Annotated in this window: 46 protein-coding genes, 2 tRNA genes and 3 pseudogenes; 24 read left to right on the top strand and 27 right to left on the bottom strand. The window is 70.7% G+C overall.

Annotated features, from left to right (window positions below):
• Positions 1 to 383 precede the first annotated feature (383 nt).
• Positions 384 to 1,187 (bottom strand): TIGR03936 family radical SAM-associated protein, encoded by an 804-nt coding sequence (locus tag IEZ17_RS10630; RefSeq protein ID WP_189298819.1) that lies wholly within the window; start codon positions 1,185 to 1,187, stop codon positions 384 to 386.
• Positions 1,188 to 1,429: 242 nt separating this feature from the next.
• Positions 1,430 to 1,978: a GNAT family N-acetyltransferase gene (locus IEZ17_RS10625; RefSeq protein ID WP_189298818.1), complete on the bottom strand. Its 549-nt coding sequence runs from the start codon at positions 1,976 to 1,978 to the stop codon at positions 1,430 to 1,432.
• Positions 1,979 to 2,148: 170 nt separating this feature from the next.
• Between IEZ17_RS10625 and IEZ17_RS10620 the strand changes: the two genes are divergently transcribed.
• From IEZ17_RS10620 to IEZ17_RS42235, 7 genes and pseudogenes are all read left to right on the top strand, one after another.
• Entirely contained in the window at positions 2,149 to 2,421 is a 273-nt protein-coding gene (locus IEZ17_RS10620; RefSeq protein ID WP_189298817.1) for a hypothetical protein, read from the top strand.
• Positions 2,422 to 2,750: 329 nt separating this feature from the next.
• Positions 2,751 to 3,101: pseudogene (locus IEZ17_RS42240) on the top strand (response regulator); the annotation flags it as partial.
• Complete coding sequence (locus tag IEZ17_RS10615) at positions 3,086 to 3,943, top strand: HAMP domain-containing sensor histidine kinase (RefSeq protein ID WP_268249814.1); 858 nt, start codon at positions 3,086 to 3,088, stop codon at positions 3,941 to 3,943. The pseudogene IEZ17_RS42240 and the gene IEZ17_RS10615, both read left to right, overlap by 16 nt.
• A 221-nt stretch (positions 3,944 to 4,164) precedes the next feature.
• Positions 4,165 to 5,160, top strand: a complete 996-nt coding sequence (locus IEZ17_RS10610; RefSeq protein ID WP_308427625.1) for an esterase/lipase family protein — start codon at positions 4,165 to 4,167, stop codon at positions 5,158 to 5,160.
• Between the two features lie 378 nt (positions 5,161 to 5,538).
• Entirely contained in the window at positions 5,539 to 6,420 is an 882-nt protein-coding gene (locus IEZ17_RS10605; RefSeq protein ID WP_189298815.1) for an SCO4651 family lipoprotein, read from the top strand.
• Positions 6,421 to 6,823: 403 nt separating this feature from the next.
• Positions 6,824 to 7,783: an alpha/beta hydrolase gene (locus IEZ17_RS10600; RefSeq protein WP_189298813.1), complete on the top strand. Its 960-nt coding sequence runs from the start codon at positions 6,824 to 6,826 to the stop codon at positions 7,781 to 7,783.
• A gap of 102 nt (positions 7,784 to 7,885) precedes the next feature.
• Positions 7,886 to 8,014 carry a hypothetical protein gene (locus tag IEZ17_RS42235; RefSeq protein WP_308427624.1) on the top strand — a complete coding sequence of 43 codons (129 nt, stop codon included), beginning with the start codon at positions 7,886 to 7,888 and terminating at the stop codon, positions 8,012 to 8,014.
• 283 nt (positions 8,015 to 8,297) lie between these two features.
• Here the strand turns inward: IEZ17_RS42235 and IEZ17_RS10595 are convergent, their stop codons facing one another.
• Positions 8,298 to 8,831 (bottom strand): CPCC family cysteine-rich protein, encoded by a 534-nt coding sequence (locus tag IEZ17_RS10595; protein WP_229852127.1) that lies wholly within the window; start codon positions 8,829 to 8,831, stop codon positions 8,298 to 8,300.
• Positions 8,832 to 9,216: 385 nt separating this feature from the next.
• On the opposite strand from IEZ17_RS10595, the gene IEZ17_RS10585 reads away from it, so the two are divergent.
• The 3 genes from IEZ17_RS10585 (at position 9,217) to IEZ17_RS10575 (ending at position 10,359) form a co-directional block, all read left to right on the top strand.
• Positions 9,217 to 9,450: a DUF8825 domain-containing protein gene (locus tag IEZ17_RS10585; protein ID WP_189298811.1), complete on the top strand. Its 234-nt coding sequence runs from the start codon at positions 9,217 to 9,219 to the stop codon at positions 9,448 to 9,450.
• Positions 9,447 to 9,659 (top strand): LexA family protein, encoded by a 213-nt coding sequence (locus IEZ17_RS10580; RefSeq protein WP_189298809.1) that lies wholly within the window; start codon positions 9,447 to 9,449, stop codon positions 9,657 to 9,659. Before IEZ17_RS10585 ends, IEZ17_RS10580 begins: the two co-directional genes overlap by 4 nt.
• A gap of 292 nt (positions 9,660 to 9,951) precedes the next feature.
• Positions 9,952 to 10,359, top strand: a complete 408-nt coding sequence (locus IEZ17_RS10575) for a DUF3592 domain-containing protein (RefSeq protein WP_189298807.1) — start codon at positions 9,952 to 9,954, stop codon at positions 10,357 to 10,359.
• Positions 10,360 to 10,650: 291 nt separating this feature from the next.
• Here IEZ17_RS10575 and IEZ17_RS10570 read toward each other — a convergent pair whose 3' ends face one another.
• Both IEZ17_RS10570 and IEZ17_RS10565 read right to left on the bottom strand, forming a co-directional pair.
• On the bottom strand, positions 10,651 to 12,597 hold the full coding sequence (locus tag IEZ17_RS10570; RefSeq protein WP_189298805.1) for a TIGR03960 family B12-binding radical SAM protein: 1,947 nt from the start codon (positions 12,595 to 12,597) through the stop codon (positions 10,651 to 10,653).
• Positions 12,598 to 12,705: 108 nt separating this feature from the next.
• Entirely contained in the window at positions 12,706 to 14,280 is a 1,575-nt protein-coding gene (locus IEZ17_RS10565; protein WP_189298803.1) for a CYTH and CHAD domain-containing protein, read from the bottom strand.
• Positions 14,281 to 14,447: 167 nt separating this feature from the next.
• Between IEZ17_RS10565 and IEZ17_RS10560 the strand changes: the two genes are divergently transcribed.
• A complete protein-coding gene (locus IEZ17_RS10560; RefSeq protein WP_189298801.1) occupies positions 14,448 to 14,945 on the top strand; it encodes an ATP-binding protein in 498 nt (165 codons plus the stop codon).
• A gap of 56 nt (positions 14,946 to 15,001) precedes the next feature.
• On the opposite strand, the pseudogene IEZ17_RS42225 reads toward IEZ17_RS10560, so the two are convergent.
• The 9 genes and pseudogenes from IEZ17_RS42225 to IEZ17_RS10515 all read right to left on the bottom strand — a co-directional run.
• A pseudogene (locus IEZ17_RS42225) lies at positions 15,002 to 15,271 on the bottom strand (FtsW/RodA/SpoVE family cell cycle protein); the annotation flags it as partial.
• Positions 15,272 to 15,479: 208 nt separating this feature from the next.
• Positions 15,480 to 17,624 (bottom strand): penicillin-binding protein 2, encoded by a 2,145-nt coding sequence (mrdA, locus tag IEZ17_RS10550; protein ID WP_189298799.1) that lies wholly within the window; start codon positions 17,622 to 17,624, stop codon positions 15,480 to 15,482.
• A gap of 49 nt (positions 17,625 to 17,673) precedes the next feature.
• Entirely contained in the window at positions 17,674 to 18,390 is a 717-nt protein-coding gene (gene mreD / locus IEZ17_RS10545) for a rod shape-determining protein MreD (RefSeq protein WP_189298797.1), read from the bottom strand.
• Between the two features lie 3 nt (positions 18,391 to 18,393).
• Positions 18,394 to 19,323, bottom strand: coding sequence for a rod shape-determining protein MreC (mreC, locus tag IEZ17_RS10540; RefSeq protein ID WP_189298795.1), 930 nt, complete (start codon positions 19,321 to 19,323; stop codon positions 18,394 to 18,396).
• 248 nt (positions 19,324 to 19,571) lie between these two features.
• Entirely contained in the window at positions 19,572 to 20,591 is a 1,020-nt protein-coding gene (locus tag IEZ17_RS10535) for a rod shape-determining protein (protein WP_003985182.1), read from the bottom strand.
• Between the two features lie 297 nt (positions 20,592 to 20,888).
• Entirely contained in the window at positions 20,889 to 21,302 is a 414-nt protein-coding gene (gene ndk, locus IEZ17_RS10530; RefSeq protein ID WP_189298793.1) for a nucleoside-diphosphate kinase, read from the bottom strand.
• A 97-nt stretch (positions 21,303 to 21,399) separates the two neighbouring features.
• Entirely contained in the window at positions 21,400 to 21,744 is a 345-nt protein-coding gene (locus IEZ17_RS10525; protein WP_189298791.1) for a DUF4233 domain-containing protein, read from the bottom strand.
• Between the two features lie 2 nt (positions 21,745 to 21,746).
• Positions 21,747 to 23,300, bottom strand: coding sequence for a bifunctional tetrahydrofolate synthase/dihydrofolate synthase (folC, locus tag IEZ17_RS10520; protein ID WP_189298789.1), 1,554 nt, complete (start codon positions 23,298 to 23,300; stop codon positions 21,747 to 21,749).
• A gap of 116 nt (positions 23,301 to 23,416) precedes the next feature.
• Entirely contained in the window at positions 23,417 to 24,865 is a 1,449-nt protein-coding gene (locus tag IEZ17_RS10515) for a peptidoglycan D,D-transpeptidase FtsI family protein (RefSeq protein WP_189298787.1), read from the bottom strand.
• 256 nt (positions 24,866 to 25,121) lie between these two features.
• Between IEZ17_RS10515 and IEZ17_RS10510 the strand changes: the two genes are divergently transcribed.
• Positions 25,122 to 26,384 (top strand): glycosyltransferase family protein, encoded by a 1,263-nt coding sequence (locus IEZ17_RS10510; RefSeq protein WP_229852141.1) that lies wholly within the window; start codon positions 25,122 to 25,124, stop codon positions 26,382 to 26,384.
• Here the strand turns inward: IEZ17_RS10510 and IEZ17_RS10505 are convergent.
• Complete coding sequence (locus tag IEZ17_RS10505; protein ID WP_189298785.1) at positions 26,350 to 28,971, bottom strand: valine--tRNA ligase; 2,622 nt, start codon at positions 28,969 to 28,971, stop codon at positions 26,350 to 26,352. The genes IEZ17_RS10510 and IEZ17_RS10505 overlap by 35 nt on opposite strands.
• Before the next feature lie 152 nt (positions 28,972 to 29,123).
• On the opposite strand from IEZ17_RS10505, the gene IEZ17_RS10500 reads away from it, so the two are divergent.
• Positions 29,124 to 30,098, top strand: a complete 975-nt coding sequence (locus tag IEZ17_RS10500; protein ID WP_189298783.1) for a hypothetical protein — start codon at positions 29,124 to 29,126, stop codon at positions 30,096 to 30,098.
• 570 nt (positions 30,099 to 30,668) lie between these two features.
• Here IEZ17_RS10500 and clpX read toward each other — a convergent pair.
• The 5 genes from clpX to IEZ17_RS10475 form a co-directional block, all read right to left on the bottom strand.
• Entirely contained in the window at positions 30,669 to 31,952 is a 1,284-nt protein-coding gene (gene clpX / locus IEZ17_RS10495; RefSeq protein WP_189298781.1) for an ATP-dependent Clp protease ATP-binding subunit ClpX, read from the bottom strand.
• Positions 31,953 to 32,113: 161 nt separating this feature from the next.
• Positions 32,114 to 32,788 (bottom strand): ATP-dependent Clp protease proteolytic subunit, encoded by a 675-nt coding sequence (locus tag IEZ17_RS10490; protein WP_308427623.1) that lies wholly within the window; start codon positions 32,786 to 32,788, stop codon positions 32,114 to 32,116.
• 65 nt (positions 32,789 to 32,853) lie between these two features.
• A complete protein-coding gene (locus IEZ17_RS10485) occupies positions 32,854 to 33,456 on the bottom strand; it encodes an ATP-dependent Clp protease proteolytic subunit (RefSeq protein ID WP_189298879.1) in 603 nt (200 codons plus the stop codon).
• Positions 33,457 to 33,757: 301 nt separating this feature from the next.
• Positions 33,758 to 35,155 (bottom strand): trigger factor, encoded by a 1,398-nt coding sequence (gene tig / locus IEZ17_RS10480; RefSeq protein WP_189298779.1) that lies wholly within the window; start codon positions 35,153 to 35,155, stop codon positions 33,758 to 33,760.
• A 208-nt stretch (positions 35,156 to 35,363) separates the two neighbouring features.
• Positions 35,364 to 35,440 (bottom strand) — tRNA-Pro (locus tag IEZ17_RS10475).
• A gap of 134 nt (positions 35,441 to 35,574) precedes the next feature.
• On the opposite strand from IEZ17_RS10475, the gene IEZ17_RS10470 reads away from it, so the two are divergent.
• A tRNA-Gly gene (locus tag IEZ17_RS10470) sits at positions 35,575 to 35,645 on the top strand.
• Between the two features lie 932 nt (positions 35,646 to 36,577).
• Entirely contained in the window at positions 36,578 to 36,958 is a 381-nt protein-coding gene (locus IEZ17_RS10465) for an ArsC/Spx/MgsR family protein (RefSeq protein WP_189298777.1), read from the top strand.
• A 19-nt stretch (positions 36,959 to 36,977) separates the two neighbouring features.
• On the opposite strand, the gene IEZ17_RS10460 is transcribed toward IEZ17_RS10465, so the two are convergent.
• Together IEZ17_RS10460 and IEZ17_RS10455 are read right to left on the bottom strand one after the other, a co-directional pair.
• Entirely contained in the window at positions 36,978 to 37,172 is a 195-nt protein-coding gene (locus IEZ17_RS10460) for a hypothetical protein (protein ID WP_043264344.1), read from the bottom strand.
• Positions 37,173 to 37,306: 134 nt separating this feature from the next.
• The gene (locus IEZ17_RS10455; RefSeq protein ID WP_189298776.1) at positions 37,307 to 38,137 is read right to left on the bottom strand and encodes an ABC transporter ATP-binding protein; all 831 of its coding nucleotides are present in this window, start codon (positions 38,135 to 38,137) and stop codon (positions 37,307 to 37,309) included.
• Positions 38,138 to 38,464: 327 nt separating this feature from the next.
• Between IEZ17_RS10455 and IEZ17_RS10450 the strand changes: the two are divergent.
• Positions 38,465 to 38,887: pseudogene (locus IEZ17_RS10450) on the top strand (cation:proton antiporter domain-containing protein); the annotation flags it as partial.
• A 95-nt stretch (positions 38,888 to 38,982) separates the two neighbouring features.
• Here the strand turns inward: IEZ17_RS10450 and IEZ17_RS10445 are convergent.
• Complete coding sequence (locus IEZ17_RS10445) at positions 38,983 to 40,128, bottom strand: PP2C family protein-serine/threonine phosphatase (protein WP_189298774.1); 1,146 nt, start codon at positions 40,126 to 40,128, stop codon at positions 38,983 to 38,985.
• A gap of 127 nt (positions 40,129 to 40,255) precedes the next feature.
• Here IEZ17_RS10445 and IEZ17_RS10440 point away from each other — a divergent pair, with 127 nt between their 5' ends.
• Positions 40,256 to 41,485, top strand: coding sequence for a GNAT family N-acetyltransferase (locus IEZ17_RS10440; protein WP_189298772.1), 1,230 nt, complete (start codon positions 40,256 to 40,258; stop codon positions 41,483 to 41,485).
• 41 nt (positions 41,486 to 41,526) lie between these two features.
• Here the strand turns inward: IEZ17_RS10440 and IEZ17_RS10435 are convergent, their stop codons facing one another.
• Positions 41,527 to 42,351: an Fpg/Nei family DNA glycosylase gene (locus IEZ17_RS10435; protein WP_189298770.1), complete on the bottom strand. Its 825-nt coding sequence runs from the start codon at positions 42,349 to 42,351 to the stop codon at positions 41,527 to 41,529.
• Positions 42,352 to 42,502: 151 nt separating this feature from the next.
• Entirely contained in the window at positions 42,503 to 42,991 is a 489-nt protein-coding gene (locus IEZ17_RS10430) for a ribose-5-phosphate isomerase (RefSeq protein WP_189298768.1), read from the bottom strand.
• A gap of 177 nt (positions 42,992 to 43,168) precedes the next feature.
• Here IEZ17_RS10430 and IEZ17_RS10425 point away from each other — a divergent pair, with 177 nt between their 5' ends.
• The gene (locus IEZ17_RS10425; RefSeq protein ID WP_189298766.1) at positions 43,169 to 44,674 is read left to right on the top strand and encodes an amino acid permease; all 1,506 of its coding nucleotides are present in this window, start codon (positions 43,169 to 43,171) and stop codon (positions 44,672 to 44,674) included.
• A gap of 126 nt (positions 44,675 to 44,800) precedes the next feature.
• Here IEZ17_RS10425 and IEZ17_RS10420 read toward each other — a convergent pair whose 3' ends face one another.
• On the bottom strand, positions 44,801 to 45,400 hold the full coding sequence (locus tag IEZ17_RS10420) for a biotin transporter BioY (RefSeq protein ID WP_189298765.1): 600 nt from the start codon (positions 45,398 to 45,400) through the stop codon (positions 44,801 to 44,803).
• A 327-nt stretch (positions 45,401 to 45,727) separates the two neighbouring features.
• Here IEZ17_RS10420 and IEZ17_RS10415 point away from each other — a divergent pair, with 327 nt between their 5' ends.
• The 3 genes from IEZ17_RS10415 (at position 45,728) to IEZ17_RS10405 (ending at position 49,634) form a co-directional block, all read left to right on the top strand.
• Complete coding sequence (locus IEZ17_RS10415; protein ID WP_189298763.1) at positions 45,728 to 47,110, top strand: amino acid permease; 1,383 nt, start codon at positions 45,728 to 45,730, stop codon at positions 47,108 to 47,110.
• Between the two features lie 285 nt (positions 47,111 to 47,395).
• On the top strand, positions 47,396 to 48,817 hold the full coding sequence (locus IEZ17_RS10410; protein WP_189298761.1) for an amino acid permease: 1,422 nt from the start codon (positions 47,396 to 47,398) through the stop codon (positions 48,815 to 48,817).
• 175 nt (positions 48,818 to 48,992) lie between these two features.
• Positions 48,993 to 49,634, top strand: coding sequence for a superoxide dismutase (locus IEZ17_RS10405; RefSeq protein ID WP_189298759.1), 642 nt, complete (start codon positions 48,993 to 48,995; stop codon positions 49,632 to 49,634).
• Between the two features lie 225 nt (positions 49,635 to 49,859).
• Here IEZ17_RS10405 and IEZ17_RS10400 read toward each other — a convergent pair whose 3' ends face one another.
• Positions 49,860 to 50,504 carry a mycothiol-dependent nitroreductase Rv2466c family protein gene (locus tag IEZ17_RS10400; RefSeq protein ID WP_189298757.1) on the bottom strand — a complete coding sequence of 215 codons (645 nt, stop codon included), beginning with the start codon at positions 50,502 to 50,504 and terminating at the stop codon, positions 49,860 to 49,862.
• Positions 50,505 to 50,616: 112 nt separating this feature from the next.
• Here IEZ17_RS10400 and pepN point away from each other — a divergent pair, with 112 nt between their 5' ends.
• The 3 genes from pepN to IEZ17_RS10385 form a co-directional block, all read left to right on the top strand.
• Positions 50,617 to 53,205 (top strand): aminopeptidase N, encoded by a 2,589-nt coding sequence (gene pepN, locus IEZ17_RS10395; RefSeq protein ID WP_189298755.1) that lies wholly within the window; start codon positions 50,617 to 50,619, stop codon positions 53,203 to 53,205.
• Between the two features lie 124 nt (positions 53,206 to 53,329).
• On the top strand, positions 53,330 to 54,352 hold the full coding sequence (locus IEZ17_RS10390) for a hypothetical protein (protein ID WP_189298752.1): 1,023 nt from the start codon (positions 53,330 to 53,332) through the stop codon (positions 54,350 to 54,352).
• A gap of 208 nt (positions 54,353 to 54,560) precedes the next feature.
• A partial coding sequence (locus IEZ17_RS10385) for an aspartate-semialdehyde dehydrogenase (protein WP_189298750.1) occupies positions 54,561 to 55,581 on the top strand: 1,021 nt, incomplete at its 3' end.

Genomic DNA, 55,581 nt, shown 5'->3' with positions numbered 1-55,581 from the left:
TGCTCACGACCGTGGCCTCGGCGGCGGCACCGGTCGGCGGACCGGCCGGGCGCGACGCGGCGCGGCGCCGGCGGCGCGGCGGCAGCGTGTCGCTGGGCGAGTGATTGTCTTCGGCACCACGGTCCGCGGACGGCGTGGCTGCGTTGGGCTCAATAGATTCGAGCATGCGGGCGGTTCTCCCGTCACGCTCCCGGGCGCCGCGCCTGATTCCGGCCGCGGTCCGCGTGATGAGCGCGGTTCCGCTGTCCGGGGCGCGGGCGCCGCACGGGAGCTGTCGTCTCGCTCGCCGGGCCCGTTGGCCGGGTACCGGCGAAAGTCTCCTGGTCAGTGCGTCTGCCGGACCGGGGTGGCTCCCTGGCTGATCGGCGACGCGACGACGCGTCCTACGCAGTACCTTCCCCGGAAATCGCCGGAGAGGCCCCACTCGGCGCCTTCGCGACACTCAGCCCGGCGGCCGTGGATGGGGCGGCCGTGGCAGCGTCGCGGTCGGGCGCTAGCGGGTCGGTCACCGCGCCGGTCTCCTCATCGAGCAGCCCCTGCGCCAGCCTGGTCACCGCTGCGGGGACCGGCGGCGCCAGGTCGGCCGCAGCTCGGAGGCCGGACAGGACGTCGTCGGGTCGAACGGCAGGTGTCAGATGCCGAACAACCAGCCGCAGTATCGCACAGGCATTGCCGTCGGGCCTATCGCCCTCGGCCGCCGCTGCCTCCAGGCGCGCCACCGCGCCCCGCGCATCGAAGGACCGCATGCCGTTTTTGGTACGGCGCTCGACCTGTACTTCCCCTGCGGCGAGGAACGCCTCCACGGCGCGCCCGGCCTCTTCGGCGGCGACGCCGTCGAGCCGGATCTCCCACACCGACGCCTGCAACCGGTCGGCGAGGCCGCTGGTGTGCGCCTCCACGGCGTCGATCACGTCGAGGCCGCCCGGCAGGGACTCGTCGAGCAGTTCGCGCAGCTTCTCCGGGTCACGGCGCGCGGTGAGCTGGATCTCCAGATACTCGGCCTCGCTGCTGGTCCCCGTGGGGGCGGCGTTGGCGTACGACACCTTGGGGTGCGGGGTGAAGCCCGCCGAATAGGCCATGGGGACCTCGGCGCGGCGCAACGCCCGCTCGAAAGCGCGCTGGAAGTCGCGGTGGCTGGTGAACCGGAGGCGGCCGCGCTTGGTGTAGCGCAGTCGGATGCGCTGCACCGCCGGTGCGGGCGGCGGGCCTTCGGGCTGTCGCTTGCCCAGTGTTACTTCTCCTTGGTGTAAGGGCGCGGCTGGCGGCGCCCGGTCCGGATCGCCCCCGCGTGGGCGAGGGCACTTCGCGCCGGACATCTTTACCTAGAGTACGTGCCCGGACGCCGCCCAGTTCCCGCCGGGGCGGCCGGACCTCGTCCCGCCCGTGCGCCCGGCCCGGCAAAATCCACCGGACGAGTGCGTCGCCCCGGTCAGCCGCGCGGACCCTCGCCGTGGATCCAGAACCGCAGCTTCTCCGCCCGCCGGTCCTCGAAGACCCCACCGCACTCCTCGATCACCCGGCGCGAGGCGCCGTTGGTGTCGTCGCAGGTCAGCAGCACCGGATCGATGCCCAGCTCCCGGTGGGCGTACGGCAGCGCCGCGCGCAGCATCGCGGTGGCATGCCCCTGACGGCGGCCGGTGGGGCGTACCGCGTAGCCGATGTGGCCGCCGTAGTCGAGCAGGGACGCGGTGAGCCGGTGCCGGACGGTGAGCCGCCCCAGGAAGGTGTCGCCGTCCACCCACCACAGGGTGGTCACGGGGACCGTGCCGTCGGCCCGTTCGTCCGGGGAGGTGCCGGCGACCAGCTCGACATACGCGGCGAATCCCTCGGCGGACGGCCAGCGGGTGCGCCAGGTCCGCAGCTCGCGGCCCAGGCCGGAGTGGCGGGATCGGTCCACGCCCTCGGCGCGGAACTCGTCCATGGCGCCGAGGAAGGAGGCGTGGACGCGGACGGTGGGGGTGATCAACTGCGGCGGCATGCGCCTCATTGTGCGGGAGCACCCGGAACACGCCGCGGCCCGGCCCGGCACCGGGCGGAGGCCGGGCCCGCGACAGGCCTCCCGCTCCGGGGGCTGGACCGTTCGGCCCTATCGGCTACGAGTCCCGCGTTGAACGCTGGGGAGCACTCTTCACTGCCAGGAGGCGCGTCATGTCGACTTCCACCGGCGCCAGGCGTGGGAGCCTCCGGCGCCGGGCTCTGGTCACCGCCCTCGTCACACCCCTGGTCCTGACGTCGGCCGGCGCGATATCGCAGTCCGCGAGCGCGTCGACCACCCCGAAGACGGTCACGGCCGTCACCGCGCACCACAGCGTTCCGGCGTATGAATGCTCCACGCTCAAGAACTGGCTGGACCACCACCCGGCGAATACGCCGGAGTGGCGGAAGGTCTCCCTGATGTGGGTGAACAAGGGATGCCCCTGACGTGGTGGGAGCAGTGCCTCTGAGGAGGTGCCGGCCTGCGTGACAACGCCTCAGCCGCCCGCTCGGACGCGGATCGGCCCCGGAGCCCCACTCGGTCTCGCCGCAGATGACGGAAGCCGGGGCACCGGGAACACGCGTCGGCCCGGCCCCGCACGAGGCAGGCGGCGTGGTCCGTGATGCCCTTGGCGGCGAGCACCCATGTGTCCATGACTGTCCTTTCCGTCCCGGCACGTCGAACGACGGACCGGTCGCGGCCCGTGGAGCACCGCGACGCGAGGGACGCTGGGGATGCCACATGAACGGACCATGAAGCCTTACCTCCCCCGGAGTTGGGGGCACGCACGGACAGCCTGGCCGGCACGCACTGCCTGGTCGTCGATGACGAGACCCGTCTCACGGACCTCGTCGTCCGCTACCTCGCCGAGTCCGGCCACACCGCCGAAGGCCGCTACGACGGCCCCTCCGGCCTTGCCGCCGCCCGTGACCCCCGCCTCGACGCCGTGACCCTGCACGTGATGCTGCCGGGCGTGGACGGGGTCGAGGTGTGCCGGACACTGCGCGACGAGAGCATCGACGTGCCCGTGATCCTGCTCACCGCACGCGGCTCGATCAGCGAACGTGTGGCAGGGCTGGACGCCGGCGCCGACGACTACCTGGTCAAGCCCTGCGCCCCGTCGAGCGCTACCGCGGCGGCGCGGCCACCCTCGCCGACGGCGCCCAGAACCTGCGCCTGGACGTGCCCGCCGACCGCGACGACGAGATCACCCGCCTCGGTCACACCCTCAACCGCATGCTCGACCGGCTGGCCGCCTCGGCCGCCCGCGAGCGCCGGTTCATCGCCGACGCCAGCCACGAGCTGCGCACCCCGTTGTCCCTGCTGCGGGCCGAACCGGACGTCGCCCTGCACCGCCCCCGCTCCGCCGAGGAACTCACCCGGACCCTGCGCTCCGTCGACTCCGAGGTCCAGCGCCTGATCGATCTCTCCCACGCGCTGCTGGACCTGGAGGAACTCGGCAGCACCGACCACCTCACCCGCGCCCCCGTCCACCTCGCCGCGCTCCTGAACACCGCCGTCGCTCCCCACCTGCACACAGCGGAACACGCCGGACGTGCCCTCACAGTCGAGGCGCCGCCCGCCCATGCCGACGTCGACACCCGCCGGCTACGGCCCGCCATCAGCAATCTCGTCGACAACGCCCTGCGTCACGGGCGCGGCCCGGTCACCGTTACGGCCACCCTCCGCGGCGGCAGGCTGCGGCTGCGCGTGACCGACGAAGGCCCCGGCTTCCCACCGGAGTTCCTGCCCCGGGCGTTCGATCGCTTCGCCCGCGCCGAAGCAAGCCGCACCAGCGAAGGATCCGGCCTCGGCCTCGCCTTCGTGCACGCGGTGGCCACCGCGCACGGCGGCACCACGTACGCCGAGAACACCGGGCACGGAACCACCGTCACCCTCGAACTGCCCACGGCGCGACGGCTCCCCCGGCGGGGCCGTGGCCGTCCATGGGGTCGTTTGGATCAGTGAGCCACTTTCGTCCTGTCCCGCAGGGGTGAAATGGGCTGGTCGGCGGCGGTCGTGACGCGGCTCGTCCGTCCGACCCACGTCCTTCCCCCTCCACCTGATGTGCTGAGCGCGCGAGCGCCGGGCGGGTGAACACAGCGCGCCGTGCGCGAACGCAGCGCGGTGACTGTCGAAGCTGGAGCCGCTCAGGCCCTGACGCCTCGTCACCGGGAGGTGCGCCACTGATGCGCCGATTCCTCAAGGTCGCAGTTGCCGCGCTGACCATGACGGTCTGCCCGGCCGCGTCGGTTTTCGCCGCTTCCGCCGTGCCCCCCGCACCGAGGCATGGTGCCGCCGCGACCCCGCCGGCCCGGTCGACCACCCCACTCGGCACACTTGGAGCAGTCAACTTCGCACTCCCCGTGCTCGCCTCGGTGCCGGACCCCGACCGCTCCCCGGCCGGGACCAACGACTTCACCTGCCGGCCCTCCGCCGTCCACCCCCGCCCGGTGGTCCTGGTGCACGGCACCTTCGAGAACGCCTTCAGCAACTGGAGCGGGCTTGCCCCCGTGTTGAAACACGCCGGCTATTGCGTGTTCGCCCTCAACTACGGCGAGACCACACCCCACGCCCTGCTGAAGGGGGCCGGCCCGGTTCCCGACTCGGCCGAGCAGTTGGCCGCCTTTGTCGACAAGGTGCTGGCCGCCACGGGGGCGTGGAAGGTCGACCTCGTGGGCCACTCCCAGGGCGGCGGGCTGATGCCCGAGTGGTACCTGCGCTTCAACGGCGGCGCCGCGAAGGTGCACCGGCTGGTGGGCATCAACCCCAGCAACCACGGCACCACCATTGACGGCCTGGCCCCCGTCGTCAATGCGGTACTGGCCGTGGTGGGACACGCCGGCAAGCCACTCGGCCTGGACGTCCCCGCCGCCGAGGACCAGACGGTCGGGTCCGCGGTGCTCCGGCATCTGTACACCGAGGGTGACACCGAGCCCCATGTCACCTACACCACCATCATCACCAAGACCGACACCGTAGTGACCCCGTACACCAACCAGTTCCTCACCGCCGGGCCCGGTGCCACCGTCCACAACATCCTGCTTCAGGACGTATGCCCACTGGACCTCACCAATCACCTGAGCGACGCGTACGACCCGAACGTGCACCAGCTGGTACTGAACGCTCTCGACCCCGCCCACGCCGCGCCGGTGCGCTGTGCGCTCAGGCCGATTCCGCTGTAACCCCGATTCTTCGGCGACAGCACAGGAGAGTTCACGGCACTCCGCACGGAAATGCGGCAGGCAGCAGCCACCGCTCGCCGACCACCAACGGTCTGCTTCCCAGCCCGTTGGCGGCCGACCGGCACCCGACGACCAGTGAGCGTTGTTCATCCCGGAGGTGCCGGTCCTGGGGCGGGTGTGGGTGGTGGGACGGAATCTCGTGCTGGTCGGGGGCGGCTGTCCGGCATCGAGACCGTCCGTCAGCGGGTGATCCCGGTGTTGGCCGGTACGGACAGGGACGCAGGAGCGTGGTGGATCTCCGATGCGGGAGCGCGCAAAGTCTGCCACCATCAGCCCAGTTGAGACGCCGATCGACCCAACACGCCGGGGGAACTGCTCATGCGTACCACGTGGCGTACAGCCACCGCCGCCACGCTCTCGGCCCTGCTGGTGGCCGGCCTGTCGGCCTGCGGCGGATCTTCGGACGGCGGGTCCTCGGGCGGAGATTCTCCGGCGCCGGAGAAGAAGGCCGCCGACCTGGACCCCAAGGGCGCGCTGGAGGCAGCGGCCACCGCCATGACCCGGGCGGGCAGCGCCAGTATGGCCACATCGAGCGTCGCTCCCCCCGCGGGCGGCGGCAGCGGGTCGTCCTCCGGGCAGGGCGGCAGCGGGTCGTACACCTGGAAGTCGCCCGAGGCGTTCCAGATGTCCATGAACAACGGCAGCCGGGCGGAGATCACCCTGTACGTCGACGGGACGATGTACTTCGGCGGCGACAAGATCTCCGCCCACGGCAACGGGAAGAAGTGGCTGACGTACGACTCCACCACCTCCCCGACCATGAAGAAGACGGACCTCTCGGTGCCGAGCCCGGCCGCCATGACCGAGATGCGCGAGTTCTACAACCCGGTCGCCCAGCTCACCGCCAACGCGAAGGCGGGCCGCCTCACCAAGGTGGGCAACGAGACGGTCGGCGGCGCGAAGACGGTCCACATCCAGAGCTTCATCCAGACCGATGCCTGGGCCGCCGCCGTGCCCGGTCTGCCCGCCGCCCGGCAGAAAGATGTGTCCGGGGCCATGCACCAGAAGTCGGCCACCTACGACTTCTGGATCGACGAGCAGAACCGCCTGGTCCAGGTCCGCGTGAGCGACCCCGGCCTCCCCTACAAGCCCGGGATCCAGACCACCTACTCCGCCTACGGCGCCGCGCCCGAGATCGCCACCCCGCCGGCGAGCGAGGTGCTGGGCGCGGCGGAGCTGTCCAAGAACCTGCGGCACTGACCGACGACGACGGAGCCTCCGCGTCGGCCGTCCCACCCGCGTCCTCCCCTGAGCCCCCTGTTCATCCGCCGACTCTCCACCAGGCTGCCACGCAGGTCAGCTCAACCGCGGACGGCGCCAACCGGTAGACGCAGAACGGCATGCAGGCAGCACTGCTGTTGCCGGCCTGCTGCCGCTGTTCCGGATCGTCGTGCGCGCCCGTGGCACACAGCGCAACCGCGCCGCGGAGCAGTGCCCTCGGACGTGGCGCTGCGGGTCGTCCCCGCGGTCGCCGGGGTCAGGCCCGGCCCGGCGGACATCGGCGCCTTGACCGCATGAACGCGGACATCTTCACGGGCTTGTACCCATGCGGCGGCCAACCACGGCCGCACGCACGAAACCGAATGGTGAAAGGCCGACAGACATGACCACAGGTACGGGCAGCGTCACCGAGCAACCCTCGGCAGACCCCGTCGACCGCGCGGTGTCGCGGCGGCGCCTGCTGCGGCTCGGGGCCGGCGTCGCGGGCGGCGGTGCCCTGCTCGGGGCCGCCTCCGCGGGCGGAATGCTCGCCGGCTGGTTGCCCGGTGGGGTGAAGCTGAAGAAGCTGCTGGGGCTGACCGGGACGGACGGCACGGTGCCGGACGTGGCGCCAGGGGCGGTGCACGTCGAGCAGGTGCGCTCGGCGGCGCGGAGCCGGGTGGTGACGATGGTGACCATGCTGCCGCCCGGCACCGCGGCGAGCACGAAGCTGCCGGTCTGCGTGATGCTGCACGGGCGCGGGAACCACGCGCAGGGCATGGTGACGCTGGGGACGCCGCAGTTCCTGGCGGCTGCGGTCAAGGGCGGCATCCCGCCGTTCGCCGTCGTCGCGCTGGACGGCGGGGACGCCACCTACTGGCACCAGCGCTCCCCCGGCGACGGCGACGACCCGCAGGCGATGCTCCGCGAGGAACTCCCCGGCTGGCTGCACGCCCGCCAACTGCCCACGCCGCGCGCCGCGATGGGGATCTCCATGGGCGGCTCGGGCGCCCTTCAGTACGCCATCGGGCGCACGCGGACCGGCCGCAACCTGGACGCCGTGGCGCTCCTCAGCCCGGGCGTCTTCCGCACCTGGGCGGACGCCCGCGTCACCGGCGGGTACGCCGACGAAGCGGACTGGCAGGCCCACGAGCCGACGCTCCGCCTCGACCGGATGCGGGCCGGTGCCCTCGGCGTGTGGTGCGGCCAGGAGGACCCGTTCTGCCCGGCCGCCCGCGAGGTCGCGCGGCAGGCGCGAGCGCGCGAGGCGCGGTTCCCCGACGGGGAGCACACGGAAGGCTTCTGGCGGCGGGTGATGCCCGACGCGATGTCGCTGTTGGGGCACACGCTCGCCACCGCTTGAGAAGAGACCGCCGCGCGACGACGCACAGCGCCTCCGCGATCGCCGCCACCAGGTCAGGGCCGGCAGGCCTGTGCCCTGTCCAGCATCGAGACGCTACGCGCCATGGGGGTGCACGTCCCGTGCGGCGAAGGCGGGTTCGTACCCGACGAGCCGGGCAAGGGCCGGCCGGATGCCTGTCCATGGCATCTCGCTCTGGACGCCGCCGAGCGGGCGGCGGACGCCCGGTCCTGACGGTCCACGAACCAGGGGATCACCCACCACGGCCTGACGTGGATCAAGCAGCCGCGCAGGCACTCTCAGCCATCGGTCGGCGCCATTCCAGTGGGGCATGCCCCGCCCCAGCTCTCCCCGGATGGGTCACTTAGCTCGACCCCCGTCCCACCGATTCCGCAGCACCCCGAGGCCACGCACCCCGCCGAGACGAGACTGCCGCCGGGCCCAATGCCGCCGCGCCGCATCGCGGTTGGCGCAGACATGGAGCAGTAGCGCCGCCGACTTGTCGTTTCGATCGCCCTCAGCTCATCAGCTCGGGCGCGAAGTAGTCACGCAGGCGAGCGATCTTCCCGTCGCGGATGCGGAAGATCTGTACCAGCGAGACGGTCACGTCACCCCCGTCCCCGTCCCCGTCCCCGTCGAAGACGACGTCGATCTCGACGATGAAGACGTCGGGGTCGGAGGTGGTGTGCAGCACGTATGCGGACTTCTCAGGGTTCGGCGCGCGGTCGTCCTTCGCCTGTTGCTCGTAGTACGCCGCCATCGCGCTACGGATCTCCTCGCGACCCACCAGCCTCCTGGGGAAGGTGGCGCCGGCAGCCATGAGCGGCGCCTCGAAGACACCGTCCGCGGTGAAGTTCTCGGCGAGGGCGTCGGCGTTGCGGGTCATGGTGCCGGCGTAGACATAACTCGCGCCGAAACGCTGGTAGTTGCGTTGCGCGTCCACCAGGCACACCGCGTTGGCACCGAAGCTCCATGGCCACCGCAGCTGGACCAGGCCGTCCTCCCAGAAGCACACGGAGCAGATGTCGTACGACCACATCTCGCCGAACATCTGGTGTCCACAGCAGGGGCAGGGCAACCAGCCCTCGGGGGGGGCGGCGCGATGGTGCTCTCGAAGGCCGCCAACGATGCCCCGGCCGCTACTGCTGCCTCCAGCGCGTCCAGCTCAGCCAGCTCAGCCCGTATCTGCCCATCTACGTCACTCACGGACGTAAGCCCACGAAACAGTCCATCCGGCAGATCGGCAGTCAGCGCACCTGTGGCCAGCCGAGGTGTTCTCACAGCGCGCCAACCACGAAGCCCACACGGCCGACTCAAGCACGCACAGGGCCAGATACAACGCTCACCGGTCAACCACAGCGCCCAGCCACAACAGCTCACCATGTCACCCGTGTGAGTGCTGCATCATAAATCGAACATGTGATGCAATCTGGCGCGTGGCCAACTACGACATCCCCGAGCGCCTGATCCAGGCCCAGACCGCCTGGTACTCCGTCTACCAACAGCTCGCCGACGCCGACAACGCCTCCGAGACAACGGTTCTCCGACGCCGGCTCCAACGGCTATCCGTCCAGATCACGACCGATCCCTACTGGACCACCATCCCCGGCCGCGCCCCGGCTGCCCGGATGGCACTGAAGCAGATGGCCTGGCAGGACGAGGGACGATGACCAGCGAGTGGAGCGAAGCGCGGGCCCGAGTGGAGCGCGCCCTGCGGGAGTTGACCGCGGAGACCGGACGTCCACCGACGGTGCGCGAGATCGCAGCCGCAGTCGGCCGGTCCGTGTCCACAGTCGCCTACCATCTGCGCGCCTTGGAGCAGCTCGGCATAGTCAGCCACACCCCGCACCACAGCCGCTCCTATCGTCTGGCCCGCTAGCCGGCTCCTCCACCACCAGGGCGTGTCCGACGGGTCAGCGAACCTGTCGTGCCTGGTCAGTCGACTGCACTGACTCGTTGACCGGCTCGACCCGGCGAAGGCTCATCAGGGGCAGCAGTCGCGTGCCCGACGGCGAAGGCGGCTACCGGCTCTTCGTGGGCCCCGCCACCACCGCGCAAGCCCGAGGAGCCGGTGTACCCGCGCACCTTCGTGAACCATCGGGCCGGGTGCCGCGTCATCCTGGTGCACGGCCCGTGCCGGGTGGAGCCGGGCGAGGGAGAGCAGGCGACAGGTGACGACAGGTGAAGTGATCGGTTCCGTGCCGGCCGTGTCGGCGGGCCTGCTATGCCTGTGGGGCGGCGTGCGGGAGGCACGGCTGCAAGTGCGGCTGCGTCGGTACGGCGTACACACCGAGGGGGTGGTGGTGGACCAGTTTCTGGCGCCGTCGGACGATTTTGACGTGACGCCTGTCATCGAGTTCACCGACCGGCAGGGCCGACCCGTCAGGTTCACGCCCGTGGCCACGGGGAAGCGGTTCGGGATAGACCTTGGAACCCGTGTGCCGGTCGTCTATCCACCCGAACACCCCGAGAAGGCAAGGGTGTTCGTCCGGAAGCACCTCCGACCTACGTTCATCAGCCTGCTCACCGGAAGCGTGATCTTCCTCGGCGCCGCGGTGTGGATCGCGCTCACCAGCTGAGCTTGTTCTCCTTCCTCGTTCTCACCAACGGATCCACAGCCGGATCGCGGCGACGCCGACCGCGCCGTGAAAGACGAACGCCCCGGCCCGAAGGCCCCTCAGACCCACTCAACCTCTGAGTGGACGTTCGAGGGGCCTCCCTGTGTCGGCAGAGGTGTTCTGGGCACCTCTGCCGACGCGACGGACCGCCGACGCTCCGAGACGACACCGAGCGCGCTCAGCACCTCAGCCATCCCAGCCTCTGCGACGTCAGTCACAGCGTCGGCGACCTGTCGTAAGGCATCGCTCACGTCACTGGCCGTTTGCGACGGTCGCAGGCTTCTTCACGCTCAGCGGCAGCAGCTTCTTGCCCGTCGGGCCGATCTGGATCTGGGTGTCCATCTGAGGGCAGACGCCGCAGTCGAAGCACGGGGTCCAGCGGCAGTCCTCGACCTCGGTTTCGTCGAGGGCGTCCTGCCAGTCCTCCCAGAGCCAGTCCTTGTCCAGGCCGGAGTCGAGGTGGTCCCAGGGGAGGACCTCCTCGTAGGTGCGCTCGCGGGTGGTGTACCAGGCGACGTCCACCCCGAAGGCGGGGAGGGTCTTCTCTGCGGCCTGGATCCAGCGGTCGTACGAGAAGTGCTCGCGCCAGCCGTCGAACCGGCCGCCGTCCTCGTAGACGGCGCGGATGACCGCGCCGATCCGGCGGTCGCCACGGGAGAGCAGGCCCTCGACGATGCCGGGCTTGCCGTCGTGGTAGCGGAAGCCGATGGAGCGGCCGTACTTCTTGTCGCCGCGGATCTTGTCGCGGAGCTTCTCCAGGCGGGCGTCGGTCTCCTCCGCGGAGAGCTGCGGGGCCCACTGGAAGGGGGTGTGCGGCTTGGGCACGAAGCCGCCGATGGAGACCGTGCAGCGGATGTCGTTGGACCGGGAGACCTCGCGGCCCTTGGCGATGACCTTGGTCGCCATGTCCGCGATCTGGAGGACGTCCTCGTCGGTCTCGGTCGGCAGACCGCACATGAAGTAGAGCTTGACCTGCCGCCAGCCGTTGCCGTAGGCGGTCGAGACGGTCCTGATCAGGTCGTCTTCGGAGACCATCTTGTTGATGACCTTGCGGATCCGCTCGCTGCCGCCCTCAGGGGCGAAGGTCAGCCCGGAGCGGCGGCCGTTGCGGGTCAGCTCGTTGGCGAGGTCGATGTTGAAGGCGTCGACCCGGGTGGAGGGGAGCGACAGGCCGATCTTGTCTTCCTCGTACCGGTCGGCGAGCCCCTTCGCGATCTCGCCGATCTCGGTGTGGTCCGCGGAGGACAGCGACAGCAGGCCGACCTCCTCGAATCCCGTGGCCTTCAGGCCCTTGTCCACCATCTCGCCGATGCCGGTGATGCTTCGCTCCCGTACGGGACGCGTGATCATGCCGGCCTGGCAGAAACGGCAGCCGCGGGTGCAGCCACGGAAGATCTCGACCGACATCCGCTCGTGGACGGTCTCGGCGAGGGGGACGAGCGGCTGCTTGGGGTAGGGCCACTCGTCGAGGTCCATGACGGTGTGCTTGGAGACCCGCCACGGGACGCCGGAGCGGTTCGGCACGACGCGCGAGATGCGGCCGTCGGCGAGGTACTCGACGTCGTAGAACTTGGGGACGTAGACGCTGCCGGTCTTCGCGAGGCGGAACAGCAGCTCGTCCCGGCCGCCGGGCCGGCCCTCGGCCTTCCAGGCGCGGATGATCGCGGTGATCTCCAGCACCGCCTGCTCGCCGTCGCCGACCACCGCACAGTCCAGGAAGTCCGCGATCGGCTCCGGGTTGAAGGCGGCGTGGCCGCCGGCGAGGATCAGCGGGTGGTCCTCGGTGCGGTCCTTGGACTCCAGCGGGATGCCGGCCAGGTCCAGGGCGGTGAGCATGTTGGTGTAGCCGAGCTCGGTGGAGAAGCTGAGTCCGAGCACGTCGAAGGCACCGACCGGGCGGTGGCTGTCGACGGTGAACTGCGGCACCGCGTGCTCGCGCATCAGCTCTTCGAGGTCCGGCCACACGCTGTACGTGCGCTCGGCGAGGACGCCCTCCTGCTCGTTGAGGACCTCGTAGAGGATCATGACGCCCTGGTTGGGCAGCCCGACCTCGTAGGCGTCGGGATACATGAGCGCCCAGCGGACGTCGCAGCCGTCCCAGGGCTTAACGGTGGAATTCAGCTCTCCGCCGACGTACTGGATCGGCTTCTGCACGTGGGGCAGCAGAGCTTCGAGCTGCGGGAAAACCGACTCGGACATCTCGAACCTTCGTGGGCTGACAGGGGGCGACTCACAAGCGTAACCCGCTCGGAGTCACCCCTCGGCACGGCGAGCGGCCCACCCGCAGCTGTGGGGGCGCCCGTACGGTCACCGCCGCAGCGCGTCCCGGTACTTCCGGCGGGAGACCTTCGCCCACAACACCGGCAGCTCCCGTTCGCGGTCGGCGGCGCGGGCCTCCTCGCGGCCGTAGAGCAGACCGAAGGTGAACCCGCTCTCACCGGCCCGGCGGGCCTGGGTGGCCAGTTCGCGCAGGGCCGCGCGGGCGACCACGCTGTCCTGGTGGTCGCCGAGCAGCTGCTGGACCTGCTTGGCGCGCCCGGTGAACTTCCGCGCCGGGCGGCCGAGCGCCGGCTGGGCGGCCTCCGCGGCGTACCGGGTCCGCTTCGCGGCCTTGCGGGCGCTGTGCAGCGCCTCGTCGCGGGCCGGCCCGGCGGGGGTGCCGAGGGCCGTCTCGACCCGGCCGGCCAGCCGCCGGTAGTCCTTCAGTACGGCGCCGGCCACGACCTCGGGGGCGGGCCGGGAGGCGGGGCCGCACAGCGGCGGATCGGCGAGCAGGGCGTGCAGGGTCTCCAGCAGGGCCAGATAGCGCGGTCCGTCGAGCACCGCGAGCAGCCGCCCGCGTGCTCCCGTGCGGCGGCGCGCCGACCAGGTGCGCAGCCGGGCGGTGACCGGGCCCAGCCGCAGCGCCCGGGGCACCTCCGCCAGCGCGTCCGTGAGCCGCTCGGCCAGCACCTCCTGGTCCCGGCCCACCCCCAACTCGGCGGCCAGCCACCGGAGTTCGGCGCCGATCGGGTCGGTGGCGGCCCGGTCGAGCACCTTGCTGTAGGAGCGGAAGGCGCTGCGCAGCCGGCGGGTGGCGACCCGCATCTGGTGCACGGCGTCGGGCAGGTCGCGGCGTACGGCGGGGTCCAGTTCGACGATCGCCCGGACCTGCTCGCGGACGTAGTCCAGGACGACATCGCCGGCGGTGCGGCGGCCCTTCCCCGCCGGCCGCGGCTGCTCCTCCCCCGCTGCCGCCCCCTCCGGCGCGGTCTGCGCCAGCGCGCGGGCCGGCTTCGACCGCGCCGGCGCCGGGCGCAGCCCCGCGGCGGTCAGCAGCCGGCCGACCCCGTCCAGCAGGGCCGCATCCCCGTCCGCCGACGCCAGTTCCACCTCGACCTCGCGCCAGCGGGCCTTCCCGGCCCTGCCCAGTCCCTCCGGGTGCAGCCGCCGCGCCCGCACCTCGTCGACCGCGACCTCGGCGAGCGGCGCACCCGAGGCGTCCTGGAGCACCCGGACGGTGCGCCGGGTCCGCAGCCGCAGGACGGGTACCAGCTCCGCGCCGCGCACCCGCGAGCGGACCAGCGCGGTCAGCTCGGCGGGCGGCGCGCCGGAGAGCGGCGCCCGGATCTCGTCCCGCACAAAGCCGGCGGCGCCCGCGAGCGCGACCGGGAGCTTGAGGTGCCAGCCCGCGTCGGGGCCGCCGGTGCGCCGCCGCAGGGTGATGCCGTCCGCGACGAGGCGCTGGTCGGCGGTGTCGTAGTAGAGGGCGTCCAGGTCTTCGGCGCCCCGTTCCGCCACGGCCGCGACCCGGTCGACGCGGGTCAGGTCGGGGAGCCGGATGTCGCCGGTGGCGCTTGCGGCCTCGTATTTCCGCTCGATCTCCCGCACGGTGTCCGCCATGCATCGAATCTAGCCAGCCGCCCCGTGCCCGACCACCCACCCGGCACCGCCCGCGGGGTCGGATGCTCCGGTGGCGGGTAGCACTGCCGGCGCACGGTGTCTTACGGTGTGTGACAGGTCGCCCACGTAGCGTGGCGGCCGGTGTTCGACCGACCCCGGGAGAAACCGTGCACCCCCACACCGCAGCCGTCGCCCGGCCCCCGCTCTGCGTCTCGGCGGGCGCCCGCCCGTATCTGCTGACCGCACCGAGCAGCCCCGGCGCCCCGAAGGCCGCCCGGGACTTCGTCCGCACGGTGCTGCGCCGCGGGCCGCTCGCCCCGCTGCTGGACACCGCCGTGCTGCTCACGTCGGAGGCGGTCACCACCTCCCATCTGCGCACGCCCGCGCCCTCGGACATCCTGCTGCGCGTGCTGACGGCCGGTCACGGGCTGCGGATCAGCGTGCACGACGAGCCGCCGGCGGCGGTCGGCGTCCCCTCCCCGGCTCCCTCCGCCGAGGGCCGCCGGCAGGATCCGCTCCTGGGGGTGCCGTCGCCGCCCGGCGACCGCGACCCGGCGCACGGGCTGCTGCTGATCAGCCGGCTCGCCGACGACTGGGGCATGACCCCGTTCGCCGGGCCGCCCCGCTCGGCGTCCCTGTGGTTCGAGCTGCACACGCCGCGCTGAAGCCCGCACAGGGCCCGTACGGCCTCGTCGTACGGCCTCGCGGGCCCCGTACGGGCTCAGCGCGAGGCGGACACCGGGCGCTGCACGCGGATCGGCTGGAGCAGCCCGATGGCGATCCGGACCGCGAACATCGAGGTGCCGCCGTAGGAGACGAACGGCAGCGGCAGACCGGTGACGGGCATGATGCCGAGCGTCATGCCGATGTTCTCGAAGGACTGGAACGCGAACCCCGCGACGATGCCGGAGGCCACGATCGTGCCGTAGAGCTCGCCGGTCTCGCGGGCGATCCGGCAGGCGCGCCAGAGCACCACCCCCAGGAGGAAGAGGTACTCGTCGCCCTTGGTGAGCTCGGTGCGGGCGCGGGTGGCGGAGAAGACCAGCAGCGAGCCGAGGAAGGACAGCGCGAGACAGGACAGCAGCAGTGTCCGGTCCAGCGCCTGCGCACCACCGAGTCGCGGGCGGTCGGCCTGCCCCAGACGCCCGGCTCGGGGGTGTGGCGGCGGACGGCGAACGCCCGGGAGAAGAGCGGGGCGCTCACTGCGGCGGGCTCCCGGAGGGCGACGGGGACGGATCGGCCGGCGGCGGTTTGATGGGCTGGGCCTCGATGGTGCCGTCGCTCTCAATCTTGGGCAGCGAGGTCTCCGGCTTCGGGAGGAGGGCGGCCTCGGGGTCGATCTCGCCCTTGTCGTTGACGCCGTAGAGCGCGTCGTAGATCTTGCGGACGGCCGGGCCGGAGGCGCCGGAGCCGGTACCACCCTGGGAGATGGTCATGACGATCGTGTAGTCCTTGGTGTACGTCGCGAACCACGAGGTGGTCTGCTTGCCGTAGACCTCGGCCGTACCGGTCTTGGCGTGCATCGGGATCTTGTCCTGCGGCCAGCCCTGGAAACGCCAGGCGGCGGTACCGCGCATCGTCACGCCCTGGAGCGCGTCGCCGATCTGCTGCAACGTCTGGGGCGTGTCGGGCAGACGGCCGTGGGCCTTGGGCTTGATCATCCGGATGTGCTTGCCGTCGGCGCTGACGATCGCCTTGCCGACGGTCGGGTTGTAGAGCGTGCCCCCGTTGCTGAGCGCGCCGTAGATGGTCGCCATCTGGATCGGGGTGACGAGGGTGTCGCCCTGTCCGATGGCGTAGTTGATCGAGTCGTAGGCGTGCAGCTTCATGCCTTCGAGGCAGCCCTCACGGGCGAGCTTGGAGACGTAGTCGTCACCGCTCTTGCCCTGCGAGCACCAGGTGTCCTTGTTGGCCTTCCAGAAGGCGTTCTTCCACTGGCGGTCGGGGACCCGGCCCTTCACCTCGTTGGGGAGGTCGATGCCGGTGGTCTTGCCGAGGCCGAACTGGTGGGCGGTCTTGTAGAACCAGTCGCTGGGGTTCGCCTTGGGCTTGTCGCCGCCGTCCTTCTTCCACTCCTCGTGCCCGATCCGGTAGAAGACGGTGTCGCAGGAGACCTCCAGCGCACGGCCCAGGCTGATGTCGCCCTGCGATTCGCCCTCGAAGTTCTTGAAGACCTGGCCGCCGATGCTGTACGAGCTGGTGCAGGGGTAGTGGCCGTTGAAGTCGTAGCCGGCGTTGACCGCGGCGGAGGTCGAGATGACCTTGAAGATCGAGCCGGGGGCGGCCTGTCCCTGGATGGCGCGGTTGAGCAGCGGGTAGTTGGAGGACTTGCCGGTGAGGCGGGCGTAGTCCTTGCCGGAGATCCCGCCGACCCAGGCGTTGGGGTCGTAGGTGGGGTTGGAGGCCATCGCCACCACCCGGCCGGTCTTGGCCTCCATGACGACCACGGCGCCCGAGTCGGCCTTGTAGTTGGTGCCCGTGTTCCGGTCCACCTGCTGGCGGGCGTCCTTCATCGCCTGGTCGAGCTGCTTCTCCGCTATGGCCTGCACGCGGGCGTCGATGCTGGTGACCACGCTCGAACCGGCCTGGCCCTTGTCGCTCTTGGCCTGGCCGATGACCCGGCCGAGGTTGTCGACCTCGTAGCGGGTGACGGCGGCCTTGCCGCGCAGGTAGTTGTCGTACTCCCGCTCCAGCCCCGACCGGCCGATCTGGTCGGAGCGCAGCAGCGGCGAGGGGCCGTTCTTGGCCTTGGTGATCTCCTCGTCGGTGACCGGCGACAGATAGCCGAGGACCTGGGCGGCGTTGGCGTCGCCGGGGGCGGCGTAGCGGCGTACGGCGGTGGGCTCGGCACTGATGCCGGGGAAGTCCTCGGAGCGCTCGCGGATCTGGAGGGCCTGCTGGGTGGTGGCCTCGTCGGTGATCGGGATCGGCTGGTAGGGCGAACCGTTCCAGCAGGGCTGCGGGGTCTTGGCGTCGCAGAGCCGGACCTTGTTGCGGATCTCCTGCGCGGGCAGGTTCAGGACCTTGGCGAGCCGGGTGAGCACGGCCTTGCCGCCGTCCTTCATCTTCAGCAGGTCGGTGCGGCTGGCGGAGACCACGAGCCGGGTCTGGTTGTCCGCCAGCGCCACCCCGCGGGCGTCGAGGATGGAGCCACGGGTGGCCGGGTCGATGACCTGCTGGACGTGGTTGGACTTGGCCTTGGCGGCGTACTCCTGGCCGTTGCGGATCTGGAGGTACCAGAGCCGGCCGCCGAGCGTGGCCAGCAGCGAGAAGACCAGGATCTGGATCGCGATCAGCCGGATGGTGACCCGCGAGGTCCGGCCGGTTTCCGGAATATTGCTCATGGCGCGCAGCGCCTCCATGCGGGGTGGTGGTCGGGTGACGGGTGGGCGCTCACAGCCGCTTGACCCCCTTGAGTCCCTTGACGCCCTTCATACGGCCCGACTTGCCGCCCCGCGCCGGCTTGGGCACCCGGCCGGTCCGTACCGCCTTCATGGCGCCGCGGCTGGCCTTGAGGCCGGTGCCGGTGGTGAGCCAGCCGTACGCCGGCTTCCGGCGGGCCACCGGAATCGCGGAGCCGCCGCCGGAGCCGTCGGTGGCCAGCGGATCGTGCTCCGTCCTGCGTGCCAGCGCCATCACCAGCGGGACGGTGAAGGGGGCCAGCAGCAGGTCGTAGAGCGTGGAGCTGAGCAGCAGTCCGACGATGCCGACGTGCCGGGCCGCGGTGTCGCCGACGAGCGAGCCGACGCCCGCGTACATCAGCGTCGAGCCGAGGGCGGCGCCGAGGACGACCATCAGCGGCAGGGTCGCCGAGCGGTGCTGCCCGCTGTCCGGCTTGGTCAGGCCCGCGGCGTAGCCGATGACGCACAGGACCAGGGCGTAGCGCCCGATGGCGTGGTCGGACGGCGGGGCGAGGTCGGCGAGCAGTCCGGCGCCGAAGCCGATCAGCGAGCCGCCGACGTGGCCGTAGACCAGGGCGAGACCGAGGACCACCAGCAGCAGCAGATCCGGTACGGCGCCGGGAAGTTGGAGTCTGCCGAGGATGCTGACCTGGATGATCAGGGCGACCACCACCAGCGGGGTGGCGAGCAGGATCCGGTTGATGCGCATCGGTCAGCTCCTGGGAGAAGCGCTCGCGGAGGGGGTGGCCGTGACGGTGACCGTCGGCGTCGGGGCGGGTTTGACCGGGGGCGGCAGGACGGTGTCCCGCGGGTCCTGGCGGGGCGGCTGGACGACGACGCCCACGATGTCGAGCGACGAGAAGGAAACGAACGGCGTGACCTGGAGGGTGCGGGTCAGATCGCCGTTGAGCGGTTCGACCTTGGCGACCGTGCCGACCGGTACACCGGGCACGAACGGCTTGTCCTTGCTGGAGCCGAAGGTGACCAGCCGGTCGCCCTTCTTGACGTCGGCCTTGCCGTTGAGCAGTTGGACGCGCAGCGAGCGGACGCCCTGCCCGTTGGCGAAGCCGATCTCGTTGGTCTTCTCCATGCGGGTGCCGACGGTGAACTCCGGGTCGGCGGCGAGCAGCACGGTGGAGGTGTGGGCGGTGACGGTGGTGATCCGGCCGACCAGCCCGTCGCCGTTGAGGACGGTCATGTCGCGGGCGATGCCGTCGCGGCTGCCGGCGTCGATGGTGACGGTCCAGGAGAAGCCCTGCGCCGATCCGATGGCGATGACCTCGGCGCCCTTGATGGCGTACTGGCCGGTGCCGGCGGTCTTGAGGATCTTGTCGAGCTCGGCGGCACGGTTGCGGTTGTGGTCGGGCGAGGCGAGCTTGGCCTTCAGTGCCGCGTTCTCGTGCTCCAGCGTCCGGATGCGATTGTGGCGCTCGCCGGAATCCCGTACGGCGCCGACGGCGTTGCCGACCGGGTTGGCGACCCGGGCCACGCCGCGCTCCACCGGGCCGAAGGCAGCGGCGGCGGCCTGCCGGGCGCCGTCGAGCGGGGACTGTTCGCCGCCGCGGATATCGACCGTGATCAGCGCGAACGCGATCGCGACCAGCAGCACCAGCAGCAGCCGGCTCTCTCGTGTGTCCCTCACGTGCGGCGGCCGTGTCCTTCCTCGTAGGACCGGCCGGCTGCGGACCCGCCGGTCTCGTTCGGGAGTTGAGCGTTGTGCCTTGATGTGACGGTGCGGGTGGTGGAACCTCGGTGCACCGTATCTGTGGGAGCGTTACGGGTGTATGTCAGCGATCCGCCGGACGAATCGGCTGATGTGTGTCGTGTCGGATCCCCGACCCCCGCGAACGCCGTATGACGGCCGCGGAACGGGTCGGGGCCGGGGTCTCGTCAGCGGCGCGGCTGGGAGTCGAGGACCTGCTGGAGCGCCTCGAACTCCTCGACGCACTTGCCGGAACCGAGCGCGACGGAGTCGAGCGGGTCCTCGGCGATGTGGATGGGCATACCGGTCTCACGGCGCAGCCGCTCGTCGAGGCCGCGGAGCAGAGCGCCGCCACCGGTGAGAACGATGCCGCGGTCCATCACGTCACCGGACAGCTCCGGCGGGCACTTGTCGAGGGTCGTCTTGACCGCGTCGACGATGGAGTTGACCGGTTCCTCGATGGCCTTGCGGACCTCGGCGGCCGAGATGACGACGGTCTTCGGCAGGCCGGAGACCAGGTCACGGCCGCGGATCTCGGTGTGCTCGTCCTGCTCCAGGTCGTACGCCGAACCGATGGTGATCTTGATGGACTCGGCGGTGCGCTCGCCCAGCAGCAGGCTGTACTCCTTCTTGATGTGCTGGATGATCGCGTTGTCCAGCTCGTCGCCGGCCACCCGGATCGACTGGGCGGTGACGATGCCGCCGAGCGAGATGACCGCGACCTCGGTCGTCCCGCCGCCGATGTCCACGACCATGTTGCCGGTGGCCTCGTGGACCGGCAGGCCGGAGCCGATCGCCGCGGCCATCGGCTCCTCGATGATGTGGACCTGGCGGGCGCCGGCCTGGGTCGACGCCTCGATGACCGCGCGGCGCTCAACTCCCGTGATACCGGAGGGGACGCAGACGACCACCCGCGGGCGGGCGAGGTAGCGCCGCTTGTGGATCTTGAGGATGAAGTAGCGGAGCATCCGCTCGGTGATCTCGAAGTCGGCGATCACGCCGTCCTTCAACGGCCGTACGGCGACGATGTTGCCGGGCGTCCGGCCGATCATCTTCTTCGCCTCGGCACCTACGGCCAGGATGCCGCCGGTGTTGGTGTTGATGGCCACGACCGACGGTTCGTTGAGGACGATGCCGCGGCCCCTGACGTACACCAGCGTGTTGGCGGTCCCGAGGTCGACAGCCATGTCACGGCCGATGAACGACATGTTGTTCCCCATGAGGATACGTCTGGCCTTCCCAACTGGAGCGAATGCTTACTTTGAGGTCGGCAGGAGGTGATGCGCTGTGAGGCGCGGAAGCCCCCATCGTAGTTCGTAGTGTTACCCACCCGAACACGGCGGGAGGCCGTTCCGCCATTGTCAGCCGTACACGCACCCGCCCCCTTCAATGGTGACGTCGTGTCGCGGGGATGCGTTCCCCCGATCGTGTCGTGTACACCAAGGGGCGACCGATGATTTCACCGGTCGCCCCTGGTCACAAGGGGGTTGACAACTAATAACGCGTCAGGAGATCCCGGGGAAGAAAATCTTGATCTCGCGCTCGGCGGACTCTTCGGAATCCGAGGCATGGATCAGATTTTCCCGGGTGATCGTTCCGAAGTCCCCACGAATGGACCCACTCGGCGCCGCGATCGGGTCAGTGGGCCCGGCCAGCGCCCGTACGCCCTCGATGACCCGCTCGCCCTCGACGACCAGCGAGACGACCGGGCCGGACGCCATGAACTCCACCAGCGGCTCGTAGAAGTCCCGGCCGACGTGCTCGGCGTAGTGCTGTTCGAGCAGGGCGCGGTCGAGCGTGCGCAGCTCCAGCGCGCTGATCGTCCAGTTCGCCTTGCGCTCGATCCGGCCGATGATCTCGCCGATCAGGCCGCGCTTGACGGCATCGGGCTTGAGAAGGACGAGGGTGCGCTGGCTCACGAAGGGACTCCCTGTATATGAACGACGGTCAGCGGTGCCTTGAGGCTACCGGCTGCGCGCCGGCCCTACGGTGCCGGGCCCCGGCGGCCGGGCGGGCTCAGCCCGCGGCGGACGATTCGGCCGCGAACCGGGCCTTCGCTTCGTCGATCTTGCGGCCGAAGTGCACCGACGCCCACCACAGCGCGGCGAAGACGCCACCGAGGAAGTACATCGTGGGGATCACCAGGCCGCTGGCGATCAGGCCGATCTGGAGCGCCCAGCCGAGCTGGACGCCGCCGGGGCGGTTCAGCATGCCGCACAGCAGGACGCTCAGCAGCATGGCGATCCCGCTGACCGTCCAGATCGTGGCCGCCGACAGATCGGTGAGCTGCATAGCGACCAGACCGGCGAAGCCGATCACGAAGAACTCCCCTATCAGGGTGCTGGCACACAGCGTGCGCATGGTCAGTTCCTTCCCAGGAGCAGCCGGGCTTCGCCGACCGTGATCACCGAGCCGGTCACCAGCACGCCCGCGCCGGAGAACTCGCCCTCTTCCTCGGCCAGCGTGATCGCCGCCTCCAGGGCGTCGTCCAGCCGCGGCTCGACCTGGACCCGCTCGGCGCCGAAGACCTCGACGGCGACGGCGGCCAGCTCGTCCGGGTCCATCGCGCGCTGACTGGAATTACGCGTCACCACGACCTCGGCGAAGATCGGCTCGAACGCCTCCAGGAAGCCCCGGACGTCCTTGTCGGCACTGGCACCGACGACGCCCACCAGCCGGCTGAAACCGAACGCCTCGGTGACCGCCTCGGCCGCCGCCTGCGCGCCCGCCGGGTTGTGCGCGGCGTCCAGCACGACCGTGGGGCTGCGCCGGACCACCTCCATCCGGCCGGGCGAGGAGACCGCGGCGAACGCGGAGCGGATGGTGTCGATGTCGAGCGTGCGGGCGTGCTCGGAGCCGACGCCGAAGAACGCCTCGACGGCGGCGAGCGCGACCGCGGCGTTGTGCGCCTGGTGGGCGCCGTACAGCGGCAGGAAGACCTCCGGGTACTCGCCGCCCAGCCCGCGCAGCGTCAGCATCTGGCCGCCGACCGCCACCTCGCGGGAGAGCACCCCGAACTCCATGCCCTCGCGGGCGACCGTGGCATCCACCTCGACGGCGCGCTTGAGCATCACCGAGGCCGCGTCCACCGGCTGCTGGGCGAGCACGACCGTCGCGTCCTTCTTGATGATCCCGGACTTCTCACCGGCGATCTGCTCGGGCGTCTCGCCGAGGCGGTCGGTGTGGTCCAGCGCGATCGGGGTGATCACCGCGACACCGGCGTCGATGACGTTGGTCGCGTCCCAGGTGCCGCCCATGCCGACCTCGACGACCGCGACGTCCACCGGGGCGTCCGCGAACGCCGCGTACGCCATCGCCGTCAGCACCTCGAAGAAGGAGAGGCGGTGCTCCTGCTGGGCATCGACCATCTCCACGTACGGAGCGATGTCGCGGTAGGTCTCGATGAAGCGCTCGGCGGGGATCGGGCTGCCGTCCAGGCTGATCCGCTCGGTGATCGACTGGACGTGCGGGCTCGTGTACCGGCCGGTGCGCAGCTCGAAGGCGCAGAGCAGGGCCTCGATCATGCGAGCCGTGCTGGTCTTGCCGTTCGTGCCGGTGATGTGGATGGACGGGTAGGCGCGCTGCGGCGTGCCCAGGATGTCCAGCAGCGCGACGATGCGCTGGACCGACGGGTCGAGCTGGGTCTCGCCCCAGCGGCCGGCCAGCTCCTCCTCGACGGCGCGCAGCGCGCGGTCGACCTCCGGGTCGGCGGGGCGGGCCGGGACCTGGTCCCCCTGCGGCGGTCCGGCCTGCGCGCGCAGGGTCCGACTGCCGGCCTCGATCACGGCGAGGTCGGGGGTTGGGGTCTCCCCTGCTCGATCGGAGCTGAGAGCTTGGGGAAGTTGCGTCTCGGCCTCGACCATGTCGTCGAAGGCGTCGGTCGGGTCGGGGTCGTCGTTCTGGGGGCGCTCGCTCACGACGACAAGTCTACGAGGCACCTCTGACAGCGGGCGCGCTGCGCTGCCGTCCGCCGGCACCTCGCCTCGCCCCCGCGCAGCGCCCCCGCGCCGCACCCCCGCGCCGCAGGCACTGGCTACGTCAGCGCCGCCTGCATCATCGCCTTGGCGATCGGAGCCGCCAGACCGTTGCCGGAGACCTCGTTGCGGGCCGCGTGCCCGTCCTCGACCATCACGGCCACCGCGACCCGGTGCCCCTTGCCGTCATCGGCGTACGAGACGAACCAGGCGTAGGGCGTACCGCTGTTGTTGACGCCGTGCTGGGCGGTGCCCGTCTTGCCGCCGACGGTCAGTCCGCCGATCTGCGCGTTGGAGCCGGTGCCCTTGTCCACGACCGTCTGCATCGCCGACCGCAGCTGCGCGGCGGTCTGCGCCGACATCGCCTTGCGGTAGGTCCTGGGGCTGTTCTTCTGGACGGTGTTGCCGCCGCCGTCGGTGAGCTCGTCGACCAGCTGCGGGGTCTTCAGGTCGCCCCCGTCGGCGATCGCCGAGGCGACCATGGCCATCTGGAGCGGGGTCGCCTGGTCGTCGAACTGGCCGATCCCGGAGAGCGCGGTCTGCGCCTGGTCCATGTCCGACGGGTAGACGCTCTTGGTCGCGCGGACCGGGACGTCCAGCTTGCCGTCGTTGAACCCGAACTTCTCGGCCTGCGCCCGCACCTTGTCCTTGCCCAGGTCGACCGCCATCTTCGCGAAGACGGTGTTGCAGGAGTACTGGAGCGCGGTGCGGATGGTGGCGTTCTCACAGGGCGCCGAGGTGCTCTCGTTGGTGAGCTTTGTGCTGGTGTTCGGCAGGGTGTACGGGTCGGGGCTGTCGGTGGGCTGGTCCACGGAGGAGTACAGGCCGTTCTCCAGCGCGGCGGCGGCGACCACCAGCTTGAAGGTGGAGCCGGGCGGCAGCGGCTGGCGCAGCGCGCGGTTCAGGTTCGGCTGCCGGCTGTCCTGCGACATCGCCTGCCACGCCTTCTGGTCGGCGGTCCCGGACCCGGCGAACTTCCCCGGGTCGTACGACGGGGTGCTGACCATGCCCAGGATCCGGCCGGTCGCCGGGTCGAGCGCGATGGCGGCGCCGGTCTTGCCGCCGAGGGCGTCGTAGCCGGCCTTCTGGACCTTGGGGTCGATGGTGGTGGCCACGTCGCCGCCCTTGGGGCGCTCGTGCAGCAGCGAGTCCGCCGGGGTCTGGAGCCGGCTGTCGGTGCCGCCGAGCAGATCGCTGTAGAGGCTCTCCAGCTGGGTGCTGCCGAAGATCTGCGAGGAGAAGCCGGTGACCGGGGCGTAGAGCGGGCCGTCCTTGTAGGTCCGCTTGTACTTCAGGTTGGCGTTCGTGGCGGCCGAGCCGGTGACCGGCTGCCCGCCGACGAGGATGTTGCCGAGCGGCGCGGAGTACTTGGCGATGGCCACCCGCGGATTGTGCGGGTCGTCGTCGTAGTCACTAGCCTTGGCGCCCTGGATCCAGGTGGCCCAGCCCATCAGCACAAGGATCATTGCGAGACAGAAGACCGACACCCTTCGCAGTGGCTTGTTCATGGGGGCGCGGCTCCTCGGGCTGGACGTACGTTTCCGCCGGAACTCCGGCATTCCGGTCCACGGTGCCTCGGCTTCATGAGAGCGCCATGAGAAGGGCGTACAACCGCGATGTGAGCGATCAGTCCGGCGGACGGGACAACCTTTCCGCCGGGATCGGCCTTCTTCTACGGCGGGGTCTGTGTGTCCCCGTAGTTCAGACGACCGCACCGGTCGGGAAAGCAGGAGCTGAAGACGCGTGCCGGCAATAAGTCAGCGGATGCATTTGGTGCTGCTCACCGCCTGGACCGTCCTGTGGTTCATCGTCGTGGAGCCGCACGGCGGCTTCTCGTGGCACTACCTGCGCACCGGTGGTGAGCTGATCTACCAGGGCAGCTCGGGCGACGGCACCGGCGGCCTCAACCTGTACGCGCACCACCCCGAGCTCCAGATGGGGCCGATCAGCTTCCTGACGGCCGGCCTGTTCAACCCGTTCCCCGAGGCCACCGGGCAGTTCCTCGCCGCGGCGCTGATGTCCGCGCTCGGCCTGGTCATCGTGGTGCTGGCCGGCCGCAGCGCCGCCCACCACTTCCTGGGCACCGGCACCAACCACCAGCGGCTGCGGCAGCGCGTACTGATCGCCGGGCTGGCCTTCATCCCCATGTGGATCGAGGTCGCGGTCCGCTTCGGGCACCTCGACGACGTGCTGGCACTGTTCTTCACCGCCCTCGCGGTGCGCGCCGTCACCCGCGGCAGCCCCGCGCTGACCGGCGCCTGCCTGGCCCTGGCGATGGACTCCAAGCCGACCGCGCTGGCCTTCGTCCCGCTGCTGCTGGCGCTCCCGCGGGACAAGTGGCTGCGCGCGGCCCTGTGGTGCGCCGGGCTGGTCGCGCTCGCCTGGCTGCCGTTCTTCCTCGGCGACGCCCAGTCCTTCGCCGCCGCGAAGTTCACCATCCCCAACCATCCGGCGTCCGCGCTGCGCTGGCTGGGCGTCGCGGACCCGAAGACCCCCGGCTGGGACCGGCCCGCGCAGTTCGCCCTCGGGCTCGTCCTGGGCGCGATAGCCGTCTGGCGCGGCCGGTGGGCGGCGGTGGTCCTGCTGGGCGCCAACGCCCGGATCGTGCTGGACCCCAGCGTCTACACGTACTACACCGCGTCGGTGCTGCTGGGCACCCTGCTGTGGGACGTCATCGGCCAGCGCCGGCTGGTCCCGTGGTGGAGCTGGCTGGCGGTGATCGTCCTCTACGGCAGCGTCTTCGTCGTCCCGGACGACTCCGTCCGCGGGCTGATCCGGCTGGCGTTCGTCGCGGTCTCCACCGCGTACGTGCTGCTCTGGCCCGTACGGGAGCGGGGCGGGCGCGGCGGGCGGCGGGGACGGCGCAGGCCCCCCGCCCTTGCGGACGAGGGGCCTGCGGACCCTGACGAGGGCCCTGCACCGCCTGCGGACCAGGAGCCCGCGCGGACCGCGGGCCAGGGGCCGCTTCCCGGCGCCTGGACGCAGTCGCCGGCTACGCCGTGGGCAGGCCCGCCAGCTGCGCGGTGATCCGGACGATGTCCGCCTCCGCGGCTGCCAGCCGGCCGCGGATCTTCGCGACGACGGGCTCGGGCGCCTTGGCCAGGAACGCCTCGTTGCCGAGCTTCCCGGTGGCCTGCGCCTTCTCCTTCTCGGCGGCGGCCAGGTCCTTCGAGAGCCGCTTGCGCTCCGCCTCGACGTCGATCGCACCGGACAGGTCCAGGGCGACCGTCGCCCCCGCGACCGGCAGCGACGCGGTGGCGCTGAAGCCGTCACCGGCCGGCTGGAGCCGCAGCAGCGACCGCATCGCGGCCTCGTGCGCCGCCAGCGCCGTGCCGGACAGGTCCAGCTGGGCCGGGACCTTCTGGCCGGGCTGGAGGCCCTGGTCGGAGCGGAACCTGCGGACCTCGGTGACGATCTGCTGAACGGTCCCGATCTCCCGCTCGGCCGCCGCGTCCCGGAAGCCCGAGTCGTTCGGCCACTCGGCGATCACGACCGACTCACCGCCGGTCAGCGTCGTCCACAGCGTCTCGGTGACGAACGGCACGATCGGGTGCAGCAGCCGCAGCGTGACGTCCAGGACCTCGCCGAGCACCCGGCGGGAGGCGTCGGCGGCCGGGCCGCCCGCCATGAACGTCGTCTTGGACAGCTCGACGTACCAGTCGAAGACCTCGTCCCAGGCGAAGTGGAAGAGAGCGTCCGACAGCTTGGCGAACTGGTAGTCGTCGTAGTACGCGTCGACCTCGGCGACGACCGCGTTGAGCCGGGAGAGGATCCACCGGTCGGTCGCCGACAGCTGCTCGGCGGGCGGCAGTTCGCCCTCCACCGTCGCACCGTTCATCAGCGCGAAGCGGGTGGCGTTCCAGATCTTGTTGGCGAAGTTGCGGGACCCCTGGACCCAGTCCTCGCCGATCGGGACGTCGACACCGGGGTTGGCGCCGCGGGCGAGCGTGAACCGCACCGCATCCGACCCGTAGGTGTCCATCCAGTCCAGCGGATTGACCGCGTTCCCGAAGGACTTGGACATCTTCTTGCCGAACTGGTCGCGGACCATGCCGTGCAGCGCGATGGTGTGGAACGGCGGGGTGCCGTCCATCGCGTACAGCCCGAACATCATCATCCGGGCGACCCAGAAGAAGAGGATGTCGTAGCCGGTGACCATGACCGAGTTCGGGTAGAACTTCCCGACGCTCGGGGTCTGCTCGGGCCAGCCCAACGTGGAGAACGGCCACAGGCCCGACGAGAACCAGGTGTCGAGGACGTCGGTGTCCTGGTGCCAGCCCTCGCCGGTGGGCGCCTCGTCGTCCGGTCCGACGCAGACGACCTCGCCGTTCGGGCCGTACCAGACCGGAATGCGGTGACCCCACCACAACTGCCGGGAAATACACCAGTCGTGGAGATTGTCCACCCAGCCGAAGTACCGGGACTCCATCTCCTTCGGGTGGATCGCGACCTTGCCCTCGCGGACCGCGTCGCCGGCCGCCTTCGCCAGCGGGCCGACCTTGACCCACCACTGCATCGACAGCCGCGGCTCGATGGTGGTCTTGCAGCGCGAGCAGTGCCCGACGGAGTGGGTGTACGGGCGCTTCTCGGCGACGATCCGGCCCTCGGCGCGCAGCGCGCCGGCGATCGCCGACCGGGCCTCGAAGCGGTCCAGCCCCTGGAACGGGCCGTGCGCGGTGATCACGCCGCGCTCGTCGAGGACGGCCAGGTTCACCAGGCCGTGGCGGCGGCCGATCTCGAAGTCGTTCGGGTCGTGCGCCGGCGTGACCTTCACCGCACCCGTGCCGAACTCCGGGTCGACGTGCTCGTCCGCGACGACCGGGATGCGGCGGCCGGTCAGCGGCAACTCGATCTCGGTGCCGACGAGATGGGCGTACCGCTCGTCCTCGGGGTGGACGGCGACGGCGGTGTCGCCGAGCATCGTCTCGGCGCGGGTGGTGGCGACGACGATCGACGTGTCCCCGTCCCCGTACCGGATCGAGACCAGCTCGCCGTCGTCGTCCTGGTACTCCACCTCGATGTCCGAGATGGCGGTCAGGCAGCGCGGGCACCAGTTGATGATGCGCTCGGCGCGGTAGATCAGCTCGTCGTCGTAGAGCCGCTTGAAGATCGTCTGGACGGCCTTGGAGAGGCCCTCGTCCATCGTGAACCGCTCACGCGACCACGCAACGCCGTCGCCGAGCCGCCGCATCTGGCCCGAGATCTGGCCACCGGACTCGTTCTTCCACTGCCAGACCCGCTCGACGAACGCCTCGCGGCCCAGGTCGTGCCGCGAGACGCCCTCCTTCGCGAGCTCCCGCTCGACGACGTTCTGGGTGGCGATGCCCGCGTGGTCCATGCCCGGCTGCCACAGCGTCTCGTACCCCTGCATCCGCTTGCGGCGGGTGAGGGCGTCGATCAGCGTGTGCTCGAAGGCGTGGCCCAGGTGCAGCGAGCCGGTGACGTTCGGCGGGGGGATGACGATGGTGTACGGCGGCTTGTCGCTCTTCTCGTCCGCCTCGAAGTAGCCCCGCTCTACCCAGCGCTCGTACAGCGGGCCCTCTACATCGGCCGGCGTGTACTGAGTCGGCAGTTCGGGGACGCTGTGCTGGGGCTGCTGAGTGTTCTCGGTCACGACCGACAGTGTACGGGCGGGAATGTAGCGGCTTCGAATCGGTTTCGCCCCCGGGGCACCGGTTGTCGGCGGCGTACTACAGGATGTCGGCAGCGCATAAACACCATGCACGGAATTTCCGCGGCATCAGCAGTCACGAGGGGAACCGCTCCATGAGCTACAACCAGCCGCCTCCCGGCCCGTACGGGCAGCAGCCCCAGCAGCCGGGCCCCTACGGCCAGCCGCAGCCGCCCGCCCCGCAGCCCGGCTACGGCTATCCGCAGCAGGGCGGCCAGGTGCCTCCGCAGCAGGGCTACGGCTACCCCCAGCAGGGCGGCCAGGTCCCCCCGCAGCAGGGCTACGGCTACCCCCAGCAGGCCCCTCAGCAGCAGTACGCCCAGCCGCAGCAGCCCCCGTACGGCCAGCAGCCCCCGTACGGCGGCCAGCAGACCCCCTACGGGATGATCCCCGACACCCCGGAGACCGGCGGCGGCAACGGCAAGAAGATCGGCATCATCGTCGGCGCCGTCGCCGTCGTCGCGGCGATCGGTGTGGGCGCGTACTTCGTCTTCGGCTCGGGCGGCAACGTGAAGCCGTACACGATCTCGCTGGGCGACAGCCTGCTGAGCGGGCAGTTCCACAAGCAGCCGTCGAAGGACGACTCCCAGGACTTCACCAACAACAAGGACGCCCAGGCGCTCGGCATCACCAACAGCAAGGGCGTCACCGGCCTGTACAAGGACGGCAGCGGGCTCCAGATGAACGTGGTCGGCATCTACGGCAACATCGCCGACCCGCAGGGCGCCGTGACCAAGATGTTCGCCAAGGTCGACGAGAACTCGAAGCAGGACGCCACAAACCGCCAGGGGAAGATCGAGGACGTCACGCCCGTCACCGCGTTCTCCCCGAGCGACTTCGACGGCGCGGTCATGAAGTGCCGGACGCAGAAGATCACCGTCTCGGCGAGCGGCGTGAACGTGTCCGCCACCGCCTCCACCTGCATCTGGGGCGACAGCAGCGCCCTGGGCGTGGTCCAGATGATCGCCCTGCCGGACCCCAGGGGCGCCAGCTCGGCCACCACCCCGAGCGCCAAGGACCTCTCGGAGAAGACCGCCAAGGTCCGCAACGAGGTCCGCAAGGAGAAGTAGCCACACCCCAGAGCCTGAAGGTTCACGGCGCTCGATCGGGATTCCTTCCCTATCGAGCGCCTTTCGTTCGCGCTCGCACGAACCGGCGCATCGCGACAGAACTTTGACCAATACCCCACATACACGTGGCGAACGCGGGCGACCCGCTGTCACCTTCCCTCGACCGAAGATCAACAACGAGGGGGATGTCATGCGCAGAGCAATCCGTCGACTGGCCGCAACAACGGGAGTTCCGGTAGCGGCAGGTGCCCTTCCGATCGTCGCGACCGCACCGGCCTACGCCGATACCGCACAGTGCGCGGCCTACCTGTCCCACCTCGGATACAAAGTCGGGCCCAACGTGGTGAGCGCGTGCAAGTTGGTGGGCGAGGGCGGCTGGACCACGCGAAACAATGGCTGGCCCCTGTGTGACTCCATACCGACGGCGGCAGGCGTCAAGGGGAATCACGCAAGCAGGGCGTGCGATCCGGGCCTTGAGAACTGAACCGCTGATCCACATCGCCAACCAACAAGGACCGCCCGGCAGCAACTTCGCTGCCGGGCGGTCCTGTTGTACGTGGAGGGCGCGCGTTACGCGCTCTTCTCCTGGGGCTCGCCCGACTCGCCGCGGGTGCGCGGGACCAGGGTCGGGTTGACGTTGGAGTGCACCACGTCCTCGGTGATGACGACGCGGGCGACGTCCTTGCGGGACGGGATCTCGTACATCACCGCCTGGAGGACCTCCTCCATGATGGCGCGCAGACCGCGGGCGCCGGTGCCGCGGAGGATGGCCTGGTCGGCGATGGCCTCCAGGGCCGGGCGGTCGAAGTCCAGCTCCACGCCGTCGAGTTCGAAGAGCCGCTGGTACTGCTTGACCAGGGCGTTGCGCGGCTCCACCAGGATCTGGAGGAGCGCCTCGCGGTCGAGGTTGTGGACGGAGGTCAGGACGGGGAGGCGGCCGATGAACTCGGGGATCATGCCGAACTTCACCAGGTCCTCCGGCATGACCTCCTGGAGCCGGTCCTTGGACTCGATCTCCCGCTTGGAGCGGATGGTGGCGCCGAAGCCGATGCCCTTGGCGCCGGACCGGGCCTCGATGATCTTCTCCAGGCCGGCGAAGGCGCCGCCGACGATGAAGAGGACGTTGGTGGTGTCGATCTGGATGAATTCCTGGTGGGGGTGCTTCCGGCCGCCCTGCGGCGGGACCGAGGCGGTGGTGCCCTCCAGGATCTTCAGCAGGGCCTGCTGGACGCCCTCGCCGGAGACATCGCGGGTGATCGACGGGTTTTCGCTCTTCCGGGCGACCTTGTCGATCTCGTCGATGTAGATGATGCCGGTCTCGGCCTTCTTGATGTCGAAGTCCGCGGCCTGGATCAGCTTGAGGAGGATGTTCTCGACGTCCTCGCCGACATAGCCGGCCTCGGTCAGCGCGGTCGCGTCCGCGAACGCGAAGGGGACGTTGAGCATCCGGGCCAGGGTCTGCGCGAGCAGCGTCTTGCCGGAGCCGGTGGGGCCGAGCAGCAGGATGTTGGACTTGGCGAGCTCGATGCCCTCGTCGCCGCGGCCCGGGCCGTTCTCGCCCGCCTGCACCCGCTTGTAGTGGTTGTAGACGGCCACCGAGAGCGCCTTCTTGGCGGGCTCCTGGCCGACGACGTAACCGTTGAGGAACTCGTAGATCTCGCGGGGCTTGGGGAGTTCCTCCCAGCGCACCTCGGAGGTCTCGGCGAGCTCCTCCTCGATGATCTCGTTGCAGAGGTCGATGCACTCGTCGCAGATGTACACACCAGGCCCCGCGATGAGCTTCTTCACCTGCTTCTGGCTCTTTCCGCAGAACGAGCACTTGAGCAGGTCTCCGCCGTCACCGATGCGTGCCACGAGGTGAATCCCCTTCGCCTGGGATCCGCATTGCTCCGCGGACCCGGGTGCTTGCCTATCGACGGTACCTTGCCGGGCCCCCCGTACGGGCCCCCCTTGGACCGACTCGGTTCACTCGGTCCAAGGGGGCAACACTCCGGCGCATTTCGCGAAGATCGCGATCAGACGGAGACGGAGGTCTTCCGCGTCGAGACGATCTGGTCGACGAGACCGTACGCCAGGGACTCCTCGGCGGTCAGGATCTTGTCGCGCTCGATGTCCTCGCGGATCTTCTCGATCGGCGTGGACGAGTGCTTGGCCAGCATCTCCTCCAGCTGCGTGCGCATCCGCTGGATCTCGCGAGCGGCGATCTCCAGGTCGGAGACCTGACCGCGGCCGGTCTCGCTGAAGGGCTGGTGGATCAGGACCCGGGCGTTGGGCAGCGCCATGCGCTTGCCCGGGGTGCCGGCCGCCAGCAGCACGGCCGCGGCGGAGGCCGCCTGGCCCATGCAGACCGTCTGGATGTCGGGCTTGACGAACTGCATCGTGTCGTAGATCGCCGTCAGCGCCGTGAAGGAGCCACCGGGGCTGTTGATGTAGACCGAGATGTCACGGTCCGGGTCCATCGACTCCAGGCACAGCAGCTGCGCCATGACGTCGTTGGCGGAGGCGTCATCGATCTGCACCCCGAGGAAGATCACCCGCTCCTCGAAGAGCTTCGCGTACGGGTCGTACTCGCGCACGCCCTGCGAGGTGCGCTCGACGAAGCGCGGGACGATATAGCGGGACTCGGCGGTCATGCCGGAGAACTCGGCCTGAGTACGCTCGTAGAGGCCGCTTCCGGGGAAGTTGTTCATCTGGAGGTTCACCGTCCTGGTGGCGAAATGGGGCTGGGGGTCGACTGCGGGACGTGGGCCGGGGCTCAGGCCCCGGTGCCGCCCCCGCCCGGAACGCCGGCAGCGGAGGGCATGACGTCGTCGATGAGGCCGTACGCCTTGGCCTCCTCGGCGCTGAACCAGCGGTCGCGGTCGGCGTCCTTGGTCCACTGCTCCAGCGTCTGGCCGGTGTGGTGGGCGGAGAGCTCGCCCAGGCGCTTCTTCGTGCGCAGCAGCTGCTCGGCGTGGATCTTGATGTCCGAGGCCGAACCCGCCAGGCCGGCGGAGGGCTGGTGGATCAGGATCTCGGCGTTCGGCAGCGCGAAGCGCTTGCCCGGGGTGCCGGCGCTCAGCAGGAACTGGCCCATCGAAGCGGCGAGGCCCATGGCGATGGTGACCACGTCGTTCTTGATGTACTGCATGGTGTCGTAGATCGCCATGCCCGCCGTGACCGAGCCACCCGGAGAGTTGATGTAGAGGTAGATGTCCTTGTCCGGATCAGCGGCCAGGAGAAGCAGCTGCGCCGTGATCTTGTTGGCGATGTCGTCGTCGACCGGCTGGCCGAGGAAGATGATCCGCTCGCCGAGCAGCCGGTTGTAGACCTGGTCGCCGAGGCCACCGAAGGTCGGCTCAGCGGCGGCGGAAGGCATCGGGATCGTCACGTGTCCACCTGCTCGTTGTCGGACGGCTCGCGACCGTCTCAGCGTCGTCTTCTGGGGCGCGGGGACCGGCGCCGTGTCGTGCGCCCGGCGCGCGTTCAGAAACTCCCCTGCCCTCGTATCTACGGACCCTAACGCGCAGGTCGGACAACGCCATCCCGCAGCGAGAACTGTTCGCTGTGAGCGCAGGCTCACAGACCGGGATGACGTACGGGCCCGAACACGCGCACGTGCGTGTTCGGGCCCGTACTCAGAGCTCGGAGAGCCTGGGGAATCCCGGGACGGCCGGGGCTCAGCCCTCGGACTTCTCCTCGTCCTCGGCCTTCACCTCGGTGCCCTCGGCCTCGGCGACGACGGCCTCGGCGACCTCGGCCTCCTCCTCGTCCTCAAGGTCGATGACCTGGCCGTTGGTGTCCTTGACCGTGGCGGCCTCGACGACGACCGCGAGCGCCTTGCCGCGGGCGACCTCGCCGACCAGCATCGGGACCTGGCCGCCCTCGACGACCGCCTGGGCGAACTGGTCGGGGGACATGCCGGAGGACTGGGCGCGGCGCATGAGGTGCTCGGTGAGCTCCTCCTGGCTGACGTTCAGCTTCTCCTTGTTGACCAGCTCGTCCAGGATGAACTGGGTCTTGATGCCCTTCTCGGCCTGCTCCTTGGTCTCGGCGTCGAACTCCTCCTCGGTCTTGCCCTGGATCTCCAGGTACTTCGCGAGGTCGAGGCCCATCTGGCCGAGCTGGTGGTGCTCCAGGTTGTGCTTGCGGGTCTGGATCTCGTCCGCGAGCAGCTTCTCGGGGATCGGCACCTCGACGAGGCCGAGCAGCGCGTCCAGGACCTTCTCCTGCGCCTGGGTGGCCTGGTCGTACTTCTTCATCTGCTCAAGGCGCTTGCGGCTGTCCGCGCGCAGGTCCTCAAGGGTGTCGAACTCGCTGGCCAGCTGCGCGAAGTCGTCGTCCAGCCCGGGCAGTTCACGGGACTTGACCTCGGTGACGTCGACCTTGACCTCCGCCTCCTTGCCCTCGGCGGAGCCGCCCTTGAGCTCGGAGGTGAAGGTGGCGCTGCCGCCGGCCTCCAGGCCCTTGACGGCCTCGTCGATGCCGTCGAGGAGCTCGCCGGAGCCGACGGTGTACGTGACGCCCTTGGCGACGCCGTCCTCCAGGACCTCGCCGTCGACCTTGGCCTCCAGGTCGACGGTCAGCACGTCGCCGTCCTGGGCGGCGCGCTCGGCCGGGGTGGTGGTGGCGAAGCGCTCGCGCAGCTGCTCGACGGACTTGTCGACGTCCTCGTCCGACACCTCGACGGCGTCGACCTCGACCTCGATGCCGGAGTAGTCCGGGATCTCCAGGGCGGGGCGGATGTCGACCTCGGCGGTGAAGGCCAGCAGCTCGTTGTCCTTGAGCTCGGTGATGTCGACCTCGGGCTGTCCGAGGACGTTCAGCTCAGCCTCGTTGACCGCTTCGGTGTAGAACTTCGGGAGTGCGTCGTTGACGGCCTCTTCGAGCACGGCGCCGCGACCGAACCGCTGGTCGATGACGCGAGCCGGGATCTTGCCCCGGCGGAAGCCCTTCACCGTGACCTGCTGGTTGATCTTCTTGTACGCCGCGTCGAGGCTGGCCTTGAGCTCCTCGAAGGGCACCTCGACAGTGAGCCGAACCCGAGTCGGGTTCAGGGTCTCCACGGCGCTCTTCACGGTTCGGTCTCCTTGGGGCTGACTTCTGGGGTTTTGCCTGAGATCTTCCGGTCCCGGCAGATCCGGGCCCGGACGATCGCGCCCGGTACAAAGACACACGGGCACGCAGCTTGCATAGTAACCGCAAGGAGGAGGGCGCCCACAACGCGATCACGGCGATCGCGGACGGCCACTCATGCCGTCTCCGCCGTGCCCGGCGGGAACCAACTGGTCGGGGTGGCCGGATTCGAACCGACGACCTTCCGCTCCCAAAGCGGACGCGCTACCAAGCTGCGCCACACCCCGTCGGTGCGACACGTAGGGTACATGGCCGCGGACTCTGCGGCAGCCAATTATCGGAAGCGCGATGCGGTGTGCGGCGGACCGCCCTCACCCGCTACGATGCACAGCGTGCCGTGGTCCTGCGACCGCCGGCGCTCGCGGGCGTAGCTCAATGGTAGAGCCCCAGTCTTCCAAACTGGCTACGCGGGTTCGATTCCCGTCGCCCGCTCCGAAACGGCCCGGGGCCGGATCGCGGACTTTCCCGATCCGGCCCCGGGCCGTTTTTGTCGTCGGCCGCCGCGAGGTGCGTCACTTCTCCGTGTCCGTCACTTCTCCCGCCGAACTCTCTGCCGCCGGAATTCCGGATTCGCCACGGTGTGTGCGCACCGCAAAACGGTGACGCGGCCGGCCGAAAGAGACGCGGTGCGAACGAGAGCGGTCCGAACACGGCGAATTCGACCGTGGAACAGTGCAACCCGAGGCACAATTACTGCGGCAGGCAGTGACCTCCGACGGGTTTTACCGGCGCGCCGCCCGAAGGCTGCGCGCCGGGGTGAATTGGGGAATGCGACGCGGCGCGCGCGGCGCCGGGGAATGTCAGCCCGGGTGCGGAATCGGGCGCGCGGACTGCGACGCCGCGCCGGAATCCGGAATGTGCGGCAGGTGTCGGGGGTCGGGGGTCGGGGGTCGGGGGTCGGGGGTCGGGGGTCGGGCAGCATCCGGTATCGCGCCGACAGGGAGAGGTCATAGCGCGACTCCGGCTCTTGACGGATGGAGTTGAATCAGCAGGGAACCTCTACCGATGCCCGTGCTTCACCTTCACCCGCGAATAACAGGTCCCAGGCAGGCGCGACGGCGCGGCTCGGCAGTACGTAAAACCCAACGGCTTCCGCGCCCGCAGCACGGACGCTCCGACTCCCGCCGATAGCGGAACCAGTTATCGCTTCGCCGACCGGAGGACATTTCCCCGGGAGGGGGTCGCCGGATCATTCTTCGCCCGGGAGAACCGCGGCGGCACTACGGCAGTACGGTGCTGGGCACACTCATGCCGAAACGGCCTGCACCGCGCGGAAATGGGAAAATGCCGGCCCAGTGGACACCCGCTTTCCCCTTTGCCGGCGGGGTACTTGTGCCATTCGGGCGGTTGGCTAGGGTGCAGCCATGGAGATCTGGATCAACCCCGCCTGTTCCAAGTGCCGTTCCGCCGTACAGCTCCTCGACGCGGAGGGGGCGGAGTACACCGTGCGACGGTATCTCGAAGAACCGCCGAGCGCCCAGGAGTTGCGGGAAGTGCTGGAGCGGCTGCTGCTGGAGCCGTGGGACATCACCCGCACCCAGGAGGCCGAGGCGAAGGAACTCGGCCTGAAGGACTGGGGCCGTACGGCGGACGACCGTGAGCGGTGGATCGAGGCGCTGGCGGCGCACCCCCGGTTGATTCAGCGGCCGATCATCACCGCCGACGACGGGTCGGCGCTGGTGGGCCGCAGCGAGGATGCCGTGCGGGACGCGCTGGGGCGGACCGGGGGTGGACAGACCCCCTGAGCCCGGCCCGCGGACCGGCCTAGAACGTGATGTGGTTGATGGTCTGCGCGATGGAGGTCAGGAACCGGTTGATCGACGGCGCCATCCCCGTGGAGGCGAGGAAGAAGCCGAAGAGTATGGCGACGAGCGCCGGGCCCGCCTTGATCGACTTCTGTCTGATCAGCACGACGAGGATGATCCCCAGCATCAGGACAACTGACAGCGAAAGAGCCACAACTGATCACACCCTCGGTCGGAACGCCTCACCGGCCCTGGGGCATGCCGCGCACACCCCCGACACCCATCGTGCCATCAACTCCTTTCCCATCGCAGGCGGGTGACGAATCTTCGGCCAACGCTTTGCCCGATTCATGGGGTTGGCGTGAAGTGGGGTGAGTATGGGGTTGTGGGCTGATGTCCGGATGGTGAAGACGGGACGACGCCCGGCCGGCCGGAAGGGGCGGAACTCCGCTCCGTGAGCGCCGCCATCCGGGCGGCGATCCGGTCGGCCGGGGCGCCCTCCAGGCGGTCGGCGAGGGCGCCGTCCGCGAGAAGGAGGACCTGGTCGGCCCAGGCGGCGGCGACCGGGTCGTGGGTGACCATGACGACGGTGGTGCCGAGGGCGTCGACGGCGTGCCGCAGGACGGCCAGGACCTCGGCCGCGGTCGCGGCGTCCAGGGCGCCGGTCGGCTCGTCGGCGAAGATCACGTCGGGCTCGGTGACCAGGGCCCGGGCGATCGCCACCCGCTGCTGCTGCCCCCCGGAGAGCTGACCGGGGCGGCGCCGGGCGTGGTCGCGCAGGCCGACGCGGGCCAGGACGTCGGCCGCCCGCCCGCGGTCCGGGCGCTTTCCGGCCAGCCGCAGCGGCAGCAGGACGTTCTGCTCGACGGTGAGCGCGGGCAGCAGGTTGAACGCCTGGAAGACGAAGCCCAGTCGGCTGCGGCGCAGTGCGGTGAGGCGGCCCTCGCGGAGCCGGGTGAGCTCCGTACCGGCGAGGCGGACGGAGCCGGCGGTGGGGCGGTCGAGGCCGGCCGCGCACTGGAGGAAGGTGGACTTCCCCGAGCCCGAGGGGCCCATCACGGCGGTGAACGAGCCGTGCGGCAGCGCCAGATCCATCCCGCGCAGGGCGTGCACGGCGCCGGTGCCGCGGCCGTACCGGCGGCGCACCCCGCGTAGTTCGACGGCGTATCCACCACTCATTCCGTACTCCCCGTTCCCTGTGGCCGGCCGGCCCGTCGGAGGGCCGGTCGCTGCGTTCACGGTAGGGAGCGGGCGCCTTTTCCGGCCATGGGGAGGGCCGCCGGACACGTCGGGGGAAAACCCCACCGGGGGGACGCGGGGAGGGCGCCGCGGACCGGCCGCGAGCGCCGTACCAATCGTTTGGTAATCTAAGTATTGACGATATCTTGATGATCTCTTGACTCCTTGCTCCCCTGACCCACTGCCGCCGGAGCACGCGGCCACCGGTCGGAGCACCTGACGACCAGGAGGAACGGGCCCATCGGACACGCAGACACCCTGATCGCCATGGGCGGCGCCTTTCTCGCCGCCGCCGTCCTCGCCCGCCTCGGCGGCCGGATCGGCCTCCCCACCATCCCCCTGTTCATCCTGGCCGGAATACTGCTCGGCCCGCACACCCCCGGCATCGTGCTGGTCGCCGACCCGCACGACCTGGAGATGCTCTCCCTCCTCGGCCTGGTGCTGCTGCTCTTCTACCTGGGCCTGGAATTCCATGTGGACGACCTGAAGGCGGGCGGGCGCAACATGGCGCTGGCCGGCGGCGCCTATCTGACGCTGAACGTCGGCGCCGGGCTCGGCTTCGGCTTCGCGCTCGGCTGGGGCACCGCCGAGGCACTGGTGCTCGCCGGGGTGCTGGGCATCTCCTCGTCGGCCATCGTCACCAAGGTGCTGGTCGACAATCGCCGGGTACGTCCTGATCCTGGCCGTCCTCGGCCCGCTGGCCGCCGGCCGGTCCGGGCTGCCGGCCCGCGTCCTGCCGGGCGGGCGAACGGGCAGCCGTACGGAACCGGAGGCGCCGAACTGCCCTACGCGTCCCGGCAGATCAGCAGCAGCGCCCGGTCGTCGTTGACGTCCTTGGCGACGGCCTCGATGAGATGCCAGGCGGCGCCCGCGAATCCGCCGTGCACATAGCGCTCCGCCTCGCCGGTCAGCCGGTCGATGCCCTCGGCGATATCGCGGTCGGCGGCCTCCACCAGGCCGTCGGTGAACATCATCAGCACGTCGCCGGGCCGCAGCGTCCCCTTGACCGGGTCGAACTGGGCGCCGTCGTAGACCCCGAGCAGCGGCCCCTCCCCCGCCTTCTCCTCCCAGCGGCCGGTGCCCGCGCTGAGCTGGAGGGCGGGGAGATGGCCCGCGGAGAGGAGTTCGTAGTCCCCGGACTCCAGGTCGAGGACGAGGTGGATGGAGGTGGCGAACCCCTCGTCCCAGTCCTGCCGCAGGAGGTAGCCGTTGGCGGCGGGCAGGAACCCGTGCGGCGGGAGGGAGCCGAGCAGCCCGCCGAAGGCGCCGGAGAGGAGCAGCGCGCGGGACGCCGCGTCCATCCCCTTGCCGGAGACGTCGGTGAGCACGACTTCGAGGATGTTGCCGCCCTGGGTGCGGGAAGCCACCACGAAGTCGCCGGAGAAGGACTGGCCGCCGGCCGGGCGGAGCGCCATCTCGTGGTGCCAGCCCGTGGGCAGCTTCGGCAACGCGCTCTGGATCCGGATCCGTTCGCGCAGGTCGAAGAGCATGGTGCCGCCGCGCCGCCAGGGCACCCCGACCCGGCTGCGGAACTGCGCGATCAACAGCCCGAAGAGGCCGACCGCGGCGACGACCAGGACCGTGCCGGGGGTGATCCGGTCGGGCCCCTCGTCGTACGGGCCGAACAGCGCGGCCTCGACGATCAGCGCGGAGGCGGAAGCGGCGTACAGGACAAGGAGGTTGGCCGGCCGCAGCAGCAGTCCGCCGGCGATGATCGGGAGGACCAGCGCGGTGGGCGCGAACCACTCGGAGTGCCAGAGGGTGCCGGCGGCGATGGCGGGTATGGCGGCGAGCAGGGCGACCAGGGCGAGCCAGTCGGAGCCGTCGCCGCGGAAGTAGTCGACACCGGCCTTGCGCACGCCGATACGGGCCCGGAGCAGACGTCTGCGCATCCGGGCCGTCAGGGTTTCCGCTCCCGGGCCGCGTGTCATTGCTCTGGGACCTTATCCACCCGTTCGGCGGTGCGTCGATTCGCCGCACGTCACCCAGGGGAATTGCCGGGAAATCGCGTTCGAAATGCGGTCGCGCGGCCGGAGAGCGGCCTGCTAGGCATGGCGTATGACAACAGAGTTGCAGCCGCTGCGATGGGCCGAGTGGGATGCCTGGTTCGACACACTGGACGTGGCTTTCGGCGGGGTTGCGGACGCTCCGGAGCGGCGTGCGTGGTGGCGCGAGGTCACCGAGATCGACCGCATGCTGGCGGTCCGGGACGGTGCGGACACCGTCGCCACCGGCGGCGCCTTCTCGTTCGGACTAACGGTGCCGGGCGGCGTGGAGTTGCCCGTCGCCGGGGTCACGGCCGTCAGCGTGCTGCCCACGCACCGCCGGCGCGGGGTGCTGCGCTCGATGATGCGGCACCAGCTGACCGACGTTCATGAGCGCGGTGAGGCACTGGCGGTGCTGACCGCCTCGGAGCCGGCGATCTACGGGCGCTTCGGCTACGGCGTGGCCACGCAGGGGCTGGCGATGACGGTGGACACGGTGCGGCTGGCCGCCCCGGATCTGCCCGGCGTGGACGGCGTGCGGCTGCGGCTGGCGGACCCGGTGGCCACGGTGCCGGACTGCGAGCGGGTCTACGCCCAACTGGTCCCGGACCGGCCGGGGATGCTCGCCCGGCGGCCCGGCTGGGAGCGGCAGGGGGTGCTCGACCCGGAGAGCGAGCGGGACGGGGCCGGGATGCTCCAGTGCGTGCTGGCCGAGGTGGACGGCGAGGTGCGGGGATACGCCCGGTACGCCGTCACGCCGGAGTGGGACCGCAGCGGGCCGCACGGGCAGGTGAACGTACGGCAGGTCGAGGCGCTGGACACGGTGGTCTACGCGGCGCTGTGGCGCTATCTGTTCGGGATCGACCTGACCGCGTCGGTGGCGGTGCGCGGCCGGCCGGTCGACGACCCGCTGCCGCATCTGGTGGCGGACCAGCGGCGCTGCCAACTGGGGTTGCAGGAGGCGCTGTTCATCCGGCCGGTGGACGTGGGGGCCGCGCTGGCGGCACGCATGTACCGGACGCCGGTGGAGGTGGTGCTGGAGGTCGCGGACGACTTCTGCCCGTGGAACGCGGGGCGCTGGCGGCTGTCCGGGGACGAGAAGGGCGCCGCCTGCGAGCGGACCTCGGACCCGGCCGATCTCGCGCTGTCCGTAAGGGAGTTGGGCTCAGCCTATCTGGGCGGCTTCTCGCTGGCGGCGCTGGCCGGGGCCGGCCGGGTGCGGGAGCTGCGGCCGGGGGCGCTGGCGGCGGCGACCCTCGCGTTCGGCTCGGACGTGGCGCCCTGGCTGCCGCACGGGTTCTAGCCGTACGGCCGTAGGGCGTGCCCCGCGGCCCCCGGCGCGCCCTACGGCCGGCGGGCCGTGGCCGGCTGGCAGCCCGGGCACCAGAAGAGGTTGCGGGCGGCGAGGTCGGCGGTGCGGATCTCGCTGTCGCAGATGTGGCAGTGGTCGGCGGCCCGGCGGTAGACGTACACCTCGCCGCCGTGGTCGTCGACGCGCGGCGGGCGCCCCATGGCCTCGGGCAGGTGCTCGGGGCGGACGGTGTCGATCCGGTTGTGCCGGACGCCCTCGCGCATCAGCGACACCAAATCGGCCCAGATCGCGTCCCATTGGGCGCGGGTGAGGTCGCGGCCGGGGAGGTAGGGGTCGATGCCCTGCCGGAAGAGGACCTCGGCGCGGTAGACGTTGCCGACGCCGGCGATCACCTTCTGGTCGAGGAGCAGCGCCGCGACGGTGGTGCGGCTGCGGGCGATCCGCTGCCAGGCGCGGGCGCCGTCGTCGTCGGGGCGCAGCGGGTCGGGGCCGAGCCGGGCGTGTATCGCCTGCTTCTCGGCGTCGGTGATCAGGGCGCAGGTGGTGGGGCCGCGCAGATCGGCGTGGTGGCCGGTGCCGACCAGCCGCAGCCGGACGGTGTCGGTGGGCGGCGGGGCCGGCGCGCCGCCGAAGCCGAGCTTGCCGAAGAGGCCGAGGTGGATGTGGACCCAGCGGTCCGGGCCGAAACCGAGGAAGAGGTGCTTGCCGTGCGCCTCGGCGGTGTCCATGACCTGACCGTCGATCAGCGCCGCGCCGGCCGCGAACTTCCCCTGCGGGCTGCTCGCCCGGACCGCTCGGCCCTCGAAGCGGTCCCGGTGGTCCAGCGCGAGGCGGTGGATGGTGTGCCCCTCGGGCATCGGGTCGTCCTCCAGTGGGCACGCCCGCTGCCCCCGGCGGGCAGCGGGCAGCGCGGCGTCAGCCGCTCCGGTGATTGGGGCCTCCCCTGCTCGAGCGGATTCGAGAGCTTGGGGAACGGTGCTCGCACCGGAGGGCGGCGGGGTGCGGCGGTCAGTCCTGCTGCGGGTGGTGGGCCGGGATCGGGGGGAGCTCGCCGGTGGTCTCGTAGGCGGCGAGCATCTCGATCCGGCGGGTGTGCCGCTCCTCGTCGGAGTACGGGGTGGCGAGGAAGACCTCGATGAACCGGGTCGCCTCCTCGACGGTGTGCATCCGGCCGCCGACCGAGATGACGTTGGCGTTGTTGTGCTCCCGGCCGAGCTTGGCGGTCTCCTCGCTCCAGGCCAGTGCGGCGCGTACGCCCTTGACCTTGTTGGCGGCGATCTGCTCGCCGTTGCCGGAGCCGCCGATCACGATGCCGAGGCTCTCCGGGTCGGCGGCGGTGCGCTCCGCGGCGCGCAGGCAGAACGGGGGGTAGTCGTCCTGGGCGTCGTAGATGTGCGGGCCGCAGTCGACGGGCTCGTGGCCGTGGGCCTTGAGCCAGTCGACGAGGTGGTTCTTGAGGTCGAAACCTGCATGGTCGGAGCCGATGTACACGCGCATGGCACGAGTGTGGCATGGCGTACCGGGGGTAGGGGCCACCGGGGCTTTGTGCCGCCGCCGGAGACTCCGTACAACTCGGCGGTAACCATAATGATCCGGATTCGGCTCTTCCCAACGGACGTTCACCACGTTGTCATGTCTGGGTTCCACACACAGAACCAGAGAAGGACGGTGCTCATGGGCGCGCACCTTCCCCCGAGCTCTGAAGGAGCAGGGGGCACCCCCACCACCCACGCGGTCGCCGCCGCCGGCGAACCCGGCGGCGGAGCCGTCGGGGGGCAGTCGGGCGGCGGACTGCAAGCAGGACTCAAGAACCGCCATCTGTCGATGATCGCCATCGGCGGGGTCATCGGCGCCGGTCTGTTCGTCGGCTCCGGGGCGGGGATCAAGGCCGCCGGGCCGGGCATCCTCCTCTCCTACGCGCTGACCGGCCTGCTGGTGGTGCTGGTGATGCGGATGCTGGGCGAGATGGCCGCGGCCTCGCCGACCTCCGGGTCGTTCTCGGCGTACGCGGACCGGGCGCTGGGGCGCTGGGCGGGTTTCACGATCGGCTGGCTGTACTGGTTCTTCTGGTCGGTGGTGCTGGCCGTGGAGGCGACCGCGGCGGCGTCGATCCTGACCGGCTGGGTCCCGGCGGTCCCGCAGTGGGCCTGGGCGCTGCTGGTGATGATCGTGCTGACCGGTACGAACCTGGTGTCGGTGGGTTCGTTCGGCGAGTTCGAGTTCTGGTTCGCCGGGATCAAGGTCGTGGCGATCGTGATCTTCATCGTGGTCGGCGCGCTGGCGATATTCGGGCTGCCGCCGGGCCATCACGCGGTGGGCACAACCAATCTGACCGGGCACGGCGGCTTCCTGCCGAAGGGGCCGGGCGCGATCCTCTCCGGCATGCTGCTGGTGGTCTTCTCCTTCATGGGCAGCGAGATCGTGACGCTGGCGGCGAGCGAGTCGCCGAACCCGGTGGTGGCCGTCCGCAAGGCCGTCAACAGCGTCATCTGGCGGATCGCGCTGTTCTACATCGGCTCGATCACGGTGATCGTGACGCTGCTGCCCTGGGACGACCCGGGGGTGGCCAAGAGCCCGTACGTGGCGGTGCTGAAGTCGCTGGACATCCCGTACGCGGACGTCGTGATGGACGTGGTCGTGCTGACCGCGGTGCTGTCCTGTCTGAACTCCGGGCTCTACACGGCGTCCCGGATGGCGTACTCGCTCGGTGAGCGCGGCGACGCGCCGAAGTCGTTCACGACGGTCAACAAGGGCGGTGTGCCGGCGGTGGCGATCTGGGCGTCGGTGGCCTTCGGCTTCATCGCGACGATCTTCAGCTACACCTCGAAGGACACCGTCTTCCAGTTCCTGCTGAACTCGTCCGGCGCGGTGGCGCTGTTCGTCTGGCTGGTCATCTGCTTCTCGCAGCTGCGGATGCGCCGGACGGTCGAGCGGGAGGCGCCGGAGCGGCTGACGGTGCGGATGTGGCTGTACCCGTGGCTGACCTACGCCACGATCGCGCTGATCGTCTTCGTCATCGGCTACATGTTCTACGACAAGGACGGCCGGGAGCAGATGGTGCTGTCGGTGGTGGCGGCCGTGGTGGTGCTGGCGGTCGGGCTGGCCCTGGACCGGCGGCGGCCCCGCGGGCACGAGGCCGTGGCGGCCGAGGCGACGGCGGAGGCGACGGAGGGCGCGTAGCCCCCGTCCGCGGACGACGGCGGGGCCCGCACCGTTTCCCACGGTGCGGGCCCCGCCCTGTCATGTCGGATTCCTCGACGACGAGTTGACGAGTTGACGACGAGTTGCGGAATCCCGAACGCGGCGTCAGGCGCGGCGGCCGGCCAGCTTCCAGGCGGCCGGCAGGGCGCCCATGGCCAGGGCGATCTTGAGGGCGTCGCCGAGGAGGAACGGCACCATGCCGACGGCGACGGCCTTGCCGAGGGGCATCCCCGTGCTGAGGGCGAGGAAGGGGACGCCGATCGCGTAGATCAGGGCGTTGCCCGCGGCCATGGTGGCGGCGGTGCGCAGCACCCCGCGGTCGCCGCCGCGGCGGGCCAGCGCGCCGACGGCGGTGGCGGCGAGCAGCATGCCGAGGACGTAGCCGAAGGTGGCGCCGCCGGCACCCGAGGCGCCGCCCGCGAACCAGGGCATCCCGGCGACGCCCGCGATGGCGTACAGCGCGAGCGAGAGCAGACCGCGGCCGGCCCCGAGGGAGGCGCCGACCAGGAGGGCGGCGAAGGTCTGGCCGGTGACCGGGACCGGGGAGCCGGGGATCGGCACGGCGATCTGGGCCGCGACACCGGTGAGGGCCGCGCCGCCGATGACCAGCGCGGCGTCGCGGACGCGGGCGCGGGTGGCGGTGGCGGCCGGCAGCAGGTCGGCGAGGACGGCACCGGGGTTGAGGGCGGGTGCTGCTGTGCTCATCGGTACTCCGCGGGGTGAGAGGGATGCGGGAGGGTCGGGACCAGATGACGTTAGTCGAGCGGGCCGTTGGCGATCATCGTGTGGCACCGACAAAGCCGTACCGGCCCGCTTGGAGAGTTCCGAACAACCGCCAGGATGCCCGGCGTTGCCGCATCGCGGGGTGTCTTCGCAGGTCACGTGATGCTCGTCACGGCCGGGGCGGTCGACGGGCGCCGGTTTTGTGGTAGCGCGGGGTGGGCGGCGACACTGGGCGACGACCCGCGGTGACCTGTGGAGTTCCCCCAAAGCCGTCGGCGGCCCGGCCGCCCTGTCGCGAGAGTACGCACCATGCACGACGCACCGCCTCCGGTCGGGAGAGAGCCGCTGTCCGCCGGGCTCAAGCAGCGCCATCTGACGATGCTGGGACTGGGCGGGGTGATCGGCGCGGGGCTGTTCGTGGGCTCCGGGGCGGGGATCTCGGTGGCCGGGCCGGGGATCGTGCTGTCGTATCTGATCGCGGGTGCGCTGGCGATGCTGATCATGCGGATGCTCGGGGAGATGTCGGCGGCGATGCCGGCGTCGGGGGCGTTCTCGGTGCACGCGGAGCGGGCGCTGGGGCGCTGGGCCGGCTTCAGCGTCGGGTGGCTGTACTGGTTCCTGCTGGTGGTGGTGCTCGCCGTCGAGGCCACCGGGGCGGCGCAGATCGCGCACGGCTGGCTGCCGGCGGTGCCGCAGTGGGGCTGGGTGCTGCTCTTCATGATCGTCTTCACCGTCGCCAACCTGGCCGCGGTGAAGAACTTCGGGGAGTTCGAGTTCTGGTTCGCGGCGCTGAAGGTCGCCGCGATCGTGCTGTTCCTGGCGCTGAGCCTGCTGGCGGTCTTCGGGGTGCTGCCGGACACGGAGCCGGTCGGGCTGGCCAACCTCACCGGGCAGGGCGGCTTCCTGCCGCACGGCTGGGGCGGGGTGGTCTCCGGCGTCCTCGCGGTGGTCTTCGCCTTCGGCGGGCTGGAGGTGGTCACCATCGCGGCGGCCGAGTCGGACGACCCGGCGCGCGCGGTGGGCCGGGCGGTGCGCAGCGCGGTGTGGCGGATCCTCTTCTTCTACGTGGGGTCGATGCTGGTCATCGTGACCGTGCTGCCCTGGTCGTCGATGCGGCCGGGCACGAGCCCGTACGTGATGGTGCTCGACCACATCGGGGTGCCGGGCGCCGGGCAGATCATGAACATCGTGGTGTTCGTGGCGCTGCTGTCGGCGCTGAACGCCAATCTCTACGGTTCGTCGCGGATGGTGTTCTCGCTGGCCGAGCGCGGTGAGGCGCCGCGCGGGCTGCTGAAGGTGTCGGGCGGAGGGGTGCCGCGGCGGGCGGTTCTGGCCTCGGTGGCGTTCGGCTTCGTCTCCGTGCTGCTGAATCTCAAGTGGCCGGATTCCGTCTTCCTCTACATGCTCAACGCGGTCGGTGCGGTGCTGCTGTTCGTCTGGGGGCTGATCGCCGTGTCCCAGCTCCGGCTGCGACCGCGGATCGAGCGGGAGGCGCCGGAGAAGCTCGCGCTGCGGATGTGGGCGTTCCCCTATCTGACGTGGCTGGCGCTGGCGGCGATGGCGGGCGTGATCGTGCTGATGCTCACCGACGACACGACCCGGCCGCAGCTGCTGTGGTCGGCCGGGGCGACCGCGGCGGTGCTGGTGGTGGCCGGTGCACGGGAGTTGCGGGACCGCCGCGTACGGGACTGAGCCGCCGGCGTGCGGGCCGCCGCCGCGCACCCCGGGGCGCGCTTGCGGTGGACTCGGGCACCTATGAGACACACCTCACATTCATCGCATTCGACGATGCATCAGGCACGCACGGTCACGATCGCGTCTGAATACCGAACAATCGCTGCATACCTGTTGCCCTGAGCGGACACCGGCACTCAAACTGGGCCAGCTTTGCCGAGGACCCCGGAGTTGAGCCGTCCGCGGCCCCGGGAGACCGCAGTTTCGCCCGCTCCGCATCTCACCTACTGGGACAGGTACGACATGAATCGGACACCCTCGTCCGCCGCGGCCAGCCGCGAGCAGACCGACGCGGTCCAGGGCGCCGGCCAGGACGGCGGCTCGCTGTCGAACGGCCTCAAGCAGCGCCACCTTTCGATGATCGCCCTCGGCGGGGTGATCGGAGCCGGACTGTTCGTCGGCTCCCGCGAGGGCATCGCGGCGGCCGGCCCGTCCATCGTGCTGGCGTACGCCGTCTCGGGCGCGCTGGTCATGCTGATCATGCGGATGCTGGGCGAGATGGCCGCGGCCAATCCGGCGTCCGGCTCCTTCTCGGTGCACGCCGAGCGCTCCATAGGCTCGTGGGCCGGCTTCACCGTGGGTTGGATGTTCACCGCGCTGCTGTGTGTGGCGGTGGCCGCCGAGGCGCTGGGCGCCGCGGATGTGATGCACCAGTGGTTCCCGTCCACCCAGCCGTGGATGTGGGTACTGGTGTTCATGGTGATCTTCACCGGGACGAACCTGGCGGCGGTCGGCAACTTCGGTGAGTTCGAGTTCTGGTTCGCCACCCTGAAGGTCGCCGCGATCGGCATCTTCCTGGTCCTGGGCGTGCTGGCCATCCTCGGCCTGCTGCCCGGCACTTCGGCCCCCGGCACCGCGCACCTCACCGGCGACGGCGGCTTCCTGCCCAAGGGCGTCGACGGCCTGATGGTCGGTCTGCTGGCGTCGGTCTTCGCGTACGGCGGTCTGGAGACGGTGACCATCGCCGCCGCCGAGTCCAAGGACCCGGTGCGCGGTGTGGCCAGCGCGGTGCGGACCGCGATGTGGCGGATCGCCCTCTTCTACGTCGGCTCGATGGCCATCATCGTCACGGTCATCCCCTGGAGCGCGCCGTCCATCGCCAAGAGCGGCCCCTACGTGGCGGTGCTGGACTACCTGAAGATCCCGGCGGCCGGCCAGATCATGAACGTGGTCATCCTGGTCGCGCTGCTCTCCGCGGTGAACGCGAACATCTACGGCTCGTCGCGGATGGCCTACTCCCTCATCTCCCGCGGCCAGGGCCCGGCCTTCCTCGGGAAGGTCAGCGGCGGAGTGCCGCGCCGGGCGGTACTGCTGTGCTCGGCCTTCGGGTTCATCGCGGTGCTCTTCAGCTTCCTGTGGCCCACCACGCTCTTCCAGTGGCTGCTGAACATGGTCGGCGCGGCCGTCCTGGTGGTCTGGGGCTTCATCGCGGTGGCCCAGCTGCGGATGCGGCGGCGGCTGGAGCGCGAGGCGCCGGAGAAGCTGGTGGTCAAGATGTGGGCCTTCCCGGTGCTGACCTGGGTGGCGCTGGCCGGCATCGTCGCGGTGCTGATGCTGATGCTGCGCGACGACAACCAGCGGATCCAGCTGCTGTTCACCGGCGGCTTCGGTGTGGTGCTGACGGTGATCGGGCTCATCCGGCAGCGGGCGCTGAGCAACCGGTAGTTCTCCTTCGGACCCCGTAAGGCGGGGCGGGACCTCCTTCCGAGGTCCCGCCCCGCCTTACGTCTTTGGGACCAGGCCGGACGGCTCCTCCGTCCGGCGATCACTCCTGCTGGTAGCGTGCTCTTGCACATTGATTGCAACTACTGCGTATATGCAGCTTGGAGGCGGGATCGGCATGGCGACCTACACACTTCCGGAACTCCCCTACGACTACGCGGCGCTGGCGCCGGTCATCAGCCCCGAGATCATCGAGCTGCACCACGACAAGCACCACGCGGCGTACGTGAAGGGCGCCAACGACACCCTGGAGCAGCTCGCCGAGGCGCGCGACAAGGACCAGTGGGGCAGCATCAACGGCCTGGAGAAGAACCTGGCGTTCCACCTCTCCGGCCACATCCTGCACAGCATCTACTGGCACAACATGACCGGTGACGGCGGCGGCGAGCCGCTGGCGAAGGACGGCGTGGGCGAGCTGGCCGACGCCATCGCGGAGAACTTCGGCTCGTTCGCCAAGTTCAAGGCCCAGCTGTCCAAGGCGTCGGCGACCACGCAGGGTTCCGGCTGGGGCGTGCTCGCCTACGAGCCGGTCACCGGCCGCCTGATCGTCGAGCAGATCTACGACCACCAGGGCAACGTCGGCCAGGGCTCGGTGCCGATCCTGGTCTTCGACGCCTGGGAGCACGCCTTCTACCTCCAGTACAAGAACCAGAAGGTGGACTTCATCGAGGCGATGTGGAAGGTCGTCAACTGGCAGGACGTCGCCAAGCGGTACGCCGCCGCGAAGGAGCGCGCGAACAACCTGCTGCTGGCGCCGTAACGCCGCCGCGGACGTCCTGCCTCGTGATCGTCTTCTCACCGTTCACCCGGCAGGCGGAAAACGGATGGCCCCCACGAGTGGGGGTACCTCCCAGCGGTAGCTGGGGGAGTGACTCGTGGGGGCCATCCGGCGTGGGAAGGCGCGTTCGCCCCGCCCCTGCGGGGATGGTCCGATCGGCCCCTGTGTCCGGGGCGGGTTGATCTCGTGCGCTCCGCGCTGCGGAGATCAGTCGAACTGAGGCGGCGCCGTCCGCGTCCGCTTGATCTCGTAGAAGCCCGGGATCGACGCCACCATCAGCGTGCCGTCCCAGAGCTTGGCGGCCTGTTCGCCCTTCGGGGCCGGGGTGACGACCGGGCCGAAGAAGGCGATCTGGTCGCCGTCGGAGCCGGGGACGGCGATGACCGGGGTGCCGACCTCCTGGCCGACCAGGTCGATGCCCGCCTTGTGGGAGGCGCGCAGCTCGGCGTCGTAGGTGTCCTTGTCGGCGTAGGCGATCAGGTCGGCGGGCAGGCCGGCGTCCGCGAGGGCGCCGGCGATGGACTCGCGGTTCACGCCCTCGCCCGCGTTGTGGAAGCGGTTGCCCATCGCGGTGTAGAGCGGGCCGACGACCTCGTCACCGTGCAGCTGCTGCGCGGCGATCACCACGCGGACCGGGCCCCAGGACTTGCCACCGGGGCGCATGTTCGCCGCGTACTCCTCGGGGAGCGTGTCGAGTTTGTTCTCGTTCAGGACGGCCAGGCTCATCACATGCCAGCGCACCTCCACCGGACGCACCTTCTCCACCTCCAGCATCCAGCGGGAGGTCATCCAGGCCCAGGGGCACAGCGGGTCGAACCAGAAGTCTGCCGGGGTCTTGGCGGTCTCGGACACGGGGTCTCCTTTGCGAGCGGTGCAGCGTTCTTCCGTGGACGGTTCAACCGGCGGTCCCCGTGCCATGATTCCCAGTGTTCGATATTCGAGACGAGGGCGAGGGAGGCACGTCGTGCCAGGTGAGAATCTGTCGCGGGACGAGGCACGTGAGCGGGGCCGGCTGCTGAACGTCGACGGTTACGACGTGGCGCTGGATGTCCGCTCAGCGGTCACCCGGGGCGCGGAGGCCGCCACCTTCCGCTCCCGTACGACCATCCGCTTCCGGTGCGCCGAGCCCGGCGCCTCGTCCTTCGCGGACCTTCTGGCGCCCGCGGTCCGCTCCGTCACCCTCAACGGCCGGGAGCTGGACCCGGCCGCGGTCTTCGACGGCACCCGGATCGCGCTGGACGGCCTCGCCGCGGAGAACACCCTGGTGGTCGACGCGGACTGCGCCTACAGCCGGACCGGCGAGGGCCTGCACCGCTTCGTCGACCCCGAGGACGGCGAGGTCTACCTCTACACCCAGTACGAGCCCGCCGACGCGCGCCGGGTCTTCGCCAACTTCGAACAGCCCGACCTGAAGGCCCCGTTCACCTTCGAGGTGACCGCGCCCGAAGGCTGGCTGGTGCTCGGCAACGGCGCCCAGGACGGAGCCGCCGAGGGCGGCCGGCACCGCTTCGCGACGACCCGGCCGATCTCGACGTACATCACGGCCGTGGTCGCCGGGCCGTACCACTACGTCACCGACACCTACCGCCGCACCTTCGACGGAGGCACCGAGCTGGAGATCCCGCTGGGCGCGCTCTGCCGCAAGGGGCTGGCCCGGCACTTCGACGCGGACGACATCTTCACCGTCACCAAGCAGGGCCTGGACTTCTTCCACGACCACTTCGACTTCCCCTACCCCTTCGGGAAGTACGACCAGGCGTTCGTCCCCGAGTACAACCTCGGCGCGATGGAGAACCCGGGCTGCGTCACCTTCCGCGAGGAGTTCGTCTTCCGCGGGAAGGTGACCGAGGCGTCCTACGAGCGCCGGGCCAACGTCATCCTGCACGAGATGGCGCACATGTGGTTCGGCGACCTGGTCACCATGCACTGGTGGGACGACCTGTGGCTCAAGGAGTCGTACGCCGACTTCATGGGCGCGTTCGCTCAGGTGGGGGCGACCCGCTTCACGGACGGCTGGATCACCTTCGCCAACCGCCGCAAGTCCTGGGCGTACCGCGCCGACCAGCTGCCCTCCACCCACCCGGTCACCGCCGACATCCGGGACCTGGAGGACGCCAAGCTGAACTTCGACGGCATCACCTACGCCAAGGGCGCGAGCGTGCTCAAGCAGCTGGTGGCGTACGTGGGGCAGGACGCGTTCCTGGAGGGCGCGCGGCGCTACTTCAAGCGGCACGCCTACGGCAACACCCGGCTGACGGACCTGCTGTCGGTGCTGGAGGAGACCTCCGGGCGGGACATGGCGGCCTGGTCGCGCGCCTGGCTGGAGACGGCGGGCGTCAACTCCCTGACGCCTCAGGTCACTTACGACTCCCAGGACCGGATCACCGAGCTGGCGGTCGTCCAGGAGGCGAGCGAGCAGCACCCCGAACTCCGGCCGCACCGGGTCGCGGTGGGCCTCTACCGCCGCCTGGACGCGGACTCCGCGCTGGTGCGGTACGCCCGCGCCGAGGTGGACGTCTCCGGGCAGCGCACGCCCGTGCCGGAGCTGGCCGGCGCCGAGCGGCCCGAGCTGATCCTGGTCAACGACGAGGACCTGACGTACTGCAAGACCCGGTTCGACGAGGGGTCGCTGGCCACCCTGCGGGCCCGGCTCGGCGATCTGCGGGACCCGCTGGCGCGGGCGCTGTGCTGGGCCGCGCTGTGGGGGCTGACCCGGGACGGGCTGATGCCGGCCCGCGACTTCCTGGACCTGGTGCGGCGGTTCGGCGGCGCGGAGGGCGTGATCGGCGTGCTCCAGTCCGTGCACGGCCAGGCGGAGACGGCGCTGGAGCACTACACCGCGCCGGAGCACCGCGAGCGGGCCGCCCGGACGCTGTCCGAGGGCGCGCTCGGCGAGCTGCGGACGGCCGACCCGGGCAGCGGCCACCAGCTCAGCTGGGCCCGGCACTTCGCCTCGGTCGCCACCACCCCGGCGGACCTCCAGCTGCTGACCGGGCTGCTGGACGGTACGGCGAAGATCGACGGGCTGGACGTGGACCAGGAGCTGCGCTGGGCGTTCCTGCTGCCGCTGGCCGCGCACGGGGTCGCCGACGCATCGGTGATCGCCGCCGAACTCGCCCGCGACGACACCGCGTCCGGCAAGCGCCACCAGGTGCGCTGCCTGGCCGCCCGCCCCGCAGGCGGGGTCAAGGCGCAGGCCTGGGCGGACGTGGTGGAGTCCGACGCGCTCTCCAACGCGCTGGTGGAGGCGACCATCAGCGGCTTCGCGCAGCCGGCGCAGCGGGAGCTGCTGGCGCCGTACACGCCGCGCTACTTCGCCGCGATCGAGCGGATCTGGCAGGAGCGGTCCATCGAGATCGCGATGTCCGTGGTGCGCGGGCTGTTCCCGTCCTGGCAGGTGGACCGGGCCACACTGGCCGCCGCGGACGCCTGGCTGGCGGAGCACGCGAAGGCGGCGCCCGCGCTGCGCCGGCTGGTGCTGGAGGAGCGGGACGATCTGGCCCGGGCGCTGCGCGCACAGGCTTGTGACGAGGCGGCCGGGCAGCGGCCGTAACCCGCCCCCCGACCAGCTGGTATCGGACGTCGAACGCCCGTACTTGAGGGCAGGATTGTCCCGCTTGTGCCACAGGCGGGTAACAGCGGTTAGGGGGCGGAGCGGGGCCGGGAATCGCCCTGGCATGAACCACGACACCCCGCTCTCCCCCCTCCCCCTCCGCCACCTCTCCGACGTCCACTGCCGGGTATTGACGGCGCGTCAGCTACGGGACCACGGCGTCCCGGCCGCGGAGACCGCCGCCCGGTGCCGGCCGGGCGGCCCCTGGCAGCAGCTGCTCCCCGGGGTGTATCTGCTGCACCAGGGGCCACCCACCAGCGAGGAGCGGCTGCACGCCGCGCTGCTGTACGCCCGGCACCGCGGCCCGACCGTGCCCAGCCAGGGCGCGGCGCGGCCGTCCCTGCCGGAACCGATGATCACCGGGCTGGCGGCGCTCGCCCTGTACGGCTTCACCGCCGCGCCCCCGCTGCTGTCCCTGGAGCGGATCGAGGTGCTGGTCGCCCGGACCCGGCGGCTGCGCTCGACCGGGTTCGCGCAACTCGTCCGGGGCACCGACCTGCCGCTCCCCCAGGTGGTCACCGGCGTGCCCACCGCGCCCGTCCAGCGCGCACTGGCCGACGCGGTCGCCGGCCTCGACGACGCCACCCTGGTCCGCCGGCTGCTCGCCGAGGCGGTCCGCGGCGGCCACTGCGAGGCGCCCTCGGTCGTCCGGGAGCTGAGCCGGGCCCGGCTGCTGCACCGGCCGCACGTGGTGGACGCGGTGGACACACTCCTCGCCGAGGGCCGCGCACTGGCCGAGCAGCGGCTCTACGGGATGGTCCGCGGCCACGGCCTGCCCGACCCCTTCTGGAACGTCGATCTGCGGCTGCCGGGCGGCCCGCACCTGGGCGGTGTGGACGCGTACTGGCCCGAGCACGGAGTGGCCCTGGAGGTCGACACCCGCGCCCCGCGCCCCACCGCCGACCCGATGAACGCCCCGTACGACGAGCACCGCGAAGCGCTGGAGCAGCTCGGCATCACGGTCGTGCGCTGCCTGCCGCGGCTGCTGCGCGACGCGCCCGAGCAACTGGCGACGGTGATCCGCACCGCCCTGATGGCGTCGCTGGACCGGGAGCCGCAGGCGTATGTGGTGGTCCTGCCGCGCTGACCGCGGCGCCCGCGGACCTGCGGATGTCACCCTCCGGCGACCGTGTGCGACGCGCCGTGTGCAACCCGGTGGCGCGTCTCTCCATCTACTGGAATGGATTGGACAAGGCGACGGGTCTCACACACATGATGGGAGCGCCACCGAGCAGGTGTTCCCTTGCAGACACCCGGAGCCGGGCCGGACGGCCAGGTCAGAAAGAAGGAGTCCCATGAGGATCGGTATCGTCGGAGCGACCGGACAGGTCGGCGGCGTGATGCGGCGCATTCTCGCCGAGCGCAACTTCCCGGTCGAGCAGCTGCGGCTGTTCGCTTCGGCCCGGTCCGCCGGACGGACGCTGCCCTGGCAGGACACCGAGATCACCGTGGAGGACGCGGCCACCGCGGACTACTCCGGGCTCGACATCGTGCTCTTCTCGGCCGGCGGCGCCACCTCCAAGGCGCTCGCGGAGAAGGTCGCCGACGCCGGTCCGGTCGTGATCGACAACTCGTCGGCCTGGCGCCGCGACCCCGAGGTCCCGCTCGTCGTCGCCGAGGTCAACCCGCAGGCGATCACCGACCGCCCCAAGGGCATCATCGCCAACCCGAACTGCACCACCATGGCCGCCATGCCGGTGCTGCGCCCGCTGCACGAGGAGGCCGGGCTGGTCTCCCTCGTCGTCGCCACCTACCAGGCGGTCTCCGGCAGCGGTCTGGCCGGCGTCGCGGAGCTGGACGGCCAGACCCGCAAGGTCATCGAGCAGGACGCCACCAAGCTCACCCACGACGGCTCCGCGGTGGAGTTCCCGGCCCCGGACACCTACGTCCGCCCGATCGCCTTCAACGTCCTGCCGATGGCCGGCTCCCTCGTCGACGACGGCCTGAACGAGACCGACGAGGAGCAGAAGCTCCGCAACGAGAGCCGCAAGATCCTCGACATTCCCGAGCTGAAGGTGTCCGGCACCTGCGTGCGGGTCCCGGTCTTCACCGGCCACTCGCTCCAGATCAACGCCCGCTTCGCGCGCCCGATCGAGCCCGCCCGCGCCCAGGAGCTGCTGGCCGGCGCCCCCGGTGTCGCGCTCACCGACGTCCCCACCCCGCTCCAGGCCGCGGGCCAGGACGCGTCGTTCGTCGGCCGCATCCGCCGCGACGAGACCGCCGAGAACGGCCTCGCGCTCTTCGTCTCCAACGACAACCTCCGCAAGGGCGCGGCCCTGAACGCCGTCCAGATCGCCGAGCTGGTCGCCGCCGAAC

Source organism: Streptomyces albospinus, from assembly GCF_014648695.1.
Taxonomy (GTDB): Bacteria; Actinomycetota; Actinomycetes; order Streptomycetales; family Streptomycetaceae; genus Streptomyces; species Streptomyces albospinus.
This window is presented reverse-complemented; position numbering and strand designations above follow the sequence as displayed.

Excerpts from the sequence above, each read along its gene's own strand:
- IEZ17_RS10510 (WP_229852141.1), top strand. The coding sequence starts at position 25,122 with ATGCATTTGGTGCTGCTCACCGCCTGGACCGTCCTGTGGTTCATCGTC.
- IEZ17_RS10610 (WP_308427625.1), top strand. The coding sequence starts at position 4,165 with ATGCGCCGATTCCTCAAGGTCGCAGTTGCCGCGCTGACCATGACGGTC.
- IEZ17_RS10565 (WP_189298803.1), bottom strand. The coding sequence starts at position 14,280 with ATGGCGGACACCGTGCGGGAGATCGAGCGGAAATACGAGGCCGCAAGC.
- IEZ17_RS10440 (WP_189298772.1), top strand. The coding sequence starts at position 40,256 with ATGACAACAGAGTTGCAGCCGCTGCGATGGGCCGAGTGGGATGCCTGG.
- IEZ17_RS10515 (WP_189298787.1), bottom strand. The coding sequence starts at position 24,865 with ATGAACAAGCCACTGCGAAGGGTGTCGGTCTTCTGTCTCGCAATGATC.
- IEZ17_RS42235 (WP_308427624.1), top strand. The coding sequence starts at position 7,886 with ATGGGGGTGCACGTCCCGTGCGGCGAAGGCGGGTTCGTACCCGACGAG.
- IEZ17_RS10595 (WP_229852127.1), bottom strand. The coding sequence starts at position 8,831 with ATGTTCGGCGAGATGTGGTCGTACGACATCTGCTCCGTGTGCTTCTGG.
- IEZ17_RS10445 (WP_189298774.1), bottom strand. The coding sequence starts at position 40,128 with ATGACACGCGGCCCGGGAGCGGAAACCCTGACGGCCCGGATGCGCAGA.
- IEZ17_RS10420 (WP_189298765.1), bottom strand. The coding sequence starts at position 45,400 with ATGAGCACAGCAGCACCCGCCCTCAACCCCGGTGCCGTCCTCGCCGAC.
- IEZ17_RS10410 (WP_189298761.1), top strand. The coding sequence starts at position 47,396 with ATGAATCGGACACCCTCGTCCGCCGCGGCCAGCCGCGAGCAGACCGAC.
- IEZ17_RS10500 (WP_189298783.1), top strand. The coding sequence starts at position 29,124 with ATGAGCTACAACCAGCCGCCTCCCGGCCCGTACGGGCAGCAGCCCCAG.
- IEZ17_RS10600 (WP_189298813.1), top strand. The coding sequence starts at position 6,824 with ATGACCACAGGTACGGGCAGCGTCACCGAGCAACCCTCGGCAGACCCC.
- IEZ17_RS10390 (WP_189298752.1), top strand. The coding sequence starts at position 53,330 with ATGAACCACGACACCCCGCTCTCCCCCCTCCCCCTCCGCCACCTCTCC.
- IEZ17_RS10620 (WP_189298817.1), top strand. The coding sequence starts at position 2,149 with ATGTCGACTTCCACCGGCGCCAGGCGTGGGAGCCTCCGGCGCCGGGCT.
- IEZ17_RS10435 (WP_189298770.1), bottom strand. The coding sequence starts at position 42,351 with ATGCCCGAGGGGCACACCATCCACCGCCTCGCGCTGGACCACCGGGAC.
- IEZ17_RS10485 (WP_189298879.1), bottom strand. The coding sequence starts at position 33,456 with ATGCCTTCCGCCGCCGCTGAGCCGACCTTCGGTGGCCTCGGCGACCAG.
- IEZ17_RS10490 (WP_308427623.1), bottom strand. The coding sequence starts at position 32,788 with ATGAACAACTTCCCCGGAAGCGGCCTCTACGAGCGTACTCAGGCCGAG.
- IEZ17_RS10625 (WP_189298818.1), bottom strand. The coding sequence starts at position 1,978 with ATGCCGCCGCAGTTGATCACCCCCACCGTCCGCGTCCACGCCTCCTTC.
- IEZ17_RS10405 (WP_189298759.1), top strand. The coding sequence starts at position 48,993 with ATGGCGACCTACACACTTCCGGAACTCCCCTACGACTACGCGGCGCTG.
- IEZ17_RS10430 (WP_189298768.1), bottom strand. The coding sequence starts at position 42,991 with ATGCGCGTGTACATCGGCTCCGACCATGCAGGTTTCGACCTCAAGAAC.
- mrdA (WP_189298799.1), bottom strand. The coding sequence starts at position 17,624 with ATGAGCAATATTCCGGAAACCGGCCGGACCTCGCGGGTCACCATCCGG.
- IEZ17_RS10415 (WP_189298763.1), top strand. The coding sequence starts at position 45,728 with ATGCACGACGCACCGCCTCCGGTCGGGAGAGAGCCGCTGTCCGCCGGG.
- IEZ17_RS10525 (WP_189298791.1), bottom strand. The coding sequence starts at position 21,744 with ATGCGCACGCTGTGTGCCAGCACCCTGATAGGGGAGTTCTTCGTGATC.
- mreD (WP_189298797.1), bottom strand. The coding sequence starts at position 18,390 with ATGCGCATCAACCGGATCCTGCTCGCCACCCCGCTGGTGGTGGTCGCC.
- IEZ17_RS10580 (WP_189298809.1), top strand. The coding sequence starts at position 9,447 with ATGACCAGCGAGTGGAGCGAAGCGCGGGCCCGAGTGGAGCGCGCCCTG.
- IEZ17_RS10605 (WP_189298815.1), top strand. The coding sequence starts at position 5,539 with ATGCGTACCACGTGGCGTACAGCCACCGCCGCCACGCTCTCGGCCCTG.
- IEZ17_RS10455 (WP_189298776.1), bottom strand. The coding sequence starts at position 38,137 with ATGAGTGGTGGATACGCCGTCGAACTACGCGGGGTGCGCCGCCGGTAC.
- IEZ17_RS10425 (WP_189298766.1), top strand. The coding sequence starts at position 43,169 with ATGGGCGCGCACCTTCCCCCGAGCTCTGAAGGAGCAGGGGGCACCCCC.
- IEZ17_RS10535 (WP_003985182.1), bottom strand. The coding sequence starts at position 20,591 with ATGTCGTTCATCGGCCGTGACATGGCTGTCGACCTCGGGACCGCCAAC.
- IEZ17_RS10570 (WP_189298805.1), bottom strand. The coding sequence starts at position 12,597 with ATGTCCGAGTCGGTTTTCCCGCAGCTCGAAGCTCTGCTGCCCCACGTG.
- IEZ17_RS10465 (WP_189298777.1), top strand. The coding sequence starts at position 36,578 with ATGGAGATCTGGATCAACCCCGCCTGTTCCAAGTGCCGTTCCGCCGTA.